This window comes from Streptomyces maremycinicus, assembly GCF_001184025.1.
Lineage (GTDB): Bacteria > Actinomycetota > Actinomycetes > Streptomycetales > Streptomycetaceae > Streptomyces > Streptomyces maremycinicus.
In genome coordinates this window covers 371,930-429,221 of record NZ_BBYG01000011.1, presented here as the reverse complement: position 1 = coordinate 429,221, position 57,292 = coordinate 371,930, and the positions used below count along the sequence as shown (strand labels likewise).

Annotated in this window: 48 protein-coding genes and 4 pseudogenes (2 of these 52 cut by a window edge); 19 read left to right on the top strand and 33 right to left on the bottom strand. The window is 72.6% G+C overall.

Going from position 1 to position 57,292, the window contains the following annotated elements; all coding sequences use genetic code 11:
- Both AOQ37_RS12350 and AOQ37_RS12345 read right to left on the bottom strand, forming a co-directional pair.
- Positions 1–507: the 5' portion of a bifunctional sugar phosphate isomerase/epimerase/4-hydroxyphenylpyruvate dioxygenase family protein gene (locus tag AOQ37_RS12350; protein ID WP_062644499.1), read on the bottom strand. It extends 1,302 nt beyond the left edge of the window; 507 of the gene's 1,809 nt are visible here — the first part of the coding sequence; it begins with the start codon at positions 505–507; its stop codon lies off the left edge, out of view.
- Between the two features lie 178 nt (positions 508–685).
- Positions 686–1,582 carry a shikimate dehydrogenase gene (locus AOQ37_RS12345; protein WP_062644166.1) on the bottom strand — a complete coding sequence of 299 codons (897 nt, stop codon included), beginning with the start codon at positions 1,580–1,582 and terminating at the stop codon, positions 686–688.
- Positions 1,583–1,741: 159 nt separating this feature from the next.
- Between AOQ37_RS12345 and AOQ37_RS12340 the strand changes: the two genes are divergently transcribed.
- Positions 1,742–2,413 carry a TetR/AcrR family transcriptional regulator gene (locus tag AOQ37_RS12340; RefSeq protein ID WP_062644164.1) on the top strand — a complete coding sequence of 224 codons (672 nt, stop codon included), beginning with the start codon at positions 1,742–1,744 and terminating at the stop codon, positions 2,411–2,413.
- A gap of 306 nt (positions 2,414–2,719) precedes the next feature.
- A complete protein-coding gene (locus AOQ37_RS12335; protein ID WP_062644162.1) occupies positions 2,720–4,060 on the top strand; it encodes an MFS transporter in 1,341 nt (446 codons plus the stop codon).
- Positions 4,061–4,214: 154 nt separating this feature from the next.
- Here the strand turns inward: AOQ37_RS12335 and AOQ37_RS12330 are convergent, their stop codons facing one another.
- Positions 4,215–4,829, bottom strand: coding sequence for a TetR/AcrR family transcriptional regulator (locus AOQ37_RS12330; protein WP_062644160.1), 615 nt, complete (start codon positions 4,827–4,829; stop codon positions 4,215–4,217).
- A gap of 117 nt (positions 4,830–4,946) precedes the next feature.
- Here AOQ37_RS12330 and AOQ37_RS12325 point away from each other — a divergent pair, with 117 nt between their 5' ends.
- A complete protein-coding gene (locus tag AOQ37_RS12325; RefSeq protein WP_062644158.1) occupies positions 4,947–5,837 on the top strand; it encodes an NAD(P)-dependent oxidoreductase in 891 nt (296 codons plus the stop codon).
- Here the strand turns inward: AOQ37_RS12325 and AOQ37_RS12320 are convergent.
- Positions 5,834–6,283, bottom strand: coding sequence for a PPOX class F420-dependent oxidoreductase (locus AOQ37_RS12320; protein ID WP_062644156.1), 450 nt, complete (start codon positions 6,281–6,283; stop codon positions 5,834–5,836). The two genes, AOQ37_RS12325 and AOQ37_RS12320, sit on opposite strands and share 4 nt — an antisense overlap.
- Positions 6,284–6,537: 254 nt before the next feature.
- Between AOQ37_RS12320 and AOQ37_RS12315 the strand changes: the two genes are divergently transcribed.
- The 3 genes from AOQ37_RS12315 to AOQ37_RS12305 are packed head-to-tail and all read left to right on the top strand — an operon-like array spanning position 6,538 to position 9,805.
- Complete coding sequence (locus AOQ37_RS12315) at positions 6,538–7,086, top strand: TetR/AcrR family transcriptional regulator (protein WP_062644497.1); 549 nt, start codon at positions 6,538–6,540, stop codon at positions 7,084–7,086.
- A gap of 53 nt (positions 7,087–7,139) precedes the next feature.
- The gene (locus AOQ37_RS12310) at positions 7,140–8,516 is read left to right on the top strand and encodes an MFS transporter (protein WP_062644495.1); all 1,377 of its coding nucleotides are present in this window, start codon (positions 7,140–7,142) and stop codon (positions 8,514–8,516) included.
- Positions 8,517–8,575: 59 nt separating this feature from the next.
- Positions 8,576–9,805 (top strand): serine hydrolase domain-containing protein, encoded by a 1,230-nt coding sequence (locus AOQ37_RS12305; RefSeq protein ID WP_062644155.1) that lies wholly within the window; start codon positions 8,576–8,578, stop codon positions 9,803–9,805.
- Positions 9,806–9,813: 8 nt separating this feature from the next.
- Here AOQ37_RS12305 and AOQ37_RS12300 read toward each other — a convergent pair whose 3' ends face one another.
- The 4 genes from AOQ37_RS12300 to ribA form a co-directional block, all read right to left on the bottom strand.
- Entirely contained in the window at positions 9,814–11,022 is a 1,209-nt protein-coding gene (locus AOQ37_RS12300) for a saccharopine dehydrogenase family protein (protein ID WP_062644153.1), read from the bottom strand.
- Positions 11,015–12,076, bottom strand: a complete 1,062-nt coding sequence (locus tag AOQ37_RS12295; RefSeq protein ID WP_062644151.1) for a saccharopine dehydrogenase — start codon at positions 12,074–12,076, stop codon at positions 11,015–11,017. The genes AOQ37_RS12300 and AOQ37_RS12295 overlap by 8 nt, the downstream gene beginning before the upstream one ends.
- Positions 12,073–13,218 (bottom strand): NAD(P)/FAD-dependent oxidoreductase, encoded by a 1,146-nt coding sequence (locus AOQ37_RS12290; protein ID WP_062644149.1) that lies wholly within the window; start codon positions 13,216–13,218, stop codon positions 12,073–12,075. The genes AOQ37_RS12295 and AOQ37_RS12290 overlap by 4 nt, the downstream gene beginning before the upstream one ends.
- 108 nt (positions 13,219–13,326) lie before the next feature.
- Positions 13,327–13,986: a GTP cyclohydrolase II gene (gene ribA, locus AOQ37_RS12285; RefSeq protein WP_028806143.1), complete on the bottom strand. Its 660-nt coding sequence runs from the start codon at positions 13,984–13,986 to the stop codon at positions 13,327–13,329.
- Positions 13,987–14,024: 38 nt separating this feature from the next.
- On the opposite strand from ribA, the gene AOQ37_RS38640 reads away from it, so the two are divergent.
- A complete protein-coding gene (locus tag AOQ37_RS38640; RefSeq protein WP_078890136.1) occupies positions 14,025–14,870 on the top strand; it encodes a creatininase family protein in 846 nt (281 codons plus the stop codon).
- Between the two features lie 146 nt (positions 14,871–15,016).
- Here AOQ37_RS38640 and AOQ37_RS42000 read toward each other — a convergent pair.
- The 5 genes and pseudogenes from AOQ37_RS42000 to AOQ37_RS12255 form a co-directional block, all read right to left on the bottom strand.
- Positions 15,017–15,739 (bottom strand): annotated as a pseudogene (locus AOQ37_RS42000) (lysylphosphatidylglycerol synthase transmembrane domain-containing protein); the annotation flags it as partial.
- A 302-nt stretch (positions 15,740–16,041) separates the two neighbouring features.
- Positions 16,042–17,109, bottom strand: a complete 1,068-nt coding sequence (locus AOQ37_RS12270) for a trans-aconitate methyltransferase (protein ID WP_107085183.1) — start codon at positions 17,107–17,109, stop codon at positions 16,042–16,044.
- Positions 17,106–18,302 (bottom strand): glycosyltransferase family 4 protein, encoded by a 1,197-nt coding sequence (locus AOQ37_RS12265; RefSeq protein WP_062644144.1) that lies wholly within the window; start codon positions 18,300–18,302, stop codon positions 17,106–17,108. The genes AOQ37_RS12270 and AOQ37_RS12265 overlap by 4 nt, the downstream gene beginning before the upstream one ends.
- On the bottom strand, positions 18,299–18,697 hold the full coding sequence (locus AOQ37_RS12260; protein WP_054241489.1) for a 6-pyruvoyl trahydropterin synthase family protein: 399 nt from the start codon (positions 18,695–18,697) through the stop codon (positions 18,299–18,301). The genes AOQ37_RS12265 and AOQ37_RS12260 overlap by 4 nt, the downstream gene beginning before the upstream one ends.
- A 112-nt stretch (positions 18,698–18,809) precedes the next feature.
- Positions 18,810–19,799: a zinc-dependent alcohol dehydrogenase gene (locus AOQ37_RS12255; RefSeq protein ID WP_062644142.1), complete on the bottom strand. Its 990-nt coding sequence runs from the start codon at positions 19,797–19,799 to the stop codon at positions 18,810–18,812.
- 108 nt (positions 19,800–19,907) lie between these two features.
- Here AOQ37_RS12255 and AOQ37_RS12250 point away from each other — a divergent pair, with 108 nt between their 5' ends.
- A complete protein-coding gene (locus AOQ37_RS12250; protein ID WP_062644140.1) occupies positions 19,908–20,663 on the top strand; it encodes a CDP-alcohol phosphatidyltransferase family protein in 756 nt (251 codons plus the stop codon).
- Positions 20,664–20,801: 138 nt separating this feature from the next.
- Here the strand turns inward: AOQ37_RS12250 and AOQ37_RS12245 are convergent, their stop codons facing one another.
- The 6 genes and pseudogenes from AOQ37_RS12245 to AOQ37_RS12220 form a co-directional block, all read right to left on the bottom strand.
- A complete protein-coding gene (locus AOQ37_RS12245) occupies positions 20,802–21,566 on the bottom strand; it encodes a YcnI family protein (RefSeq protein WP_062644139.1) in 765 nt (254 codons plus the stop codon).
- A 55-nt stretch (positions 21,567–21,621) separates the two neighbouring features.
- Complete coding sequence (locus AOQ37_RS12240) at positions 21,622–22,404, bottom strand: hypothetical protein (protein ID WP_062644137.1); 783 nt, start codon at positions 22,402–22,404, stop codon at positions 21,622–21,624.
- Positions 22,405–22,455: 51 nt separating this feature from the next.
- Complete coding sequence (locus AOQ37_RS12235) at positions 22,456–23,685, bottom strand: MDR family MFS transporter (RefSeq protein ID WP_062644135.1); 1,230 nt, start codon at positions 23,683–23,685, stop codon at positions 22,456–22,458.
- A complete protein-coding gene (locus AOQ37_RS12230) occupies positions 23,682–25,493 on the bottom strand; it encodes an ABC transporter permease subunit (protein ID WP_062644134.1) in 1,812 nt (603 codons plus the stop codon). The genes AOQ37_RS12235 and AOQ37_RS12230 overlap by 4 nt, the downstream gene beginning before the upstream one ends.
- A 4-nt stretch (positions 25,494–25,497) precedes the next feature.
- A complete protein-coding gene (locus AOQ37_RS12225; protein ID WP_062644132.1) occupies positions 25,498–27,027 on the bottom strand; it encodes an ABC transporter substrate-binding protein in 1,530 nt (509 codons plus the stop codon).
- A 148-nt stretch (positions 27,028–27,175) separates the two neighbouring features.
- Positions 27,176–27,712 (bottom strand): annotated as a pseudogene (locus tag AOQ37_RS12220) (GNAT family N-acetyltransferase); the annotation flags it as partial.
- Positions 27,713–27,838: 126 nt separating this feature from the next.
- Here AOQ37_RS12220 and AOQ37_RS12215 point away from each other — a divergent pair.
- Complete coding sequence (locus AOQ37_RS12215) at positions 27,839–28,792, top strand: ATP-binding protein (RefSeq protein ID WP_062644130.1); 954 nt, start codon at positions 27,839–27,841, stop codon at positions 28,790–28,792.
- Positions 28,793–28,917: 125 nt separating this feature from the next.
- Positions 28,918–29,310, top strand: a complete 393-nt coding sequence (locus tag AOQ37_RS12210) for an SCO5389 family protein (RefSeq protein ID WP_062644129.1) — start codon at positions 28,918–28,920, stop codon at positions 29,308–29,310.
- 148 nt (positions 29,311–29,458) lie between these two features.
- Here the strand turns inward: AOQ37_RS12210 and AOQ37_RS12205 are convergent, their stop codons facing one another.
- The 7 genes from AOQ37_RS12205 to AOQ37_RS12175 all read right to left on the bottom strand — a co-directional run bounded on the left by AOQ37_RS12205 (position 29,459) and on the right by AOQ37_RS12175 (position 39,331).
- Positions 29,459–29,998, bottom strand: coding sequence for a hypothetical protein (locus tag AOQ37_RS12205; protein WP_062644493.1), 540 nt, complete (start codon positions 29,996–29,998; stop codon positions 29,459–29,461).
- Between the two features lie 141 nt (positions 29,999–30,139).
- Positions 30,140–32,416 (bottom strand): serine/threonine-protein kinase, encoded by a 2,277-nt coding sequence (locus AOQ37_RS12200; protein WP_062644127.1) that lies wholly within the window; start codon positions 32,414–32,416, stop codon positions 30,140–30,142.
- A 338-nt stretch (positions 32,417–32,754) separates the two neighbouring features.
- Positions 32,755–34,647, bottom strand: a complete 1,893-nt coding sequence (locus tag AOQ37_RS12195) for a discoidin domain-containing protein (RefSeq protein ID WP_062644125.1) — start codon at positions 34,645–34,647, stop codon at positions 32,755–32,757.
- 123 nt (positions 34,648–34,770) lie between these two features.
- On the bottom strand, positions 34,771–36,129 hold the full coding sequence (locus AOQ37_RS12190; RefSeq protein WP_062644123.1) for a GH1 family beta-glucosidase: 1,359 nt from the start codon (positions 36,127–36,129) through the stop codon (positions 34,771–34,773).
- Between the two features lie 29 nt (positions 36,130–36,158).
- Positions 36,159–36,998 carry a carbohydrate ABC transporter permease gene (locus AOQ37_RS12185; RefSeq protein ID WP_028806141.1) on the bottom strand — a complete coding sequence of 280 codons (840 nt, stop codon included), beginning with the start codon at positions 36,996–36,998 and terminating at the stop codon, positions 36,159–36,161.
- 7 nt (positions 36,999–37,005) lie between these two features.
- The gene (locus AOQ37_RS12180) at positions 37,006–37,992 is read right to left on the bottom strand and encodes a carbohydrate ABC transporter permease (RefSeq protein ID WP_062644121.1); all 987 of its coding nucleotides are present in this window, start codon (positions 37,990–37,992) and stop codon (positions 37,006–37,008) included.
- A 19-nt stretch (positions 37,993–38,011) separates the two neighbouring features.
- On the bottom strand, positions 38,012–39,331 hold the full coding sequence (locus AOQ37_RS12175; RefSeq protein ID WP_062644119.1) for an ABC transporter substrate-binding protein: 1,320 nt from the start codon (positions 39,329–39,331) through the stop codon (positions 38,012–38,014).
- A gap of 230 nt (positions 39,332–39,561) precedes the next feature.
- On the opposite strand from AOQ37_RS12175, the pseudogene AOQ37_RS12170 reads away from it, so the two are divergent.
- Positions 39,562–41,362 (top strand): annotated as a pseudogene (locus AOQ37_RS12170) (pectate lyase-like domain-containing protein).
- 303 nt (positions 41,363–41,665) lie between these two features.
- Here AOQ37_RS12170 and fusA read toward each other — a convergent pair.
- Together fusA and AOQ37_RS12160 are read right to left on the bottom strand one after the other, a co-directional pair.
- Entirely contained in the window at positions 41,666–43,768 is a 2,103-nt protein-coding gene (gene fusA / locus AOQ37_RS12165; RefSeq protein WP_062644117.1) for an elongation factor G, read from the bottom strand.
- 483 nt (positions 43,769–44,251) lie between these two features.
- The gene (locus AOQ37_RS12160; RefSeq protein ID WP_062644491.1) at positions 44,252–44,956 is read right to left on the bottom strand and encodes a nucleotidyltransferase domain-containing protein; all 705 of its coding nucleotides are present in this window, start codon (positions 44,954–44,956) and stop codon (positions 44,252–44,254) included.
- Positions 44,957–45,321: 365 nt separating this feature from the next.
- Between AOQ37_RS12160 and AOQ37_RS12155 the strand changes: the two genes are divergently transcribed.
- The 8 genes and pseudogenes from AOQ37_RS12155 (at position 45,322) to AOQ37_RS12120 (ending at position 53,703) form a co-directional block, all read left to right on the top strand.
- Positions 45,322–46,215, top strand: coding sequence for a hypothetical protein (locus tag AOQ37_RS12155; protein WP_374701492.1), 894 nt, complete (start codon positions 45,322–45,324; stop codon positions 46,213–46,215).
- A 78-nt stretch (positions 46,216–46,293) separates the two neighbouring features.
- Positions 46,294–47,457: an NAD(P)/FAD-dependent oxidoreductase gene (locus AOQ37_RS12150; protein ID WP_062644115.1), complete on the top strand. Its 1,164-nt coding sequence runs from the start codon at positions 46,294–46,296 to the stop codon at positions 47,455–47,457.
- Positions 47,445–47,738 (top strand): annotated as a pseudogene (locus AOQ37_RS12145) ((2Fe-2S)-binding protein); the annotation flags it as partial. The gene AOQ37_RS12150 and the pseudogene AOQ37_RS12145, both read left to right, overlap by 13 nt.
- A gap of 133 nt (positions 47,739–47,871) precedes the next feature.
- Positions 47,872–49,353 (top strand): FAD/NAD(P)-dependent oxidoreductase, encoded by a 1,482-nt coding sequence (locus AOQ37_RS12140; protein WP_078890132.1) that lies wholly within the window; start codon positions 47,872–47,874, stop codon positions 49,351–49,353.
- 34 nt (positions 49,354–49,387) lie between these two features.
- Complete coding sequence (locus tag AOQ37_RS12135) at positions 49,388–50,332, top strand: dihydrodipicolinate synthase family protein (protein WP_062644113.1); 945 nt, start codon at positions 49,388–49,390, stop codon at positions 50,330–50,332.
- A gap of 41 nt (positions 50,333–50,373) precedes the next feature.
- Complete coding sequence (locus tag AOQ37_RS12130; protein ID WP_062644111.1) at positions 50,374–51,375, top strand: proline racemase family protein; 1,002 nt, start codon at positions 50,374–50,376, stop codon at positions 51,373–51,375.
- A 116-nt stretch (positions 51,376–51,491) separates the two neighbouring features.
- Positions 51,492–52,190, top strand: a complete 699-nt coding sequence (locus AOQ37_RS12125; protein WP_062644109.1) for a GntR family transcriptional regulator — start codon at positions 51,492–51,494, stop codon at positions 52,188–52,190.
- A gap of 226 nt (positions 52,191–52,416) precedes the next feature.
- Entirely contained in the window at positions 52,417–53,703 is a 1,287-nt protein-coding gene (locus AOQ37_RS12120) for a flavin-containing monooxygenase (RefSeq protein WP_062644107.1), read from the top strand.
- Between the two features lie 203 nt (positions 53,704–53,906).
- On the opposite strand, the gene AOQ37_RS12115 is transcribed toward AOQ37_RS12120, so the two are convergent.
- The 5 genes in view from AOQ37_RS12115 to AOQ37_RS12095 are tightly spaced (at most 7 nt apart) and all read right to left on the bottom strand, a layout consistent with a single transcriptional unit that may run on beyond the window.
- Positions 53,907–55,250: a cytochrome P450 gene (locus tag AOQ37_RS12115; protein ID WP_062644105.1), complete on the bottom strand. Its 1,344-nt coding sequence runs from the start codon at positions 55,248–55,250 to the stop codon at positions 53,907–53,909.
- A gap of 7 nt (positions 55,251–55,257) precedes the next feature.
- Complete coding sequence (locus AOQ37_RS12110; RefSeq protein ID WP_062644103.1) at positions 55,258–55,851, bottom strand: GTP-binding protein; 594 nt, start codon at positions 55,849–55,851, stop codon at positions 55,258–55,260.
- On the bottom strand, positions 55,826–56,203 hold the full coding sequence (locus tag AOQ37_RS12105) for a DUF742 domain-containing protein (protein WP_062644102.1): 378 nt from the start codon (positions 56,201–56,203) through the stop codon (positions 55,826–55,828). The genes AOQ37_RS12110 and AOQ37_RS12105 overlap by 26 nt, the downstream gene beginning before the upstream one ends.
- Positions 56,200–56,601 (bottom strand): roadblock/LC7 domain-containing protein, encoded by a 402-nt coding sequence (locus AOQ37_RS12100; RefSeq protein WP_062644100.1) that lies wholly within the window; start codon positions 56,599–56,601, stop codon positions 56,200–56,202. The genes AOQ37_RS12105 and AOQ37_RS12100 overlap by 4 nt, the downstream gene beginning before the upstream one ends.
- A protein-coding gene (locus tag AOQ37_RS12095) for an ATP-binding protein (protein WP_062644099.1) crosses the window boundary here: on the bottom strand, positions 56,598–57,292 show its 3' portion. The gene runs 478 nt beyond the window's last position; 695 of the gene's 1,173 nt are visible here — the last part of the coding sequence; its start codon lies off the right edge, out of view; it ends in the stop codon at positions 56,598–56,600. The genes AOQ37_RS12100 and AOQ37_RS12095 overlap by 4 nt, the downstream gene beginning before the upstream one ends.

The window sequence follows — 57,292 nt, the reverse complement described above, 5'->3', positions numbered from 1 at the left end:
GATGTGGAAGCTGTCCAGGCAGGTGCCGAGCGCGGGGTGGCCGGCCGCCTCGACGATGCGCCAGGCATGGTCCCAGGTGCTCACGTGCCGCCCCCAGGCGAGCGCCTCGTAGGCGACACGGATGCCGAAGTCCCGCGCCAGATCGGCGAGCTCGCTCAGCTGACCGGCGGCGAGTCCGTCGTCGTCGGTCGCGAGCGGGGAGACGCTGGAGCAGACCAGGACGGTGTCCGCGCCGAGCCGCTCCATCAGCGCGAACTTGTGCCGGGCGCGGCGCAGATTGCGGGCGAACACCTCGGCCGGCACCGCCTCGATGTCCCGCATCGGCTGGTAGAGCTCGATGCCGAGGCCGAGATCGGCGCAGCGGGCGCGGATCTCCTCCGGGGTGAGGGGGCTCGTGAGCAGGTCGTTCTCGAAGATCTCCACACCGTCGAACCCGGCCCGGGCCGCGGCCGTGAGCTTCTCGGTGAGGGATCCGCTGAGGGAGACGGTGGCTATCGAGGTACGCACGGTCATGCTCCTTCGAAGGCTGGCCCGCGTCCCCTGCGGGGCGCGGGGCGTGAAATCCCGCGGCCGTGCCACCCGGGCGACACGACCGACCACGAACGACCCGCGGCTGTCATACGGCGTGAGCCACGGCTGCCGTACGGCGCGGCCGCGGCCGTCCGGGGAAGGGGGCCGTGGGCTGTCATACGGTGTGGCCGGCCGGGTGGTCCGCGCCACGGGCCATCTCCGCGAAGTCGGCCAGCATGGCGACGCTGTCCGGCTCCCGGCCGGTGAACAGGCGGAAGGCGTCCACGGCCTGGAAGACGGCCATGCCGCCGCCGTCGAGAGTCGCGCAGCCGACCGCGCGCGCGGTGCGCAGCAGCTCGGTCTCCAGCGGACGGTAGACGACCTCCGCGACCCACAGGTCGGGACGCAGCAGCCCGGCCGGGAAGGGCAGTCCGGGGTGGGCGGCCATGCCGGTGGGGGTGGCGTGCACGACGCCGTCGGCCCGTGCCAGCAGATCGGCCAGCCGGTCCGGTCCCGCGGCCTCGGCCCGGCCGGGCCCGAAGTGCCGGTCGAGGGAACCGGCGAGCTCCGCGGCCCGTTCGACGACCGCGTCCACGACGGTGACCTGCCCGGCCCCCAGCGTGAGGGTGGCGTGCGCGACGGCCGCGCCCGCGCCTCCGGCGCCCAGCTGCACCACCCGCTCCAGCGCGACGTCCGGCAGACCGCGCGCGAAGGAGGCGGCGAAACCGGTGACATCGGTGTTGTGGCCGACGGCACGGCCGTCCTCGAAGACCACGGTGTTGACCGCGCCGAGCGCCTCGGCCTGCGGGGCGAGACCGTCGAGGTGCGGGATGACCAGCTGCTTGCACGGGTGCGTGATGTTGAGCCCGTCGAAGCCGAGGTCACGGGCGGCGCGCACCAGATCACCCACGGCCTCGGGCCCGACCCCCAGCACGTCGATGTCGATGAGCCGGTAGACGTACCGCAGCCCCTGCCGGCCGGCCTCCCGCTCGTGCAGCGCCGGGCTGAGCGACGGGCCGATACCGGAGCCGATCAGCCCGACGAGATACGAGTCCTTGAGAACGACGGCCACGAGGACCTCCTGATCGGTCGACGGATCCTGGTTAGCGTACGAACTGGTGAGTTAGTCATAACACCGGGGCGGGGTCCGAGGGAAGCCCTGTCGCGTCACGGGACGGGGGCGGGCTTCTAGAATCTCGACACTGCACCCACGCCGCCCGAAGGAACCTGGATGACCAGCGTCGACGAACCGGCACGACCCCATGGCAACGGGCGCATGCGCGACGCCGCCCGGACCCGGGCCGAGATCCTCGACGTGGCGACCCTGGAATTCGCCCGGGTCGGCTACGCCGGAGCCCGGGTCGACGACATCGCGGCCCGCACCAGCACCACGAAGCGGATGATCTACTACTACTTCGGCGGCAAGGAGCAGCTCTTCACCGCCGTCCTGGAGCGGGCGTACGGCGTGATCCGCGAGGCCGAGCAGGAGCTCGACGTCGAGCACCTCGACCCGGTCGCGGCCATCCGCCGACTCGCGGAGCTGACCTTCGACCACCATGAGCAGCACCCGGACTTCATCCGGCTGGTGAGCATCGAGAACATCCACGAGGCCGAGCACATCGCCGGCTCCGAGAAGCTCGGGCGGATCGGCTCCCCCGCGCTCGACGTGATCGGCCGCATCCTGGCCTCGGGGCGGGAGTCCGGCCTGTTCACGGCCGACGTCGACGCCGTGGACCTGCACGCGATGATCAGCTCGTTCTGCTTCTTCCGGGTCGCCAACCGGCACACGTTCGGCGCCCTGTTCGGCCGCGACCTGGTCGACCCGGCCCAGCGGGAGCACTACCGCACCATGCTCGGCGACATGGTGATCGCCTACCTGACGGCGGAACGCACGGCGGACTGACGCGGCGGACCGACGCGGTCGGCGGGCGCCACCCGTCGAGCGGCGGCGGCCGGGTGGCGGTCGGGCGGCGGCCGGGCCGGGTGATCCGCGGGGAACGACGGGACGCTTCCGCGGGAAGTTCCCTCGGCGCCCCCTATTGACAGCGGAGAAACATCGGCGCAACATCCGTAGCCATCCGCTACTAACTACCCAGTGGGTTAATTAGCCGGGCACGCACCCGGCGCAGCCGCCCCGCACCCCAGGGAACCGGCCCTACTCCCCTTGCCTCACTCCACGTACGTTGGAGTTCCCTCGAAGGAGCACGCCGTGTCCGTCCCCGCCGCACCTCCCGGCCAGCCGAAGAAAGCCGCCACGGCGGCCTGGATCGGCAGTGCTCTGGAGTACTACGACTTCTTCATCTACGGCAGCGCGGCAGCACTGATCTTCCCGAAGGTCTTCTTCGACGAGTCCGACCCGGCCACCGCGACCCTGCTGTCGCTGGCCACCTTCGGTGTCGCCTACGCGGCCCGGCCCGTCGGCGCGCTCTTCCTCGGCCACTTCGGCGACCGCGTGGGCCGCAAGAAGATCATGGTCTTCACGCTCATCCTGATGGGCGTCTCGACGTTCCTCATCGGCTGCCTGCCCACCCGTGCGCAGGTCGGCACCCTCGCGCCCGTCCTGCTGGTGCTCTGCCGCGTCCTCCAGGGCATCTCCGCGGCCGGCGAGCAGGCCAGCGCCAACTCCATGACGCTGGAACACGCGCCGTCGCAACGACGGGGCTTCTTCACCAGTTTCACCCTCAGCGGCACCCAGGGCGGCCAGTTGCTCGCCACGCTCGTCTTCATCCCGATCGCGGCCCTCCCCGAGCAGCAGTTGCTGTCCTGGGGCTGGCGGGTCCCGTTCTGGCTGAGCATCGCGGTCGCCGTCGTCGGCTACGTCATCCGCCGCAAGCTGGAGGAGACCCCGGCCTTCGCCGCCCAGCAGGCCAGCGGTGAGGTCGTCAAGCTGCCGCTGGCGGTCCTGCTGCGCGACCACTGGGCGGACGTGCTGCGGGTGGTCGCGGGCGCGCTCGTCGCGTCGGTCAGCACCATCTTCACCGTGTGGGCGCTGGCGTACGCGACCAGCGACTCGGTCGGGATGAGCCGCACCTCCATGCTGTGGGTGGGCGCGCTGGCCAACGTGGTCGCGCTGGTGGCCATCCCGGCCTGGGCCACGCTCTCCGACCGCATCGGCCGCCGTCCGGTCTACCTGATCGGCGCGGCCGGCAGCGCGATCATGATGTTCGCCTACCTGTGGGCTATCTCCACCGGCTCCTATCCGCTGATCCTGCTGCTGGGCATCGCCGCCTTCGGCGTGGTCTACAGCGCCGCGAACGGCGTGTGGCCCTCCTTCTACGGCGAGATGTTCTCGACCCGCGTCCGCCTGTCCGGCATGGCGATCGGCACCCAGATCGGCTTCGCCGTGGCCGGTTTCGCGGTCACCTTCGCCGCGCAGATCGCGGGCCCGGACGGCGACGACTGGTCCTCGGTGGCCCTCTTCACGGCGGCGCTGTGCGTCCCGCCGGTGATCGCGGTGCTGTCGGCCCGGGAGACGGCGAAGATCCCGACGGAGCAGCTGGGCGAGCGGGAGACGCGCAAGGCGTCACAGCCGGAGACGGTGTCCGCCTGATCCCGGGCCCGTCGGACCGCCCCGGGAAGCCGGACCGGCACCCCCCGGTGACCGCGCCACCCCTTGAGCCCGGACGGACCGGGGCGGGGCGGGGCGGGCCGGGGTGGAGCGCGCCGGGGCGGCGCGGGTGGAGCACGCCGGGGTGGCGCGCCCTTCACTCCCGAGGGGCGGCCGTCGCGACGGCCGCGTCCAGCAGCGGGGCCAGTTCCGTGGCGACCGTCGTCAGGGCCCGTACGTCCCGTTCGGCCCTGGCGATCAGGATCGCTCCCTCCAGGGCGCTGATCATGAGGGTGGCGAGCGAGCCGGCCCGGGCGGCGGGAACGCCCAGGCCGGTCAGGGCCTCGGCGACCGGGCCGGTCCAGGTGGCGAACGCGGCCGCCGCCGCCTCCCGCGTGGAGTCGCCGGAGGCCGCGCAGTCGACGGTCGCGGCGGCGACGGGGCAGCCCGCCGCGAACCCGGAGGCCGTGTACTCGTCCGTCCACTGGCGCACCATCGCGGCGAAGAGTCCGGCGGGTGTGGGCTCGCCGGCCTTCGCAGACTCGTCCAGGAACCGGGCGACGCGCCGGCCGGCGTAGCGGCCCGCCCAGGCCAGGGCCTCGTCGACGAGCTGCTGCTTGCCGCCGGGGAAGTAGTGCTGGAGCGAGCCCCGGGGCGCGCCGGCGTGGAGGGCGACCTCCCGCATGCCCGTCGCACCGACTCCACCGCGGCGGATGAGCTGGGCGGCGCTGAAGACCATCCGCTCGCGGGGTCCGCGTTCGGGCACCGGCATGGTCGGCCTCCTCCGGGCGTGGCACACGTTGCGTCCTGTGGCCCGGAAGCCTATGACCGTCGTCATAGCACTCGCTACTATGACCGCTGTCATAGTCCCCTGGGAAAGGCGGCGGCCGTGCGGGTCGGATTCATCGGTCTGGGCGTGATGGGCCGCCCCATGGCGTTGCGGCTGGCCCGCGCCGGGACGCCCCTGGTGGTGTGGAACCGTACGGCGGCCTCCGCCGAGACGCTGCGCGCGGCCGGCGCCGAGGTCGCGGCGGACCCGGCGGAGGTGTTCGCGCGCGCCGAGGTCGTGATCCTCATGCTGGCCGACGGGTCCGCCGTCGACGCCGTCCTCGGCCGCGGCACCCCGGAATTCGGCGGGCGGGTGACCGGCCGCGTGGTCGTCACCATGGGCACGACCTCGCCCGACCACTCGCGCGCGCTGGAGCGTGACGTGCGCGCGGCGGGCGGCCGGTACGTCGAGGCGCCCGTGTCCGGCTCGCGGGTCCCGGCCGAGCAGGGCCGGCTGGTGGCGATGCTGGCCGGCGAGGAGGCGGCGGTGGACACCGTACGGCCGCTGCTCGCCCCGATGTGCCACGAGACGTTCCGCTGCGGTCCGGCGCCCGGCGCGCTGCTGATGAAGCTCGCGGTGAACCTGTTCCTGATCACGCAGGTGACCGGCCTCACCGAGGCGTTCCACTTCGCAGAACGGCAGGGGCTGGACCGGCGGCTGTTCCTGGACGTGGTGGCCGCCGGACCACTGGCGAGCGGGGTCTCGCGGATGAAGGCGCCCAAGCTGCTGGCGGGCGACTTCGCGGTGCAGGCCGCCGCGCTCGACGTCCTGAAGAACAACCGCCTCATCGCCGACGCGGCACGCGCGTCGGGGCTGGCCTCCCCGCTCCTCGACACCTGCCACGCCCTGTTCGAGGAGACCGTGGCCCTGGGGCACGCGAGCGCGGACATGGTCGCCGTGCTGCACGCCCTGGAGGCCCGGAGCGACGGCGGCCACGGGCGCACCGGCTAACCGTCGTTGGCGCCCTTCGGAATGCCGTACGCCCGCTCCACCCGCAGCCGCAGCACCAGGCGGCGGTCGCGGACCATGGCGGCGCGGTAGTCGTCCCAGTCGGGATGCTCGCCCGCGAGGTCGCGGTAGAGGCGGACCAGTTCCTCGACGGTGGCGTCGTAGGGGTCCGTCGCGACCGGTGAGAGGTCGGCGGTGCCCTCGGCGACCGCGTAGGCGCGGCGGTCGGAGTCCGTGACGTGGTACGAGGCCCGGGGGTCGCGCCGCAGGTTGCGGGTCTTGGCGCGGTCGTCCGTGATCGAGACCCGGATGACGCCGTCGTCCGGGTAGTAGCGGTGCACGACGTTCGACAACTGGGGGCGGCCGTCGCGCTTGAGGGTGACCAGTACCCCGCCACGGACCTCGGAGAGCAGTGCGAGCAGCGCGTTCTGCGTCGATTCCTGAGTCATGTCGGCACAACCCGCGGCGCCCCGGCGCGCATTCCCTCCCCACCTCCCCGCTTCACCTCCCCGCCTCGACCCGCCGTCCTCGTGAGTAGACACTGTCTACGCGATCCTGGTAGACAGTGTCTATGAGCGACCCAGAAAAGCCGGACGCCGATCTGCCGGCCCTCGATCCACCGGCCGCCGATCTACCGGACGCCGATGAGCAGGACGCCGATGGACAGGACGCCGATACGCCGGACCCCGATCTGCGGACCCGCCTGGTCGACGTCGGCGTGGACCTGGTCTCCCGGGAGGGTGCCGGAGCGCTCACCCTGCGGGAGATCGCACGCCGGGCCGGCGTCTCGCACGGTGCGCCGCGCCGCCACTTCCCCACCCATCTGGAGCTGTTGTCGGCCATCGCGCACCGCGGCTTCGCCCAGCTGGGCGCCCGGGTGACGAGGACCCTCGGCGCGGGTGACGCCGGGCCGCGCGATCAGCTGACCGAGCTGGCGCGCTCCTACCTGGAGTTCGCGCTGGACAACCCCGGGATGTACGAGCTGATGTTCCGGCACGATCTGCTGGAGAGCGGTCACTTGCGACTGCGGGACACCAGCCTGCCCCTGTTCGGCGTCCTGGTGGACCTGGTCGGCCGGGTCCGGCCCGGCGGTGACGCCCGGTCGGTCGCGGGCGCGCTGTGGGCGAACCTGCACGGCATCGCCCAGCTCTGGCGCTGGGGAAGCCTCCAGCTCGCCACGGGGACCGATGACTTCGCACCCCTGCTGCGGACCGCCCTGGACGCGCATCTCGGGCCGGAGGCCGCCCGGTGAAGCCTTCCCGCCCCTCCCTGCCGCTGACCCTGGCGAGCAGTGTGGCCGGTGCCATGGTGGTCGCCCTGGACGGGACCGTGCTCACCGTCGCGCAGCCCACCCTGCGCCACGACCTGGGCGCCTCCTTCAGCCAGGTGCAGTGGACCAGTACCGGGTATCTCGTGGCGGTGGCGGGCCTGTTGGTCTTCGCCGGACGCCTCGGGGACCGCTACGGACACCGGCGCACCTTCGCCCTCGGCATGCTCGGCTTCGGCGCCGCCTCGGCGGGCATCGCGGTGGCGCCGGACATCGGCTGGGTGATCGGGCTGCGGATCGTGCAGGGGGTGTTCGGAGCGCTGTTGCAGCCGGCCACGCTGGGCATGCTGCGGGCCGCGTACCCGCCCGAGCGGCTGCGGACGCCGATCGCCGTGCGCACCGCGTCCATCGGGGTGGCCGCCGCGGCCGGGCCGGTGGTGGGCGGCGCGCTGGCCACCGGGTTCGGCTGGCGGGCCGTGTTCCTCCTCAACATCGTGCCGGCGCTGCTGTTCGGCCTGCTCGCCCTCGCCCCCCGGGCCCGTCAGGACGGCCGGGACCGGCCGACCACCGGCGTCCCGCTCGACCTGCCCGGCGCCCTGCTGCTCGCGGTGGCGCTGGCCTGCCTCGTGCACACCCTCGTCGGCCTCCCCGGAGTGACGTGGTCGGCCCCCGTCGCCCTGCTGTCCGGGGCCGCCTTCGTGCGGCACGAGCGCCGGACGGCCTCTCCGCTGCTGCCGCCGGAGGTCGTGCGATCCCGGGCGGTGGGCGGGGCGCTCGGCGTGCTCGTCATCGCGTCGGCCGCCCTCAACGGCGGGCTGCTGACCTGCGTCTACCTACTCCAGGACGACCTGGGGCTGACCCCGCTGCGCAGCGCGCTGCTCAGCCTCCCGCTGGCCGCGCTGCTGGTGGCCGCCGCGCCCGCCTCCGCGGTCCTGCTGCGCCGGTCCGGCGCCCGCACCACGGTCGCGGGAGCGATGGTCGTCCTCGCCACCGGTCTCCTCGTCCTGGCCCGCGCCTCGGCGCCGACCGCTCTCTGCGCGGGGTTCGCGCTGGTGGGCGCCGGGTTCGGCACCGTGATGGTCGCGGCGACCCATGTCGTCGTACGCCAGGCCCCGCCGGAGGCCGCCGGGGTGGCGGGCGGACTCCAGCAGACCGCCATGAACGTCGGGCCGGTGCTCGGCGTGGCTTCGGCGACCGTGCTCATGGACCTCGGCGCGACGCGCTCGCCCCTGGTCGTGCTGGCGTTCGTGGCCGCGACGGCGCTTCCGGTCTGCCGGGCGCTGCCGGGCGGTTCGCGATCCGTTCCGCCCGCCCCCGCGCCGGGTACCCGGGCTGGTGGAAGCGACGCAACGCACACCGATCATGGCGTCGAAAGGGGTCCGCACACGCGTTCCCTGCGCGACCATGAGGTCTGAGGTCGTCCGGGCGGGGTAGGCCGGGACCGCACCTTGTACGAGCGCACCGGAGGAAAACCATGGCACTGCTGCGGCAAGAGGTCGACCCGAGCGAGGTCGGGCTGGACGCGAAGGCGCTGGACCGGCTCGACCAGCGTCTCGCCGACTTCGTCGACGAGGGGCGCCTGCCCGGGTTCCTGGTGGCCGTCGCGCGCGGCGGCCGGGTCGCCCACCTCACCGCGCACGGCCGCCGCGACCTCGCCGCCGGGCTGCCCGTCGAGGCCGACACCCTCTACCGGATCTACTCGATGACCAAGCCGGTCACCTCGGTCGCCGCGCTGATACTGGTCGAGGAGGGCCGGCTGGGCCTCGACGACCCGGTCGCCGACCACCTTCCGGCCTTCGCCGAGCAGCGGGTGTACACGGGCGGCTCGGGCGCCGGCCTCACCACCCGCCCGGCCGAGCAGCCGCTGTTGGTCAGGCATCTGATGACCCACACCGCGGGCCTGACCTTCGCCTTCTACCACTGTCATCCGGTCGACGCCCTGTACCGCGAGGCCGGTCTGGAGTCGGCGGTGCTGCCGGGCTCCGACCTGGCCGCGACGGTGGAGGCGTACGCGCGGCTGCCGCTCCAGTTCGAGCCGGGCACCCAGTGGAACTACTCGGTGGCCACCAACGTCCTGGGCCGGATCATCGAGGTCGTCTCCGGCCGGCCGCTGGACGAGTTCATCGCCGAGCGGATCTTCCGCCCGCTCGGCATGCCGGACGCCGGCTTCCAGGTCACGGACGAACAGGCGGGCCGGCTGGCCGAGTTGTACGGAGACGCCGACGACGGCGGCATCGAGCCGATCCCGGGCCTGCCGCTGTCCGGCCGGCCACGGTTCCTGTCGGGCAGCGGCGGGATGGTCGCGACCGCGTACGACGTCCACCGGTTCAGCGAGCTGCTGCGCCGGCGTGGCCGGCTGGACGGTGTGCGGCTGCTCAAGGCCGAGACGGTCGACCTGATGACCCGCAACCACCTCCCCGGCGGTGCCGACCTGCGAACCTTCGGCAGCCGTCCGGCCCACGACGAACCCGGCAACGACGGTGTCGGCTTCGGCCTCGGGGTCTCGGTGGTGACCGACCCGGGCCGTACCCAGGCGCCCGCGGGGCTCGGCACCTACGGCTGGAGCGGCGTCGCCACCACGACCTTCTGGGTCGACCCGAGCCGCGATCTGAGCGTGCAGTTCCTGACCCAGCTGAGGCCGAAGAGGTCCCTGAAGCTCTACCCCGAACTCAAGCGGCTGGTCCACGAGGCGGTCACCGACTGAACAGCCCGTCAGCCCCGCACCCGCAGCGTGAACCCGATTCCCTGGTCGGCGAGTTCACGCAGCCATTCCTCGGAGCGGGACGCCGTCTCGGCCGCCCGGCTCAGCCCTGGTGCCAGGGAGCCGTCCAGGATGTGCCGGACGCCGAGGGCGAGCGGCCGGGACACACAGCGGGCCATCGCGCTCTCCTCCTCGTCGCCCACCAGGTCCAGGAGGTAACTCCCGGACCACACCCTGTCGTTGCCGACCTCACCGGCCCGGTCACCCGTGTCACCGGTGTCGCCCGGCCCGCTGCCGGGCACCCGCACGTCCAGCGACACGGCGAGGACCACACGGTCGCGGTCGGTGTCCGTGGTCGGGTAGGTGGCCGCCAACTCCTCGGCCAGCGCGGCGATCGAGGCGTCGTCGCCCGTCCTCAGCCGCTCGAAGACCGGGCCCCACGCCCGCAGCCAGCCGTCCAGGCGCAGCGTGCCGCGGACGAAGGTCAGCGGTGTCCAGGCCCGCGGCAGCTCGTACTGCTCGATGAACGGAACGCTGTCGCGGTTGGGATAGACCTCGAAGGTCTCGCCGTCGACGCGGTGCTCCCGGGTGGCCTCCCAGGGTCGGCCGACCTCGGTCTCGATGCCGTCCTCGATGTGACGCGCGGGCGAGCGCAGGGCGTTGAGGACACCCAGGGGTGCCCAGCTGAAGCGGTACCTGAAGTCATCGGGGACTGCCGGGACGCCTCCGCAGTACGAGGTGAGGCGGTACGTGGCGGCCGTGTCGTCACCGATCGCCCGGCGGGCCCGCGCCACCAGGCTGTGCGCGAAGAGGTGGTCGATGCCCGGGTCGAGCCCCGCCTCGGTGAGCACGACGATCCCGGCCGCTCGGGCCGGGAGGACCTGCTCCAGCACCGCGTCGGAGACATAGCTGGAGCACGCGAAGTGGGCCCGCCGGGCCACGCACGCCGCGAGCAGCGCCGGATGCTCGGACGCGGGGAGCATCGACACCACGACGTCCCCGGGCGCCAGTCGGTCCGTGAGCGCCTCGAGGGTGTAGGCGAGCGGCTCGGCGCGTCCGGTCAGCCCCAGCCGGCCGAGGGCCTCGGCCGCCCGCTCCGCCGTGCGGTGCCACAGCCGTACGCCGTCGGTGTGCTCGCACAGCTGGGCCAGGCCGCTGCCCGTGGAGAGCCCGGCACCGACCCAGTGGACGGTGCCGGTCGCCGCGACCAGGTCAGCCACGGCCGGCCTCCTCTTCCGTCAGGCCGAGTTCGCGGGAGGCTCGACGGAAGCGGTCCAGGCAGCGGCCCCACGCTCCGCTGTCGCCGAAGTCCAGCAGCCGGGGCGTCAGGTCCGCCGAGAAGTCGGCGCTGGACTCGCGCGGCAGCAGGGACGGCAGGTTGTCGATGGCGATCAGATCGAGCGGGGGCTCCTTGCGCAGCCTGCGCACCGGGTCCGTCCACTCGGTGGTGCGGTCGTACACCGGCAGGACGTTGAGGGGCGAGCCCACGTCGCAGGTGACGTCGGAGAGGGTGCGCAGCCGGCGGGCCGGGTCGTCGAGGTCCTCCTCGCGGACGAACGGCGGTACCGGGGTGGTGGCGAGGACGCAGTTGACCAGCACGTCGTGGGCGAGCAGGGCGGGGCGGTCCAGGTCGGCGGTCTCCGCCAGGTCCCAGGCGGTGGGCTCGGTCCTGGCCGTGGTGAACGCGGCCCGCGCTCCCCGGCCGCTGCGGCCCAGGGCGCCGACGACCAGGGCGGTGAACTCCTCGTCACCGGGGGCCGGACGGAGCGTCTCGTCCAACTCGGCCTTGTCGGTGGGGCGCAGGGGGGCGGTGAGCTGGCCGCGGTGCTGGAGGACCGCCAGGGCCGCGCCCAGGTAGCCGGCCCAGAAGCCGAAGGCGGCGAGCCGGCGGCCGTCGTCGTCGACCAGGTACTCCAGGTCCAGGAGCGCCCCTCCCCCGGCGGCGAACCGGCGCAACAGGTCGACGGCGCCCGGCTGCTGCTTGTAGGCGTGCCCGAAGAAGATGTGCCGGTGGCGCAGTCGGGCCGGCTCGTCCGGGAGTTCCTTCAGGCCGAGGACGACGGCCTCGGGGGGCGCGGAGATCCATGAGCCCGCGGGGACGGTCCGGGCGCCCGCGGACTCGTACTCCCGCGTCGCGAAGACGCGCTGCGGGGAGTCCTCGACGGTCAGTTCCACACCGGCCTCGACGAGACGGCGGGCGTCGTCGGGGACGACCGGGGTGCGCCGTTCGGTGACGCGGGTCTCGTGCCGCAGCCACAGGTGCAGTTCGGTCATACGCGGTTGGCCTCCGGACGCGGGGCGTCGGCCGCGAAACGGTCGGCGCTCAGGGGGGTGACGTCCACGAAGGGTACGCGGCCGAGACACAGGTCGCGGACGACCTCGCCGACGGCCGGCCCCTGGAGGAAACCATGGCCGGAAAAGCCCGTCGCGTACAGGAAGCGGGATACCGAGGACGCCTCGCCGATCAGCGCGTTGTGGTCCGGGGTGACCTCGTACAGCCCGGCCCAGCCGCCCGTGCGGCGCAGGTCGAGCAGGGCGGGGGCGCGGCGCTCCATGGCCGCGGCGAGGCGGGGGATCCACCGGTCGTGGGTGTCGGTGGCGAAGCCAGGCCGCTCGTCCGGGTCGGACATGCCGACCAGCAGCCCGGGGCCCTCGCCGTGGAAGTAGAGACTGCTGGTGAAGTCGATGGTCATGGGGAGGTCCGGCGGCAGGCCGGGGACCGCTTCGGTGACCGCGATCTGGCGGCGCAGCGGCTGCACCGGAAGCTCCACGCCGGCCATCGCGCCGACGGCCCGGGACCAGGCGCCGGCCGCGCACACGACGGTGTCGGTGGCGACGCGGCCGAGGGTGGTCCGCACGGCGGTGATCGTGGCGCCCCGCCGTTCGATGCCGGTGACCGCGGTGTGCCGCAGGATGCGCGCCCCGTGCCGGCGGGCGGCGGCCGCGTACCCGTGGACGACGGCCTCCGGGGTGCAGTGCCCGTCGTCGGGCGAGAACGCGGCCGCGAGTAACCCGTCGGTGCGGATCAGCGGGGACAGGCGCCGCGCCTCGGCCGGGTCGATCATGCGGCTGGGCACCCCGAGCGCGTTCTGGAGCCGTACGCCCGCCTCGAAGGAGGCGACCTCCTCGGGCGTGGACAGCAGGAAGAGGTAGCCGACGCGGTGCAGCCCGATGTCGTACCCGGTCTCCTCCTCGAACCGCCCGAAGCTCTCCAGGCTGCGCGCCCCGAGCTGGATGTTCAGCTCGTCGGAGAACTGGGCGCGCACCCCGCCGGCGGCTTTCGAGGTCGAGCCCGCGGCCAGTTCGTCGCGCTCCACCAGCAGGACGTCACGGACGCCGGCGGCGGCGAGGTGGTAGGCGATGCTCGTGCCCATCACCCCGCCGCCGATGACGACTACCGAGGCATGCGTGTTCACCCGAGCGGCTCCTTGTCACGGCGGCACCGGCCCGTACGCCGGGCCGGGGCTGTCGTACGCCATGGCCGCCGTGATCCCTACCCGTCCGGGCGGCGGTTCCACGCGCGGTCAGGACCAGTGCGCCACCGCGTCCAGGTGGGGCAGCCGGTGGTCCAGGCGCTCCCGCTTGGTGCGCAGATAGGTGATGTTGTTCTCGCACGGCTCGATCAGCAGCGGGACCTCTTCGGCGACCCTGATGCCGTTGTCCACCAGCGCCTCGCGCTTGCGCGGGTTGTTGGACATCAGGCGGACCGAGTCGACGCCCAGGTCGCGCAGGATGTCCGCGGCCACCTTGTAGTCGCGGGCGTCGACCGGGAAGCCCAGCGCGACGTTCGCCTCGACGGTGTCCAGGCCCTCCGCCTGGAGCGCCATCGCCCGCAGCTTGCCGAGCAGCCCGATGCCCCGGCCCTCGTGTCCGCGCAGGTAGACGACCACGCCGCGGCCCTCGGCGACGACCGCCCGCAGGGCGGACGCCAGCTGGTCGCCGCACTCGCAGTGCTGGGAGCCGAACGCGTCGCCGGTCAGGCACTCCGAGTGGAGCCGGGTCAGCACGTCCTCGGTGCCGATCTCGCCGTAGACCAGAGCGACCTGCTCGTCACCGCGGTCGTGGTCCATGTAACCCACCGCCTGGAATTTCCCGTACACGGTGGGGAGGGGTGCATTCACCACGCGTTCCACACCGGTGCGCTGCGGGGTCTTCGTGCCGAGTACGCCAATTTTTTCTGTCATGATCTGGTTCCTAAGCAGAGACGAAGGGCCGGGAAGAAATGAGTGGTTCGGAAATACGGTCGGCGGCGTACGGAATGGTGCCGACGGACACGTCCGAGGACGTACGGACCCGGGGGGCCGGCGTCTCGACACAGGTGGCGGTCCTGCCCGTCGGAAGCTTTGAACAGCACGGACCGTACCTGCCGTTGGCCACCGACACACTGGTCGCGTGCGCCATCGCCCGGGAGATCGCCGGGGCGTACCCGGTGCACCTCCTCCCGCCGGTGACCATCGCCTGCTCGCACGAGCACGCGGACTGGCCGGGAACCGTCAGCATCTCCTCCGTGACCCTTCACGCGGTGGTACGGGACATAGCGGCGTCGCTGCGCCGCTCGGGCGTCGAGGCCTTGGTGCTGGTCAACGGACACGGAGGGAACTACGTCCTGGGCAACGTCGTCCAGGAGTCCTCCGCCGCGGGTGAGCGGATGGCGCTCTTCCCGGCCCCGGAGGACTGGGAGGCGGCGCTGGAGCGGTCCGGGGTGGCGACCTCGCTGCTCACCGACATGCACGCCGGGGAGATCGAGACCTCGATCCTGTTGCACGCCCACCCCGAACTCGTCCGGCCCGGTTATGAGTCGGCCGATCTCGTCGCGGACGACCGCCGTCATCTGCTCACGCTGGGAATGTCCGCCTATACCGATTCGGGCGTCATCGGCCGTCCTTCCCTGGGGTCCGCGGAAAAGGGGAAGGAACTCCTGGCGAGCCTGGCGGATTCCTTCGGCGCGTATTTCTCCTTGCTCACCAGGGGAACTCCGACGGCTTCGGGCACCGGGACCCGAACCGCCACGACGGGCGAGTCCGACGCCGGTGACGACTTCGCAGCGGGTGCCGCGACGTCGTCGTGACGCCGCTCGTCGGGCCCGGGTCCGCTCTCCTCGACGGCCCCGGCCCGCAGCCCCGCGTACCAGCGGGCGACCAGCACGACCGCCCCCGGCAGCGCCGCCACGAAGCTGAGCACGCCGTACACGACGGCGACCGCGAGGCCGGTGCTCGCGCCCAGCCCGGCGGCGCCGAACGCCCAGGCGGTGACGCCCTCGCGGGGGCCCCAGCCACCGACGTTCAGCGGCAGGCCCATGGCGAGCAGCGCGAGGACGGCGATCGGCAGCAGTTCGAGGACGGAGGCGCCGGAGCCCGCGACCCGCGCGGCCACGACGAACATCCCGAGGTGCCCGGCCAGGACGACCGCCGAGGACACGGCGACGCCGGGCCCGTTGCGCCGCGACAGCAGTCCCTCGCGCGCCTCGGCCAGCCCCGCCCGCAGCCGGCCGCCGCGCCGCGGGGCCGAGGCGTTCATCCGGACGGCGAGGACGACGGCGAGAGCGCCCAGGCCGGCCAGCAGGACCAGCGGGGCGATGTGCCGTACGTCCTGCGCGACCGGGGAGGGCAGGGTCAGCAGAATCGTCACACCTGCGACGGCCAGTACGAGTTGGCCCGCGGTGCGCTCCAGGACCACGGCCCGCACCCCACGTCCGACGTCACCTGCGCTCTGCCCGTGCCGTACCGCGCGGTGCACGTCGCCGAGGATGCCGCCGGGCAGCGCCGCGTTGAGGAACAGGGAGCGGTAGTAGTCGGCGACGGCCGGGCCGAGCGGCAGCCGGATACGCAGCCCGCGGGCCACCAGCGCCCACCGCCAGGCGCTGAACACCGTGGTGACGGCGCCGATCCCGAGCCCCACCAGCAGTGTCGGCACGTCGATCCGGCGCAGTCCGTCCATGAAGACGCCGGTGCCCAGCCGCCACAGCAGTACGCCCATGATGACGAGTCCGGCGACCGTACCGAAGTGCGTGCGCAGGGCCCGGCTGCCGAGCAGGGCACGCAGCCGGGAGGTCCCGCGTGCCCGCGGCCCGGTCACGATGACGCCGATACGTGCCTCGGACACGGCGGCGCCGGTGCGGGCCGCGGAGGGGCCGCGCGGGGGCCGGCGAGCGACCACCCCGGCTCCCTCCGCCCGGCCTGGTGCGGACCACCCGGCCGGCGGCGCGGCCGTCACCCGGGGGCTCACCGTCTCCGCGCTCATCAGGCCGCCCCGCCCGTCGGCCGGGCCAGTGCCAGCAGGTCGCTGTGGTGGACGGTGACGTGCAGTTCACCGGCCGCGCAGGCCGCCAGCCGGGCGGCCAGGTAGGCCTCGGCGCGCTCCGCCAGCGCGGGGCGCTCCTCCACCGCCGCGCCGACCCAGCCGCGCAGCCACTGGGCGGTGAGGCCCACGTGCTCGGGGCCGAGCCGCCACGGACTCGGGTGCACCTTGACGGTCGCGCCGTGGGCGGCGAACGCCTCGCAGGCCACGGCCACCGCGTCGGGGCCGAGCATCCCGCCGCGCCGCTGGTGGTCGTTGAAGGCGGCGGCGATCTCGTCGTCCAGCGGGTCCGGCGCGCTGAGTTCGACGCGTCCGGCGACCGACAGGGTCAGCAGCGCCGGGCAGCCCGCCCCCGCGCAGGCGGCGGCGAGCGTCTCGATCTCCTCGCGGGTGAGGACGTCCAGCAGCGCGGACGCGGTGACCAGCGAGGCGCCGAGCAGGGCGTCCGGGGTGAGGCGGGCGACGTCGCCGCGCCGGGTCTCGACGGTGACCCGGCTGCCGTCGGCGGCGGCCCGGGGCGAGGCGACGGCCGCGAAATGCAGGAGGTAGGGGTCACGGTCGTGCAGGATCCAGTGCTGGCCGCCGTCCAGGCGCGGGGCCAGCCAGCGGCCCATCGAGCCGGTGCCGCAGCCGAGGTCGTGGATGGCGAGACCGCCGCGTCCGGGCAGGTTGGCGAGCCGGATCCGCAGCGGGTCCAGCAGCTCCATCGACCGGGCGGCGGCGTCGGCGGGCTCGCGCAGCTCCAGCCATTCGGGGGCGTAGCGGGGCTGCTCGTCCGGCCCGGCGTCCCGCAGCCGCACGGTGGGGCGCTCACCGGCCGCGCTCACCGGCCCGGCGCCGGCGATCACGCCGGGCACCTCGTCGCCGGCACCGGAACCCGTACCGGTCTCCGTGGCACCGCCGGGGATCGGGGACTCCATCACCTGACCAGCTTCCTTCCGGACCGGCTGTGCCGGGATACCGCCCACGCGTCGTGCCACGTCGGCCGGGGTCGCCGTCGTCTTCCTCATGCCGCCCTCCGGGGTTCGCTGGGAAGCCGGCCGAGGACACCGGCCAGGCTCTGGGCGGTCGTCGCCCAGCCGTTCAGGGCCGCCCGGCGGCCGCGCGCGGCGGCCTTGAGACGACGTCGTACGTCGGCCTCGCCGAACCAGCCGCGCAGCTCGACCGCGAGGGCGGCCGGGTCCTCCGGCGGGACGAGGATGCCGGGGACACCGCCGTCGGGGGCGCGGCCGACCGCCTCGGGCAGCCCGCCGACGTCCGTCGCGAGGACGGGGATGCCGCGGGCGAGCGCCTCGGTGACGGCCATGCCGTACGTCTCCGCGTAGGAGGTGAGGACCATCAGGTCGGCGGAGGCGTAGGCGGCGTCGAGGTCGGCGCCGGTCTTCGGTCCCGCCAGCTCCAGCCGGTCCTGGAGGCCGTACTCGGCGATCAGGCCGCGCAGATGGGCGACGTACTCCGGGTCCTGCCCGAGGCCGCCCACGCACACGCAGCTCCACGGCAGGTCCCGCGCCGCGGCCAGCGCCTCCACCAGCCGGTGCTGCCCCTTGCGCGGGGTGACGGCGGCCACGCACAGCAGCCGCGAGACGCCGTCGGTGCCGGAGGCGAGGGGGGCGATGTCGGCGCCGGGGGCGGCGACATGGACCCGTTCGGGGGCGAGCCCGTGGTGGGAGACGAGCCGGCGGACCGCCCAGTCGCTGGTGGCGATCACCGCGGGCACGGCCCGCAGCACCTCCCGCTCCTTGGCGTCGAGTTCGGCCGCCACCTCGGGCGCGAGACCCCGCTCGTCACCCAGCGGAAGGTGGACGAGGACGGCGAGCCGCAGCCGCTCCGCCTCGGGGACGATGATCTCCGGGACCCCGCAGGCCACGAGCCCGTCGATGAGGACGACCGTGCCGTCGGGGAACTCCCGCAGCGTCCGCGCCAGTTCCGCGCCGGCCGCCGCCTCCGGACGGGGCCAGGAACCGGCCACCTGATGCTTGTGCACCTGCCAGCCGAAGCCGGGCAGGTCCAGGCACAGACGCCGGTCGTAGGCGTTGCCGCCGCTCGGGTTCCTGGGGTCGTCGACCCCGCCCGGCATCACGAACTGCACGGAGCGCAGGGACATGGGGATGATCCCCCCGATCTTGGGAAGCGCTGCCTGCGCGGGCACGTACGCGAGCGGGGCCGTGGGCACGGCGGCCTTCTCCAGGGTCACGTCGGTCACAGGGCACGCTCGTAACTCGCCCAGGCGACATGTGATTCGTGCAGGCTGACGGCGATGGCGGCGATACCCCGGGCGCCCTCACCGAGCGCGCCCTTGTGGATCCGCTCCGCGAGCCGGTCGGCGATGACCTTGGCCAGGAACTCGGTCGAGGTGTTGACCCCCGCGAAGTCGGGCTCGTTGTCGAGGTTGCGGTAGTTCAGCTCGCTGACCACCGCTCCCAGTTCCTGCGTGGCCAGCCCGATGTCGACGACGATGTTGTCGTCGTCCAGCTGCTCGCGGCGGAAAGTGGCGTCCACGAGGAACGTCGCTCCGTGCAGGCGCTGCGCGGGTCCGAAGACCTCGCCGCGGAAGCTGTGGGCGATCATGATGTGATCGCGGACGGTGACACTGAACAACGGACGACCCTCCAGGTGCGGCGCCTCTGCTCCCCCGGCCGTTGGCCGCCCGGGGGATGCCGTGTAGTACGGACCTTCGCTTCCCCTTGTTCAGCCCGATCTCACTCTTTTCTCAGGTCAGGCGCTCCTGTTCGTACCTGACGCGGTGGCACAGGGCCGGAATCTCGCCGCTCGCGAGCTTCGGCATCACCTCCGGCAGCTCCTCGAAAGCGCTGTCTCCGGTGACGAGGGCGTCGAGCGCCGGGTCGGCCAGCAGCTCCAGGGCGAGCGCGAGCCGGTCGGCGTACGTGCGGCCGGCGCGGCCGCCCGGGGAGACGGTGCCGACCTGGCTGCTGCGGATGACCAGCCGCCGGGAGTGGAAGTCCTCGCCGAGCGGGAGGGAGACCTTCTGGTCGCCGTACCAGCTGAGTTCGATGACGGTGCCTTCGGCGGACAACAGCTCCAGGGAACGGGCGAGGCCCTGTTCGGTGGCGCTGGCGTGCACGACGAGGTCGAGCCCGTCGCGGGCGTCCTCGGGGAGGGCGAAGTCGACCCCGAGGGCCTCGGCGACCTTCGCCCGCGCCGGGTCGGCGTCCACCACCTGCACGCGGACGCCGGGGAAGCGGGCGAGCAGCGCGGCCACCGAGCAGCCGACCATGCCGCCGCCGACCACCGCGATCCGGTCCCCGACCAGCGGCGCGGCGTCCCACAGCGCGTTGACGGCGGTCTCGACGGTGCCGGCGAGGACGGCCCGCGCCGCGGGCACCGAGTCCGGTACGACCGTCACGGCCGAGGCCGGGACGACGTACCGCGTCTGGTGCGGGTAGAGGCAGAAGACCGTGCGCCCGACCAGCGCCGCTGGCCCCTTCTCCACCACCCCGACGTTGAGGTAGCCGTACTTCACGGGCGCCGGGAAGTCGCCCTCCTGGAACGGCGCCCGCATCGCCGCGTGCTGGCTCTCGGGCACCCCGCCGCGGAAGACGAGGGTCTCCGTGCCACGGCTCACACCGGACCACGACGAGCGCACCAGCACCTCGTCCTCGGCCGGGTCGGGAACGACGACCTCGCGGATCTCTCCCGTACCCGGAGAGCTGACCCAGAACGCACGAGCGGTGACAGACATCGGCATCCTCCTGAACGATCGGCAACCGGCCCACGTACCGAGGTGTGCACAGTCCGCGCACAGTACGCGGCACTGATCATCTTTGTCATCTGGCCGGAGGAATGTGCGGTGGCCCTGAACAACACTTACGACGCAAGGCTGGTCCAGCAGGAGACCGCTGTGGGAGCGGGCGTTCAGATCCTGTTGCTGGCTCTGCTCGGCTCGGCGATCGGCCTGGGGCCGGCGGGCTGGGTGACCGGTCTCGTCTTCGCCATCGCCACCTGGGCGGTGCTCTCCCGCGCCCTGCACCGCTCCAGTCTGCGCTCGTTCGGCCCGGCCAACCGGGTCACGCTCGGGCGGGCGACCCTGGTCGGCGGGGTGACCGCGCTGGTCGCGGACTCCTTCGAGAGCACGCCGCCGGTGACCCTGCTGGTCGGTCTGACGGCCGTGGCCCTGATCCTCGACGGCGTCGACGGCAAGGTCGCCCGCCGCACCGGCACCTCGACGGCGCTGGGCGCGCGCTTCGACATGGAGGTCGACGCGTTCCTGATCCTGGTGCTCAGCGTGTACGTCTCGATGGCGCTGGGCCCCTGGGTCCTCCTGATCGGCGGCATGCGCTACGTGTTCGTCGCGGCGGCCCGTGTCGCCCCCTGGCTCAACGCCCCGCTCCCGCCGAGCACCGCCCGCAAGACGGTCGCCGCGCTCCAGGGCGTGCTGCTGCTGCTGGCGGGCGCGGACCTGCTGCCGTACGCGGGCAACTTCGCCGTCGTCCTGCTGGCACTCGGCTCCCTGGTGTGGTCCTTCGGCCGGGACGTGCTGTGGCTGCGGCGGACCTCGCGGACCGCCGCGCAGGCTCCGGCGCCGAAGGTGCTGGAGCTCGTGTAGCTCCCCTCGCCCAGGACTCTCCCCTCCCGTGCTCTCCTCTCCCATGGGGCAGGGCCCGGACCGTGAGACCGGTCCGGGCCCTGCTTCATGGGCTCCCCGCGTGCCGGCGCCGCGCCGACCGCACGCACTCCCCGCCTGCTACGGCCGCGCCGACCGCGTCCGTACGACGGCGAAGGCGGCCGCCGCGAGACCCAGCACACCGACGACCAGCCCCGCGACGCCCAGTCCGCGGGCGGTGGAGTCACCGGCGTCGGCGGCGCCGACCCGCTCCGCGCCGCTCTCGCTGTTCTTGCCGTCCGCCGGGGCTGCCGGAGCCGCCGTCAGCGTCAGCACCGGCGCCGGGTTCTCCGGTTCGTCCGCGCCCGCCCGGGCCTCCTCGATCCAGCGGACGATCTTGCCGTCGGAGTAGGTCTGGAGAGTCTTGAAGACCAGCCGACCGGCGTCGTCGGGCAGTTGACCGAAGGCGACGTCGAAGTCCTCGTACTGGCCCACGCCGATCTTCCCGCCGGTCCAGGTGATCTCGGAGACGGCCTCGGTGATCGTGCCGTCGTCGGTCCTGACGGGCGTCTTGAGCTTCGTGGTCGTCACCTTCGCGGTCCAGCCGTCCTGCGGATGGACCAGCACCCCGAGCACGGGGTGGTCGGTGGGCAGGAAGACCTGGACCTCGGTGGTGCTCGCGGTGTCCTCCTCGTCGGGGACCCGGAAACTCAGGACGCCGTCGGTGGCGCCCTCGGCATAGCTCTCGGGGTGCACGGTCACGTGCGCGGAGGCGGCACCGGCGGCGGCGAGGACCGCGGCGGCGGCCAGCACGGTGCCGAGACCGGCCCGGCGCAGGGCGCGGTGCGGGGTGGGGTGCGGGGCGCGGTGCGGGGTGGGGTCGGGAGAAGGCTTGACGGTGGGCATGAGGGGGTGATCTCCGTACCGGAAGAAGGAGGCCCGGCTCGGGGCCGGCTCGGGGTCAGATCGCGTACGGGATCGGGGCGGGCGGTCCGCGACGGCTCACCGCGTGGCGCAGCAGCCGCTGTCGGGGCGGGACGGCGGCCGAGGCGGCGGCCTGCGACGAGGGGACGGGCCGCGGGACGGGGGTCCCCCGCCACCAGGCCGCGAGGCCCGGCAGGAAGGCGACCGCCCAGCGCAGCAGCGACCACAGGGCGGCCTCTCCGCGCCGCAGCCACCAGGAGGCGGCGAGCGCGGCGAGCAGATGGGCCACGGTCGCGTGCGCGGTCATGGCCGTGAGGGTGTGGACGTGCGGGGTCATGGCGGTGACGGTGTGGCCGTGCGGGGTCATGGCCGCGACGGTGTGGCCCTGCGAGGTCATGGCGGTGACGGTGTGAGGGTGCGCCTGCGCCGCGTGTACGCGCACACCGTTCACGTACACGCCGTGCGCGTGCGTCCCGTGGGCTTGCGTCACGTGGGCTTGCGTTCCGTGGGTGCGCGTCCCGTGGGCGGACGTCATGGGCGGCGCGGGCATCGTCCGCGCGGCCCCGCGCGAACGGGCCGCGTCGAAGGCGACGTGCAGGCCGGCCTGGGTGGCCAGCGTCGCCGCGCCGATCCCCGGCAGCCCACGTTCCCGGGCGCCGAGCAGCCAACCGGCGGCGAAGACGGCCAGGAATCCGGCGGCGTCCGCCCACGGCGGCGGCGTGTCACCCGTGGCGAGCCCGTGCCCGGCGGCGGCCAGCAGCACGCACACCGCGGCGAACACCGCGGCGCGCAGACTCCGGACGGCCGGGGACGCACTCATGGTGAGGGATCCTCCCACGCTCGACGGATACGTCGAGCGCCGCTCCCGCGTTCACGTTCTCCGAGGGAGAAGCGCCACCGCCGCGGCCGGGACGGCGGCCAGCAGGAGCCAGGGGACGGCCGGGGGCAGACCGGCGTCCAGGAGGGTGCCGGTGACCGCGCTGCCGACCAGCACGATCAGCCCGGAGACCGAGGACAGCGCCCCGGTGTACAGGCCGAGCCGGCCCTCCTCGGCAAGGTCGGGCACCCAGGCGCGGGCGGCCGGGACGACGAGCATCTGACCGAGCGTGAGCAGCAGGACGAAGCCGGCCGCGGGCAGCAGCCCGGCCGTTCCGGTCCGTCCGGCGGGCAGGGCGGCGGCCACGACGGCGAACCCCGCCGCGATCAGCGCGAGCCCGGCCGCCATCGAGCGGCGCAGGTCGATCCGCTCCCCCGCCCACCGGGTGACCGGCAGCTGGGCGGTCACGACCAGCAGCGACGACAGGGCGAACAGCCACGCCAGCGGTGCCTGCGAGGCGGCCGCCCGTTCCACCTCTGCGGGCAGGGCGAGGTAGAGCTGGTTGTAGGCGAGGAGGTAGGCGCCGTAGGCACAGCACAGGGCGAGGAAGCGGCGGTTGCGGAGCAGCGGTCGGACACCGCCGCGTACTCGGACCCGGGCGCGGCCGGGGATGTGCTGAGGGAGCAGCCAGGCGTGAGAGGCGAGGACGAGGACGAAGACACCGGCTCCGGCCAGACACACCGCGCGGAAGTCGACGGTGAGGAGCAGCGCGCCGAGCAGCGGCCCGACGAACGCCCCGGCCTGCCCGGCGACGGTGAACAGGGCGAGCACCCGGGTGCGCGGCCCGCCTCCCGACTCCTCGTGCGCGACGGCCTGCCGGGCCACCTCGGACTCGACGGCGGGGGAGAACAGCGCGGCCGCGAACCCGATCAGCAACACCGCCCCGACGACCGTCCAGGTCTGCCCGGCGTGACCGAGCCAGCCGAACCCGGCGATGCGCAGCGCGCACCCGGCGAGCACCACGGGCCGGACGCCGTACCGGTCGACGAGCACCCCGCCGACCACGAACAGCCCTTGCTGGCTGAAGGTCCGCAGCCCCAGCACGAACCCGACCAGCCAGCCCGCCATGCCGACCGCGTCGCCCAGATGCTCGGCGAGGAATGGCAGAACGGCGAAGAAGCCGATGTTGAAGGCGAGTTGGGTGAGGATCAGCAGCCGCAGCAACGGCGAGAGCGGCGGCGCCCCCCGCGCGCCGCGGGGCCGGGAGAGGCGGGTCCCCGTCATCCGGCGTCCACCAACTCGGCGCGGACAGCGGGCGGTTCGCCGGCGTCGGGGTCTGCCCTACGAGTTCGCCGGGACCGCGGCCAGGGCCGTGGCCCCGGTCGTCGCACCCCGCCGGCCGCGGTCACCGCCAGTGCGCCGAGGACGGCGAGGACGGTCGCGGGGGCGAGCACCGCCCAGGGGGCGCGTTCGGCGTAGGGCTGGTTCTCGGCGAGGAGCAGGCCCCACTCCGGGGACGGCGGCTGGGCGCCCAGACCGAGGAAGCCGAGCGAGGCCAGGGCGAGCGCGACGCCGGGCAGCCGCAGCAGGGCGTGCCGGGCGACGGGCGGGAGGACGGCGGGCAGCAGCTCGCTCCTCAGCAGATACCCGGGTCCCGCGCCGAGGGCACGAGTGGCGGTCAGATGGAGGGTGGCCCGCTCCTGCCGCAGCAGCGCGGAGGTGTGCGCGGCGAGCGGCGCCCAGGCCACCACGGCCACGGCGAACACGGGCGTCGTGGGCCCGCTGCCCCAGACGGCGGCGACGAGCAGCGCGGCGAGCACGGGCGGTACGGCGTTCACCGTGTCGACGAGCGGCCCTGACAACCGGGGCAGCAGTCCGAGCAGCACCCCGGCCGTCAGGGCGATCGCGCTGATGGCGAGGGCGAGCAGCAGCGTGTCCAGGGCTCCGTGCGCGACCCGGGCGAGGACGTCGCGGCCGAGCGCGTCCGTGCCGAACGGGTGGGCGGTGGAGGGAGGCCGGAGACGGGACGCGGTGTCGAGGGCGAGCGGATCGCGCGGCAGCCCGAGGAGAAGGACGACCGACAGCACGAGCCCGTACGCGAGCGGCAGGATCCCGCGGGCCGGCGGCGACGGCCGGTGGAGCGTGTGCAACGCGCCGTCGCGCAGCGCGGGACCGATGAGCCGCCGGGCGGCGAGCCGAGTGGCCCCGGTGACGGCGGCCGCGAGGGCCACCAGAACGAGGGTGCCGGCCTGGAGGACCGGCAGGTCCTGTGCGATCGCCGCCTGGAGCGTGGTCCGGCCGAGCCCCGGGATGTCGAATATCTGCTCCACGGCGACGGACCCGCCGGTCAGCCCCACGACGAACAGGCCGAGGTTGGGCAGCAGTCCGGGCACACAGCGGCGCAGCGCCTTGCGGGCGATGCTCCGGCCGGGCAGTCCGCGCGCGGCCGCGGCCAGCGCCCAGGGCTCGGCGAAGGCGGCCGGCAGCCGGTCGTCGAGCAGGCGCCCGAGCACCGCCCCTGCGGGCAGGCCCAGGGCGAGCGCGGGCAGCACCGTCCACTGCGGGCCGTACCAGCCGAGAGCGGGCAGCCACCCCCACTGCACCCCGACGACGGTGGCGAGCACGGACGCGGTCAGGAACTCGGGCAGCGCCGCCAGCACCGCGGACCCGGAACCGCCCGCGGGTCGGCCCTCCAGGCGTCGCCGCGCACCGAGGTACAGCGTCCGGGCGCACACACCGGCGGCGGTGACCAGGGCGGCAGCCAGGGCCACCAGCATCAGCAGCAGTGACGCGCCGAGAGCCTCGAGGACGCCGGGCAGAACGTCGGCACCGGAGATCCACGACCGTCCGGCGTCCCCGCGCGGCAGTCCCGCGAGCCAGTGCCCGAGCAGGCGCAACGGGCCCTCTTGCAGGCCGAGTTGCGCGCGGATGGCGGCGAGCACCTCGGGCGTCGCGTCCCGGTCGGCGGACCGCGCCTTCAGCACGGTCAGTGCCGGGTCGGTGCGCGACAGCCAGGGCAGCAGTCCGATGCCGCACACCAGGATCGCGGCCAGCGCGGCACGCCACAGCAGCGCGCCCATCCTGCTCCTCATGCCGTCAGCGCCGGGTCCCGGCGCCGACGAGCGTGCGCTCGTACGGATCGAGCAGCGCACCGCCGACCCCGGCGGCGACCCCGGTGATGACGCGCTGGTGGACGAGCGGGACGACGGCGTCCGTACGGAGGATCGCGGCCTCCGCGGCAAGGACGGCGTCCTGCCGCTCGCCGGTGTCGGCCACCGTCTGCGCCGCCGCGACCGCCCTGTCGACGGCCTTGTCGCACAACAGGGCGAGGTTGTAGCCGCCGTCGCAGGTGAAGTCGCCGGCCAGGACGGAGACGGGGTCGCCGGTGTCGAGGAGGCTGTTGCGGGCGCCGACGAAGGCGTCGAACCTCCCCGCGAGCGCGTCGCTCTCCAGCCTCGAGTACTCCCGCACCTCCAGCTTCACCTTGAAACCGGCCTTCTCCAGCTGCTGCTTCAGCACCTGTGCGACCTCGGGGAGTTCGGGCCGGTTGTCGTAGGTGGCGAGGGTGAGCGAGGCGCCGCCGGGGCTGCCGGCCTTCGCTCGCCCGGCCGGCTGGACGCGCTTGCCCTCGGCCCAGGTGACGGCCGGACCGTAGAGCCCCGCACCGGCGTCCGCGTGCCCCTCGTAGACACCCTGGGCGAGGACGGAGGTGTCGACGGCCGCGCGTGCGGCGGCCCGCAGGGCGGGATCCTTGAAGACGCCGGACTTCGCGTTGAGCAGCAGGCTGGTGGTGCGGGTCGTGGCGGTCTCCCGGCGGGTGTCCCCGGCGAGGGTGGCCGCCTGGGCGACGGGTATCGCCTCGGCGAGGTCCACCTGTCCGGTGCGCAGGGCGTTGGCGCGGGCGGTGCCGTCGGCGATGAAGCGCACGTCGACACCGGAGGCCTGGGCCCGGCCGCCCCAGTAGTCGTCGAACCGGTCGAGAGCGGCGGCGGTGGCGCCGGTGACCTCGGTGAGCGCGAAGGGACCGGTGGCGGTACCGACCGGGTCGACGGCGCCCTTCTTCCCGTAGGCCTTCGGGGCGAGGACGCCGAGTCCGGGGCTGGACAGGCGCAGCGGCAGCACCGGGTCGGGCGCCGCGGTCGTGACCCGGACGCCGGTTCCGCCCGCCGCCTTCGCCGTGAGGGTGACCCCGGAGAGCGCGGCCGGGGGTGGCTCGGCCTCGGTGGCACGCGTGAGGGAGGCGGCGACGGCGGCGGGCGTGACGTCCGAGCCGTCCTGGAACACGGCCTCGCGCAGGGTGAACAGCCAGGTGCGGTCGTCCTCGCGTCGCCAGGACGCGGCGAGTGCCGGGGCGGCGGTGCCATTGGCGTCGAGGGCGGTCAGCCCCTCGGTGACCCCCAGACGGCTGAGGATCGTCGCGTCGGCGCCGTGCGGAGAGAGGTTCTCGGCGGGCGGGAACGCCAGGGCGACGCGCAACCGGGAGCCGTCGTCGGCACCGGAGCCCGCACCGTCGTCGCCCCCGGAGGAGGCGAAACAGCCGGCGAGCAGCGGGGTGAGGAGGAACGCGGCGAGAAACCGAGGAGGACGGGGACGGCGAAGAGGGCGGAGACGGCGGAGGAAGCGCATGGAGTTACCGGCCTGTGGGACGAGGGCGAGCGGAGGGAGGGTCGGGGCGCGCCGAACGCGCGGAGGTCCCGGAGGAACCGGAGGAACCGGAGGACGAGGAAGAACCGGAGGGTGCGCAGGACGAAGGGGACACGGGGACGGGCACGCGGAGAGGCACGTCGAAGTGCACGATGCCCTGGCCGCCGGTCAGTCGGTCCCGCTCGTCGTGCACCACGGTGCCGAGCGACCGCCAGAATCCCTCGGCCCCCTCCACGGCAGGGTCCGTGTGCAGGTAGACGGACCGATAGCCGCCGTCCGCCACCGCGAAGGCGAGGAGTTCGGTGACCAGCCGCCGGGCGAGACCACGCCGCCGGTGCTCCCGGCGGACGTAGACACGACGCAGTTGCGCGGTCGTGCCGGAGGGGTAGCGCTCGGCGACATGGCGCGGGTTCGGCGGATGCGCGGGGCCCCGCGAGTCCAGAGCCGCGGTGGCGACGACCTCCCCGCCCTCGCCGTCCTCGCCGGCGAGCGCGACCAGCAGGGCGTGGCGGGCCGGGGCGAGGTAGGCGGCGGCCGGATCGATGATGTCGCCGTGCCAGCGGGGCACGTAGCCGGTACCGAAATCGCGGTACACGGTGTCGAGCATGACGGCTCGGGCGCCGTCGAGGTCCTCGGGGCCGGCGGCCCTGATGCGGTACTCATGCACTTGCACATCATATGCATTAAGCCAGCAAGGTTGATCACTTAACCACCACTCCCGGATTTGACAGAGATCGCGACGCGCCTCTAAATCTAGCCACATGACATTCATTTTCAACAAGGGGGTGCTGTGATGCGCGTCGCGTTCGTGGGGAAGGGCGGCAGCGGAAAGACGACCCTGTCCGCCCTGTTCGCCCGGCAGTTGGCACGATCGGGCGCACCGGTGCTGGCGGTGGACGGCGACATCAACCAGCATCTGGCCGAGGCCCTGGACCCCGCGGCGGGCCCGGCGCCCTTCACGGCCCCGCCCCTGGCCGCGCATCTGGGCGACATCAAGGACCTGCTGCGCGGCAGCAACCCGCGCGTCACCTCCCGCGAGGCGATGGTCAAGACGACCCCACCGGGCCGCGGCTCCCGGCTGCTGCGCCTGCTGGGCAACGACGCACTGCACACGCGTCACGTCCAGCGGGTCGGTGGAGTGCCGTTGATGGTGACGGGCGAGTTCGACGAGAGCGACCTGGGGGTCGCCTGCTACCACTCCAAGCTGGGCGCGGTGGAGCTCTATCTGAGCCACCTGGTGGACGGCCCCGGCGAGTACCTGGTGATGGACATGACGGCCGGCGCGGACGCCTTCGCCTCCGGCCTGTTCACCCGCTTCGACATGACGTTCCTGGTGGCCGAACCCACCCGCAAGGGCGTCTCCGTCTACCGCCAGTACCGCGACCACGCCCGCGAGTTCGGCATCCCGCTCGCCGTGGTCGGCAACAAGGTGACCGGCGAGGACGATCTGCTCTTCCTCAAGGAGGAGGTCGGGGACGACCTCCTCACCCACCTCGTCGTCTCCCCATGGGTCCGCTCGGCCGAACGGGGCGCACCGCGCGGCGAGTTGGAGGACGTCAACCGCCACGCACTCGACCTTCTGCGCGAGACGGTCGACGCCCGCGAGAAGAACTGGCCGCTCCTGCACCGCCACGCCGTGGAGTTCCACCTCCGCAACGCCCGCGCCTGGGCGGACGCGGCGACGGGCCAGGACCTGGCCGCCCAGGTGGACCCGGAGTTCGTCCCCGGCCCGGCGTCACTTCACTGACCTGCACGGCCCCCGCGCACGCCGCCCCGGGCACGGCCCACCTCTCACTCCCCCACTTCCCCAGCCCCCACCCTCCCCCCAGCCTCCGCCCTCCGCCCTCCACCCTCCACCAGAACAGGACACCCATGTCTCTCGACGTCTCCCCGAAGCTCCTCGCCGAGGCCGAAGCCGGTGACATCCGCGAGCAGGACTTCGTGGACACGATCCGGACCTCCCTCCCCTACGCCTACGACCTCATCGCGTCCCTCGCCTCCGAACTGCACTCCGGTGCCGACCTGTTCACCGACAACCAGACGCCTCCCGCCTCCGAGCAGGAGCGCGGCCAGCTCCTGCGGGCCCTGGCCAGCGACGCCATCCGCGGCAGCCTGGAACGCCACTTCGAGGTGACCCTGGCCTTCCAGAACTGCCACCGGGTGGCGGCCTTCCGCCCGGGAGACCGGGGCGGCGAGACCTACACGCGCTTCACCTCGACGCGGGCTCAGGTACTGAACCAGTCGGCGGAACTGCGGGACTGCTAGGTCCTGTCGGAACTCGGTCCGCCCCAGGACCGGGCAGCCGAAGGGATACGGACAGCCGGTCGCATCACCCGGTCACGCGGGGCGGCCGGCTGCCCTCGGCCCTCCTCCAGCCCTCACCCCCACTCTCTCCCCTCCCGGGGCCCCCGGCCTACCGGACGCCCGTCGCGTCGAGCAGACGCACCAGGTCCTTGCGCCCGTACCCGAGGAGCGCGGCGCGATGGGCGGCCGTCAGCAGCAGATGGGCCACTGTCCGCGCGTCGTATCCGTCCGGGTCGCTCCCGGAGCACTCGTCGGGCTTCTCGACGCCGAGGCTGTTCATCACCACCCCGTGCTCGCGGCGGATCTCCGCGATGGTGTCGGACACGGCACCCAGGAGTGTCGACCCGGGCCGCACACACTCCAGGGCGAAGCAGTCCCGGTCGACCGGTTCACAGCCACGGGGCGGGCGGGTGCGCAGACCCTCGTACCGCTCGTCCCCGAAGCCGCCCTCGTCGAACACGTCGTGCACCAGGACGAACCGCTGGAAGCCCGGTGGAGGCGCCTGAGGCGGCGGCGTGTACTCGCACCCCGCGTCCTCGTGCACCAGACGCCGCACCTCCTCCTCGTCCGCCGAGGTGATGGTGAAGCCGCTGTCCGTGTTGCGCCCGGTCGTCGTGCCGTCGGCGTTGCGCTGGAAACTCAAGCTCACGTCCACCCCCGTGGTCGTCTTGCCGGGAAGATCCCGTCACCCGCACAACGGCCCGAGGTCCGGCCGCGTGCCCGCTCTCCGCAGCACCACCCGAACGCGTGAACGAGGCTTTCCCTGCTGACGAACTCGTGCGTGCGACCGTCAGTAGTGCGGCAGGCGCGGGTTCCTGACGGCGCCGGGGACGTCGCACCACGGGCGCAGTTCCTTGTACGCCTTGGCCTCGTCGTAGGTGAAGTCGGCGCCTCCGTAGCCGCCGTAGGCCACGGCCAGGGCGACGCAGGCGGCCTCGCCCTCGGTGTCCACCGTGCCCGGGTCCAACTGCTCGGCGCCGTACACCGCGGCACCCTGGCAGTTGGCGAGAGCGCCGTGGTCGTCCGCCGGCTCACCGTCGGCCGCTGCCTTGTCCAGGGCCACGACGGCGTCGGCGCAGTCGCGCGGCATCTTCGTGGCCTCGAAGCCGATCCCCTTGATCAACGCGTCCACCATCGCGTCGGTGGTCTTGTCGTGGTTCCCGTAGGTGTAGAGGAGGTACCTGCTGGAGGACAGCCACCACACGCGGTGGCTGTCCTTGCGCGAGCCGTCGTAGTCGGGCAGCACGTCGGTGCCGAAGGTCCAGCTCCTGGCCTTCTTGCCGCCGATGTCGGTCAGCGGCCCGTCCTTCACGGAGATCACCGACTCGTCCGTGGTGGTCATGCCGTCCTCGCTCGCGGTGGACCACATGGCACCGGTGCCCGACTGGCCCTCCCGGATCTCGTCGAGGGTCAGCTCCGGGGAGTACAGGACCCGCACACCGGTGTCGGGGTCACCCTGAAGCGAGAAGTCGGCGCCGGTCGCGACGGTCGGTTCCTGCGGGGTGTCCCAGACGGCTTCGGAATCCGCGTCCGCGTCGCCCGACCGGTACTCCAGTTCCGAGCCCGCGGGGACGGTGACGCGCAGGCCCCCGAACACGGCCACCGGTTCCGGCTCCTGTTCCTCCTCCTGCTCGGCGACGACCTCGTCCGCGTTGGGCGACCCGTCCACGGAGGGAGCGGCTGTCGTCGCGTCCTGGCTCGGCGTCGCCGCCTCCGACCCGGCCGTCGTACTGGCGGCGATGTCCCGTGCGGGCGTCCTGGTCTCGTCGTCGCCCGCCATCAAGCCGACCGCCATACCGCCTGCGCCCAGGACCACGGTGGCCGCCACGGCGCCGACGACAACCCGGCGTCGCGTTCGACGCTTGCCGGGTGAGGCCTCCGAGGACGGCGGCGATACGGGAACGGGCGCTGCGGGAACCGGCGGTACGGGAGGTACCGGTGGCGCTGGAGGTGCGGGCGGCGCGGGGGGAACTGCCCGTTCCTTCTGCGCCGTGGCCTGGGACGTCGGCTCTCCCGACGTCCGTGAAGGCGGGGGCTCCTCCGAGGCCGCGGGCGGATCGGCGGGTGCCGCTCCGACTGCCCCCTCATCGGAATGGTCTTCGACGGGAAGAGGAACGTCCCACGACGCACGCTCCAGCGACACGGTGCCGTGGGCTTCGGCTTGGGCTTCTGCTTCACTCCGCCCGGGACCGGGAACCGCACCGGCACCAGCACCAGCACCGTGTTCCAGTGGCCGGGTGTAGGACATGGTCGGGAAGACCGCGGTGCCCGTCGGCCCGTACGCGGCCGCGGCCCGTTCGGCGATCTCCGCCGCGCTCGGGCGCTTCCCGGGCGCCTTGCGCAGGGCGTCGCGGACCAGCGGCAGCAGGACGTCGGGCACCCCCTGGAGCGAAGGCTCGGCACTGACGATGCGGTGCGTGATCCCCGTGGGGGCGCCGAAGGGGTGGACCGCGGCCGCGGCGTACGCGACGAGCAGCCCCCAGGCGAAGATGTCGCAGGCCGGCAGGGTCGTGCCGTCGGTGAGCTGCTCCGGAGCCATCCAGCCGGGGGTGCCGGTCGTCACCGAGGTCGCGGTGATCGCGGTGGCGTCGAGGTGGTGGGCGATGCCGAAATCGACGACGCGTGGGCCGTCGGCGGCGAGGAGCACGTTCGTCGGCTTCAGGTCGCGGTGGGCGACCCCGGCGTCATGGATGCAGGCGAGCGCGTGGGCGACCGCCGCCGCGAAGGTCAGGAGATTGTCCGAGCGCAGCGGACCGGTGTCCCGGACATGCTGGTGGAGGGTGTTGCCGTGGACGTAGGCGGTCGCCAGCCAGGGCAGCGGAGCGTCGGGGTCGGCGGCGACGAGCGGGACGAGATAGGGGCCGGTGACCTTGCGGAGCATGGCGGTCTCGCGGCGGAAGCGCGCCCGGTGCGCCGGATCGGCGGCGAAGTCCTGGTGCAGGACCTTGACGGCGAGGGGTGCTCCGCCGTCGGGGTCGGTCGCGTAGTAGACCGCGCCCATGCCTCCGGTGCCGAGGTGCCGGACCGGCCGGTAGGGGCCCACGCGTTCGGGGATGTTCACCGGCACGGTCGGCCCTCCGGTGCGTGGAACGACTGCCCGGCAGGCCGCCTCGGCCGACGGAGACCGCGGTGCTGACTCATGTACCCCCCTGATGTCCCACGCCCTGTGGCCACTGATCGGGCCTGCGCGGCGTGTCCGACCGCGGGGGTCCTGGGTGCGCCGGTGACCGGTCGTCACCCCGCCCGTGCGGGCGGGGTGACGGCGGTTCGACGAAGCCCCCCTCATCGGCGGAGCCACTTTAATACCGGATCACCGAGAGGGGACAAAGGGGTTGTGGGACCAGGTCGTCCGCGTTGCGGACGGACGACCGGCCGTGGTCCGCTCCCCGGGCGGACCACGGCGCCTCACGCCTTCTGTTCCACCCGCACCCAGTCCACCTCCGCCTGCACTCCCCCGCCGGCGATCCGGTCCACGCTGGACTGTGGCAGGCCCCAGTACGGGGTCGTTACCTGGTTCCAGCCAGCCGGGTAGGCGCCGCCGAGGGCGAGGTTGAGGATCACGTACTGGTTGTGGCCGTAGACCCACTGGCCGCGGGTGGACTCCAGCTTGTTGCGGGTCGTCTCCTGGACGAGGCGGTCGTCGACGTAGAAGCGCATGCCGGTCGGCGTCCACTCGACCGCGTACGTGTGCCAGGCGTCGGCGCGGCCGCCGTTCGGGTAGGTCTGGCGGGCGCCGATGTTGCCGTCGGCGGAGTAGCCGGGGCCGTGCAGGGCGGAGCTGGTCCAGTCGGCGTAGCCGATGTTCTCCATGATGTCGGTCTCGCCGGAGGCCGGCCAGGACACGGTGGGGTCGTCGACGTTGCTGCCCAGCAGCCAGAAGGCGGGCCAGAATCCGTCGCCGACGGGCAGCTTCATGCGGGCGCTGACCCGGCCGTAGGTGAAGTCGAACCTGGTGTTGGTGTCCACCCGGCCCGAGGTGAAGTCGTAGGTGCCGCCGCCGGCCTGGGTGCAGGCCTTGCAGTACCTGGCCCGCAGGACCAGGGCGCCGTTCTCGGTGCGGACCGTGTCGGTCGAGTCCACGTACGCCTGCGCCTCGCCGTTGACGGAGCCCATCTCGGTTCCGGTGCGTACCACCCGCCACTTGGAGCGGTCGAGGGATGCGGTGGTGAAGTCGTCGAAGAACGTCGTGCGGTAGGTGCCCTGTTGCTCGCCGGGGAGCGCGGGGTAGGCGGCGGAGGCGCTGCCGCCGGTGCCCCAGACCTCGAACTCGTAGAGGGAGTAGCCGAACTGGGCGGTGGCGGGCGCCGGGTTGTAGAAGGAACGGCGTTCCTTGCCGAGCATGCGGACGTAACGCCCGGACGCCGGTCGGGGAAGGCGCACGCTGTCGTGCACGCCGACCGCATCGGCAGGGGACTTCACGTCGGCCCTGCGCGCGGCGACCTCGGCGGCCGACGGCTGGTACACGGTGCGCCAGGTGCGGTTGTCGTCGGAGACCTGGAGTTGGTAGTCGACGGCGTAGGCCGCTTCCCAGTACAGGTCGACCGTGTCGATCGTCGAGGTCGCGCCGAGGTCGACGGCGACCCAGCGGTCCGCGTTCCAGTCGCTCGACCAACGGGTGGCGTCGTCCTTGAGGTTGGCGGGGTGGCCGCCGTCGGTGATGAACGCCGGTGAGTTGCCCGCGTGCTGGTAGTAGTTCGTGTACGCCGGGTGGTTCAGGGCGAGGTTGGAGCGCACGGTGGCCGCGGGGGCGGGCTCGCCGCCGTAGACCTTGAAGGAGTAGAGCGAGTAGCCGTACGGCGTGGCCCGCTCCAGGCCGCGCAGGCGCAGGTAGCGGCCCGTCACCTCCTGGGGATACGTGTGCGCGGTGACCGTGCCCCCGGTGCCGGCGGTCTCCGTGTAGAAGGGCGTCCAGTCGGTGCCGTTCTTCGACACCTCCAGGACATAGCGCTTGCCGTAGGCGGCTTCCCAGTCGAGGACGACCCGGTCGACGCGGAGGGTGGTGCCGAGGTCGAGCCGGATCCAGGCGTCGTCGGCGAAGTTGCTGGACCAGCGGGTGGCGGCGTTGCCGTCGAAGGCGAGGCCGGGGGCGGTTCCGCCGTTCTCGCTGCCGGAGGCCGTGACGGCGGCCGGGGCGGCCGCGTAGGCGGCCGCGGCACGGTCGGTGTCCCAGGCGGCTGCCGCGGCGGTGGGCGCCGCGGCCGCGTCCGGTGCGACGAGGGCCGGCCCGGCGCCCAGAAGGGTCAGCGCGGCGAGGGCGGTCAGGAGGGTACGGGGAGTGCGTGCGGTGCGTGGTGACATGCGGCTCTCCTCGGTGGAGGAAGGATGAACGAGAATGCCGAGTGTGTCGTGCTCATGACATTCAGAGCGGTGGGGCGTGGCGGGCACGCGCTCCCGCACCCGCGCCCGCCTTGCCCCGCGCCCTCAGGCGGCCTTCACCACCCCTTCCCGGTGCCGGCGGATGATCTCCGCGTAGTGGTGTCCGGTGCCCTTGATCGTGCGGGCCTGGGTGCGGTAGTCGACGTGGACGAGGCCGAAGCGCTTGTCGTAGCCGTACGCCCACTCGAAGTTGTCCAGCAGGGACCAGGCGAAGTAGCCCGCCAGCGGGGCGCCCTTACGGGCGGCGGAGGCGCAGGCGGCGAGGTGGCCGGTCAGGTAGGCCTGGCGCTCGGGGTCGTCGACGGTGCCGTCGGGGCGGACCGTGTCCGGGTAGGCGGAACCGTTCTCCGTGACGTACAGCCGCCGCGCGCCGTACTCCTCGGTCAGACGCAGCAGCAGGGTCTCGATGCCGCTCGGGTCGACCTCCCAGTCCATCCCGGTGCGCGGGACACCCTCCCGGCGGACGGAACGGGCGTGCGGGGCAGGCCCGTCGGGGTCGTCGCTCACCGTGGCGGGGAAGTAGTAGTTCAGGCCCAGCCAGTCCAGCGGTGCGGCGATCGTCGTCAAGTCGCCAGGCTGCTCGGGGAGTTCGACGCCGTAGACCTCGCGCATGTCGGAAGGGAAACCCCGGCCGTGCACCGGGTCGAGCCACCAGCGGTTGGTGTGCCCGTCCATGCGGAGGGCGGCGGCGACGTCCTCGGGGCGGTCGGTGGCGGGGTACACGGTGGAGAGGTTGTTGACGATGCCGATCTCGGCGCGCGGGGCGGCCGCCCGGATGGCCTGGACGCCGAGTCCGTGGCCGAGGAGCAGGTGGTAGGAGGCGCGGACGGCCGCCGTCAGGTCCGTGAAGCCGGGGGCCATCTTGCCTTCGAGGTGGCCGATCCAGGCCGAGCACAGGGGTTCGTTCAAGGTGGCCCAGTGGCTGACGCGGTCGCCCAGCCGCTCGGCGACGACCGACGCGTACGCGGCGAAGTGCTCCGCGGTCTCCCGCTCGGGCCAGCCGCCGCGGTCCTGGAGCACCTGCGGAAGGTCCCAGTGGTAGAGGGTGACGGACGGGGTGATGCCCGCCTCCAGCAGACCGTCGATCAACTTGTCGTAGAAGTCGAGGCCCTTGGCGTTCACCGGACCGTCGCCGCCCGGCATCACACGGGGCCAGGAGACGGACAACCGGTAGGCATTGGCGCCCAGTCGGCCCATCAGGCCGATGTCCTCACGCCAGCGGTGGTAGTGGTCGCAGGCGACGTCACCGTGGTCGTCGCCCGCGATCTTTCCGGGAGTGTGCGAGAAGGTGTCCCAGATCGACGGCGAACGGCCGTCCTCCGCCACGGCTCCCTCGATCTGGTACGCCGAGGTGGCGGTCCCCCACAGAAAGTCCTGCGGCAGGGCGGCAAAGTCGATGGTCACTGAAGTCCTCTCGGAATCGGGGTGGTTGTTCACTTCACGGCTCCGGCCGTCAGCCCGGCGACGAGATAGCGCTGGAGCAGCAGGAAGCCGGCCACCACCGGCACGCTGACGACCAGCGAGGCGGCCATGATCTGGTTCCAGTAGACGTCGTTGAGGGTGGAGTAACCCTGAAGGCCGACGGCGAGCGTGCGGGTGGTGTCGTTGGTCATGACGGAGGCGAACAACACCTCGCCCCAGGCGGTCATGAAGGCGTAGACGGCGACCGCCACGATGCCGGGGATCGCGGCCGGTACGACGATCCGGAAGAGCGCGCCGAGCGGACCGCAGCCGTCCACCAGCGCCGCCTCGTCGAGATCGCGCGGCACCGAGTCGAAGTACCCGATCAGCATCCAGATGGAGAACGGGAGGGAGAAGGTCAGATACGTCAGGATCAGACCGCCGCGCGAGCCGAACAGGGCGATCCCGGTGGCGTTGCCGATGTTGACGTAGAGCAGGAACAGCGGCAGCAGGAAGAGGATGCCGGGGAACATCTGTGTCGACAGCACCGTCACCGTGAAGACCCGTTTCCCACGGAAGTCGTAACGGCTCACCGCGTAGGCGCTGAACACGGCGATCACCACCGAGCAGACCGTCGCCGCGCCCGCCACGACCAGCGAGTTCACGAAGTACCTCGCGAGCGGGACCGTCGACCAGATGTCGATGTACGGGCGGATCGTCAGGCCGCTGGGCAGCCAGCGGAACTTGCCCGTGACGTCGGCGAGCGGTTTCAGGGAGCTGGAGACCATCACGTACACCGGCAACAGCACGAAGCCGGTGAGCAGGGTGAGGAAGATCCGCCGGGACCAGAGGAAGGAACGCGGTGGTGCCATGGGTGAGTCAGCGCGCATGTGAGGCCCTCCGTCCGCGCGAGGTGACGGCCAGGTAGACACCCGTCACGGCCAGCAGGAAGAGCAGCAGCAGGACCGACATCGCCGAACCCGTGCCGAAGTTCCAGGTCACGAAGGAGGCTTGGTAGATGTGGACCGAGATGAGGTCCGCGGCCTCCGGGGCGGCCCTGCCGAACAGGACGAACGGCGTGTTGAAGTCGTTGAAGGTCCACAGGAACAGGACCAGGAGCAGGACCTGGTTGACCGCGCCCAGGGACGGAAGGGTGATGCGGCGGATCTGCTGCCACCTGCCCGCGCCGTCCAGTGCGGCCGCCTCGTACAGCTCGCCGGGGATGTTCTGGAGGCCGGCCATCACGATGAGGAAGGCGAAGGGCCAGCCCTTCCACACCGACACGGTGAGCAACGCGTAGAAACTGTTGTCGCCGATCAGCCAGAAGGAGGGCTTGTCGGTGAGGTGCAGCTGGTCGTGCAGCACATGGTTCACCAGGCCGTTGTCGTGCTGGAACATGAAGACCCAGGTGATCACCGCCGCGTAGACCGGCAGGGCGTACGGCACCAGGAACAGCGCCCTCAGCAGCCCGCGGCCGCGGAAGGTGTCCTGCATGAAGATCGCCGCCGCGGTGCCGATGAGCCAGCACAGGCCCACCGAGAGCAGGGTGAAGCCGATGGTGACGAGGAAGGAGTGCAGCAGGGCCTCGCCGACCGGGGCGTCGAAGTCCACCGACACCTTGTAGTTGTCGAGGCCGGACCAGGGCGCGGTGCCCCAGTCACGGATGTAGAACTGGGTGAGCTCCTTGAAGCTCATCACGATGCCGATCACCATCGGCACCAGGTGGACGAGGAGTTCGAGAACCAGGGCGGGCAGGAGCAGCAGGTAGGGCAGTCCGATGCGGCGGATCCGGCCGGGGCGCGGGCGCGGGGCCGGCTCGGATCCAGCGTCGGTCCGAGGCTTTTCGACCTCGGCTGTGGTGGTCATCTGGCTCACTTCGTCCGGCTCACTTCGTCGGCATCTGCTGCTGGGCCTTGGCGAGCTTGGCCTTCACCGACTCGGTGGTCACCGCACGGCCGGCCGCCGCGTCGGCGAACAGTTCCTTGACGGCCGTACCGATCACCGTCTCGAACTGGGACTCGTCGGCGACCTGGGGCAGCGCGGCGGCGCTCTTGGCCAGCGTGTCCTTCAGGACGGCGTTCGCGGCGGAGTTGAATCCGGGGTCCGTCTGGGCCGAGGCGACCGGCGGGATGGTGCTGTACGCCTTGTTGAGGATCTTCTGCTCCTCGTCGCCGGTCATGAACTTCACGAACTGCGTGGCGCCGTCGAGGTTGTCGGTGTTCTTGAAGACCGCCAGGTTGATGCCCGCGACCATCGAGTTGACCTGGGTGCCGGTACCGGGGGTGCCCGACTGCACGGGGACCGGGGCGATGCCGTACTTGTCCTCGCTCATGCCCTGGGACTTGAGGTTGGCCGACGCGCTCTGCCACAGCAGCATCGCCGTCTTGCCCTTGGCGAAGTCGCTCACGGACTGGTTCTGCGCGTACTCGGCGTTGCCCTGCGGAATGGCCTTGTCCTTCGCCATCAGGTCGACGTACTGCTTGACCGCCGAGACCGCGCCGTCGGAGGTGAAGTCGGGCTTTCCGTCGGCGGTGAAGAAGTCGGCGCCGTGCTGCTTGGCGAAGACGAAGACGTGGTGGACGTTCTCCGAGACGTTCGCGCCCTCGGCGCCCAGGACCTGCTTGCCCTTCGCCTGGATCTTCTTGCCGTCGGCCACCAGCTCGGCCCAGGTGGCGGGCGGCTGGGCTATGCCGGCGTCGGCGAAGATCTGCTTGTTGTAGTAGAGGGCGTACGCCATCGAGTACAGCGGCACCGCGGCCGGATCCTTGCCCTGCGCTCCGGTCGAGCCGAGCGCGGAGTCGACGAAGCGGTCTCTGCCGCCGATCTTCGCGAAGTTCGCCTGGTCCCAGGGCAGCAGCGCGCCGGTGGCCTGGAGAGAGGCCGACCAGGTGTTGCCGATGTTGAGGACGTCGGGGCCCTGGCCGGACGTGGTCGCCGTGAGGATCCGGTTGAGCAGGTCCGACCAGGGGACGACCTCCAGCTTGACCTTGATCCCGGTCTCCTTCTCGAACTTGTCGAGTTCCGGCTGGAGGACCTTCTTGTCCACCTCGATGCTCGCGCCCTGGTTCGAGGCCCAGTACGTCAGGGTCTTCGGCGACTTGTTGGATCCTTCGCCGTCCGTCGAGGTGCCACCGCCACAGGCCGTGGCCGCGAGGGCGAGTGACATGACGACGGCGCCTGCGGCGGCGGCTCGGATGGTGCTCATGGGTCGGCTCCCGGTGTCATCAGGGCTTAATTTAGGACGTGAGTTAAACCTTGGAAGAGGGCTGCGTCAAGTGTTCCGGCACAGTCTGGGGAACTCTGTCCCCACTACTTGACGCACGTGTTCGGGTAGTTGAAGCATTCAGCGCTGAGAGAGCGCTCTCACGTCAGCGACCGTTCACTTCCTTAAATCAGCCGTTCACTTCGACCGGCCTGGACCGAGGAGAGCCGCCCATGCCCCACACTCCGTCGCCGGAGACGCCCGCCGTGCGCCGCAGAACAGTCCTCGCCGCCGCTGCCGCCACAGCCGCGACGGTCCCGGCCCTCGCCGGACTCGCCGCCGGGCCGGCCTCGGCCGCACCGCGCGGAAAGCGGGTGAAGGCCCTGCCGGGCGGAGGCGACCTCGGCCCGAACGTCCTCGTCTTCGACCCGTCGACCCCGGACATCCAGGCCCGGCTGGACGGGGTGTTCCGGCAGCAGGAGGCGGCCCAGTTCGGCACCGGACGCTACGCGTTGCTGTTCCGGCCCGGCACCTACCACGGCCTCAACGCCCAGCTCGGCTTCTACACCTCGATCGCCGGCCTCGGCCTCTCCCCCGACGACACGACCATCAACGGGGACGTGACCGTCGACGCGGGCTGGTTCGGCGGCAACGCCACCCAGAACTTCTGGCGTTCGGCGGAGAACCTCGCGCTGGTCCCGGTCAGCGGCACCAACCGGTGGGCGGTCGCCCAGGCGGCACCCTTCCGCCGCATGCACATCCGCGGCGGCCTCAACCTGGCCCCGTCAGGCTACGGTTGGGCCAGCGGCGGCTACATCGCGGACAGCCGGATCGACGGCGAGATCGGCCCGTACTCCCAGCAGCAGTGGTACACCCGGGACAGCGCCATCGGCAGCTGGCTCAACGGCGTGTGGAACATGGTGTTCTCGGGGGTGGAGGGCGCCCCGGCACAGAGTTTTCCCGACCCGCCGTACACCACGCTGGCCACCACCCCGGTCTCCCGGGAGAAGCCGTTCCTGTACGTCGACGGCACCGGCGCCTTCCGTGTCTTCCTGCCCGCCAAGCGCACCGACGCACGTGGTGTCACCTGGGGCAACGGCACACCACGCGGCAGCTCACTGCCACTGACGCAGTTCTACGTCGCCAAACCGGGCGTCTCCGCCGCCACGCTCAACCAGGCACTCGCACAGGGCCTGAACCTGCTGCTGACGCCCGGGATCTACCACCTCGACCGGCCGATCCAGGTGAACCGCGCCGGCACCGTCGTGCTGGGTCTGGGCTACGCCACCCTGATACCGGACAACGGCGTCACCGCTCTGAAGGTGGCGGACGTCGACGGAGTCCGGCTGGCGGGCTTCCTCGTCGACGCCGGACCGGTCAACTCCCGTGTCCTGCTGGAGATCGGTCCGACCGGCGCGTCGCGCGACCACTCCGCCGACCCCACCACCGTGCAGGACGTCTTCGTCCGGATCGGCGGCGCGGGCCCCGGCAAGGCCACCACCAGCATGGTCGTCAACAACCGGCACACGATCGTCGACCACACCTGGGTCTGGCGCGCCGACCACACGCGAGGGCGTCGGCTGGGAGACCAACCGGGCCGACTACGGCGTCGTCGTCAACGGCCATGACGTGCTGGCCACCGGCCTGTTCGTGGAGCACTTCAACAAGTACGACGTGCAGTGGAACGGCCAACGCGGTCGCACGATCTTCTTCCAGAACGAGAAGGCCTACGACGCCCCGAACCAGGCGGCGATCCAGAACGGCTCGGTGAAGGGTTACGCCGCCTACAAGGTCGGCGCCCACGTCACCGCGCACGAGGGATGGGGGCTGGGCAGTTACTGCTACTACAACGTCGATCCGACGATCGTCCAGCACCACGGCTTCGCGGCCCCGAACGTGCCGGGGGTGAAGTTCCACGACCTGCTGGTGGTCTCCCTGGGCGGTCAAGGCCAGTACGAGCACGTCATCAACGACCTCGGGGCACCGACCTCCGGTACCTCGACGGTGCCGTCGACCGTGGTGTCGTACCCCTGATCGGCCGATCCGCAGATCGGCCGTCCCGCTGATCCGCAGATCCGCTGATCCGCTGATCCGGCCGGCCTAACCGATCCGGCCGGCCTGACCGGTCCGTCCGGCCTGATCGATCCGGCCGACCTGACCGGTGCGTCCGGCCTGCCCCGCCTGCCTCCTCGGCGAAGGTCCTACGGGAACGCGGCGGTGCCGCACGCTCCGCGGGGGCGGGACGAGCCCGCGGTCCCGTGCCACGAACACCAGGTGTTCGTGGCACGGGACCGACAGGCGACCCGCGGCACCTACGGTCCCGAAGCAGGCCTGGGCCTACCGCGTCGTCGCCGCCACCGCCGCCGCGGGCGCCGGGGCGTACCCCGTCGGCCGGGCCGAGAAGGTTCCCCTGCCCTGGGTCCGGCTGCGCAGCCTGGTCGCGTAGCCGAACAGTTCGGCCAGCGGGACGGTGGCCGTGACCACCGCCGAACCGCCGCGCACGGCCGAGTCGGTGACCCGTCCGCGCCGCGCGGCCAGATCGCCGAGGACCCCGCCGACGGCGTCCTCGGGAACGGTGACCGTCACCTCGACGACCGGTTCCAGCACGAGCATCGCGCAGCCGCGCAGGGCTTCGCGCAGCCCGAACCGGCCGGCCGTGCGGAAGGCCGCCTCGGAGGAGTCCTTCACATGGGTCGCCCCGTCGGTCAGGGTGACCCGCAGCCCGGTGACCGGGTGGCCGCCCACCGGCCCCTCGGCCAGGGCGTCCCGGCAGCCGGCCTCGACCGCGCGGACGTACTCCTGCGGCACCCGCCCGCCGACGACGGTCGACCGGAACGTGAAACCGGTCTCGGCGGCCTCTCCCGTCACGTCCGCGTCGAGCGGCTCGACATCGAGCACGATGTGCGCGAACTGTCCGGCCCCACCGTCCTGTTTCACATGCCGGTGGACGACCCCGGACACCCCGCGGGCGACCGTCTCGCGGTACGTCACCCTCGGGCGGCCCACGTTGACCTCCAGGCCGAGGCTGCGGCGGATCTTCTCCACCGCCACCTCCAGGTGCAGTTCACCCATGCCCGACAGCACCGTCTGACCGGTCTCCGGGTCGGTCCGCACGACCAGCGAGGGGTCCTCCTCGGCCAGCCGGGCGAGAGCCGGGGCCAGCCGGTCGGCGTCGCCGCTCACCCGCGCCTCGACCGCCACGGAGACGACCGGGTCGGCGACCCCGGGCGGTTCGAGAACGACCGGCGCCCCCGGCGCGCTCAGCGTCGAACCCGCTCGGGCCGACTTCAGCCCGATCACGGCCACGATGTCGCCGGCGACCGCGCGCTCCAGCGGTGCGTGCCGGTCGGCCTGCATCCGCAGGATCCGGCCGACGCGCTCGGTACGGCGCGCGCCCGACTCCCATACCGTGTCTCCCTTCTCGATCGTGCCCGAGTACACCCGCAGACAGGTGAGCCGGCCCGTGGGGGTCGCGACGACCTTGAACGCGAGCGCCGCGAACGGTGCGGCGGGGTCGGCGGGCCGCTGTTCGACCGCGGCGTCCCGCGCACCCTCGGCGCCGACGGCCGTCCCGCACACCGGCGGTACGTCCGAAGGCGACGGCAGATAGGCGACGACGGCGTCGAGCAGCGGCTCGATACCGCGGTTGCGGTAGGCCGAGCCGCACAGCACGACCAGCCCGTCCCCGGTGCGGGTCAGCTCGCGCAGGGCACCGGAGAGGGTCTCGGCCGAGAGTGTCTCCCGGTCGCAGAACTCCTCCAGGGCGGCCGGGTGCCGCTCCGCCACGGCCTCCTCCAGCAGCCGGCGCCGACGCAGCGCTTCCTCGCGAAGATCCTCCGGCACCACGTCCTCGACGGCTGTGCCGGCGCCGTCGCTCCAGGTCAGCGCCCGCATGCGCAGCAGATCGACGACGCCGGTGAAGCCGTCCTCCGTGCCGATGGGCAGTTGCACGACCAGCGGGAGGGGGTGCAGCCGCTCGCGGATCGACGCCACCGCGGCGTCGAGGTCCGCGCCCACCCGGTCGAGCTTGTTGACGAACGCGATCCTCGGTACGCCGTGCCGGTCGGCCTGCCGCCACACGGACTCGCTCTGCGGTTCCACGCCCGCCACGGCGTCGAACACCGCCACCGCGCCGTCGAGCACCCGCAGGGAGCGCTCCACCTCGTCGGCGAAGTCGACATGGCCCGGGGTGTCGATCAGGTTGACGCGGTGACCGTCCCAGTCGCAGCTGACGGCGGCGGCGAAGATGGTGATGCCACGGTCGCGCTCCTGGGGGTCGAAGTCGGTGACGGTCGTGCCGTCGTGAACCTCGCCGCGCTTGTGCGTGGTCCCGGTGGCGTACAGGATCCGCTCCGTGACGGTGGTCTTGCCCGCGTCGACGTGGGCGAGGATGCCCAGGTTGCGGACGGCGGAGAGATGACGGTCGAGGTGGTTGCGCACGGCCCCTGGCCTTTCGGGGTGTTTCCGAGAACGGGCGGCGCGATTTCCGGACGAACACCGGGACACGTGGTCGGCGTGCCGACGCATTGATGCGCCGATGCACCGGATGCACCGGATGCACCGATGCGCTGATGCGCCGTCAGGAACGGCATGTCAGCGGAGCATCAGGGTGCGGAGGGGTTCGTCAGGCCATCCGGTGCGAGCCGCGCAGCGAGCACCGGACGGACGGAGACACGAGGATCACCTCGTAGCGGGATCGGGGAGCGACAGCAGCGGTGTGGTCACGCATGGCCGGGCCCCCCTCGTTCGTCTCGGTACCGCGCTGCCCGTGTGGTGGGCGGCGCTCGGTTCTGGCGAGTGTAGGGCCGAACAGGCCCCCGCCGCACGCGATTTGTCGCGACCTCCCGTACCCGGGGGCCGCACCCGCCCGCGCGGCCACCCCGGGCGGTCCGTCGCCCGGGGTGGCGGGAGCGGGTCCGTCGGTCACCCGGGCGTGGTCCCCGGCGCCGGGTAGAACTGCCCGCGCACCCGACGCAGCCACGCGTCGGCCGCCGTGTCGTCGGGCTGTTCGGGCAGCACGCTGCGCGTCTCGGCGAACGCCTCCTCGAAGCCGCGCAGCAGCGGCAGCGCGGCTTCGGGGTCGGCGGCGACCTGGTCACCGAACGCGTGGTAGCTCGCCGGATCGTCGACCCGGATCGTCAACCGCCCGGTGGCGTACAGCTCGTAGCCCTGGGTGCACAGTCGCTTGAGGTGACGGGCGTGCTTCGCGGTCCGCTTGCGGGTCTCCGCGGCGAGCGGGCCCTCGCTGCGGTTCCGCAGTTTGCGGAACTGCTGTGTGGCGTAGCCGAGATAGGCGTCCCGGACCCGGCGGGCTCCGAGCAGCGTCTCGCGCAGGGCGATGAGTTCCTCACCGAGCGGTGTGCGCACCTCGTACAACTCGTCGGGCAGCCAGACGAGTTCCATCACGGTCGGGTTGCCGCCGAGGGCGAGCCTGCACCACTTGGCGGCCTCGTGCAGGGTGCGGTCGGGTGCCGTGCTGACGTGCGACTCCTTCGGCCGGTGCAGGCCGTGCAGGTCCTCGGTGGGGGCGGCGAACATGCCGAGGCGGTCCACGTCGGAGCCCTCGTGGGCGAGCCCGTAGGCGGTCGAGCCGACGATTCCGGACAGCAGGATGTTGGTGACGGTCACAGGTGCCCCCGGTCGTTCCCCGATGATGATCACCCGCCCCCGGCGGCCGGGCGGCAGGACCGCCATGATGCCCCGGACCAGGCCCGGACCACCCGGCATTTTCCGCCCGGACAGCCCCTTCCCCGGGCGCCCGCCCCCTTGCCCCGCCCGGCCCACCGACTTCACCCGTACGGATCAGTGCGCTGGTCGCGCGGCCCGGCCGGTGGTGCCGTGTAGGGGCAGACGCAGCACCAGCAGAGCCCACAGGGTGCCCGGCAAGCACCCAGGTCGACGAGAGGAAACCCTCGGGAACCCGCCCCGGGGCGCGCCCGCGCGGGGACCGGCCCCGTCCCGCCCCGTCCCCGAACCGTCCTCAGGAGGTATTCGTGACCAGTCCTCGCCAGTCGTCCCGTCCGTCCACCCCGTCCCGTCCCGCCGGACCGCCCGGACCGGCAGGGCCGGCGCGTCCCGGCCGTCCGACCCGGGCGCTGGGCCTCGCCCTGGCCGTCGGGACTCTGCTCGCCACGGCCGCCTGCTCCGACGACGGGGACGACAGCGCGTCGACCGCATCGAGTGCCGCCTCCTCGGCCGCCGGTACCCGCACCGCCACCCCCTCCGCCACCGTCACGCCGCTGACCTCGGCCGGCGCCCGGACGGCGCTGATCACCGAGGGAGACCTCGAGGACAACTGGACGCAGGTGAAAACCGCGGCCAGCTGGCGGAACCGGATGCTCATCGGCACGGTCGACGCCGCCCAGTTCCTCACCGGCAAGACACAGGCGGCGGACTGCCAGCGCCTGCTGGACGGGCTCTACGACGAGGACCTCCTGGGGCCCCCACCCGGCCCGTCGGCGCTCACCGGCTTCACCGAGGGCAACTCCCGGCTGCTGTACCAGGTCGCCGCCTACCAGCCGGCCGGCCTGGACCAGTCGTTCGACTGGCTGAAGTCGCTGCCGACCGCGTGCGACCAGTTCAACGCGGTCGGCTCCGACGGATCCACCCGCACCGTGCAGGTCGTCGAGGCCTCCCTGCCCAAGGAGGGCGACACCCGGCAGGGCCTGACCGTGACGGTCGCGGGCCCCTCGGGCGGCACCCCGGTGACCCTCACCATGGACGTCGCCGTCGTACGGGTGGGGGACGACGCGATCACGGTCACCAACGGCGGTTCGGACGGCGCGGACCACGACAGCACCGAGGACGCGGTCAGCCACGGCACCACTCGCCTCAAGGACGTGCTGGAAGGCCGCTCCCCGGCAGCGGAGCCCAGCGAGTTCGACTGAGCCCGCGGCCCCGCCGAGCGGGTCTCCCCTGGTCTCGGCCTTCTTCCTCGCCTCGGGACCATGTGACATATTACTGCCGTGACCAAGCGACCGAGCGGTGACGTAGTGGTCGTCGGCGCCGGCATGGTGGGCGCCGCCTGCGCGCTGTACGCGGCCCGTGCCGGACTGGACGTGATCCTGGTCGACCGGGGCCCGCTGGCCGGCGGTACGACCGGCGCGGGCGAGGGCAATCTCCTGGTGTCCGACAAGGAACCCGGACCCGAGCTCCGACTGGCCCTCAAGTCCGCCACCCTGTGGGGCGAGTTGGCCCAGGAGCTGGGCACGGCCGTCGAGTACGAGCCCAAGGGCGGCCTGGTCGTCGCCTCCACCCCCGCGTCGCTCACCGCCCTCACCGACCTGGCGGCCGCGCAGCGCACGGCCGGGGTGACGACGGTCCGGGTCCCGGCGGATCAACTCCACGAACTGGAGCCCCACCTGGCGGACGGTCTCGCGGGCGGCGTGCTCTACCCGCAGGACGCCCAGGTGATGCCCACCCTGGCAGCGGCCCACCTCGTACGGGCCTCGGGCGCGCGTCTGGAGACCGGCCGCACGGTGACCCGGGTACTGCGCGACACCGCCGGTGCCGTGCGCGGCGTACGGACCGACCGGGGCGACATCCTGGCGCCGGCCGTGGTGAACGCGGCCGGGACCTGGGGGGCCGAGGTCGCCGCGCTGGCCGGGGTCCGGCTGCCCGTGCTCCCCCGCCGCGGCTTCGTCCTGGTCACCGAGCCGCTGCCGCGCCGGGTGCGGCACAAGGTGTACACCGCCGACTACGTGGACGACGTGGCGAGCGACTCGGCCGCCCTGAAGACCTCGCCGGTCGTCGAGGGCACCGCCGCCGGGCCCGTGCTGATCGGCGCGAGCCGTGAACGGGTCGGCTTCGACCGGTCCTTCTCGCTGCCGGTCGTCCGCGCGCTGGCTGCGGGCGCGACGCGCCTGTTCCCGTTCCTGGAACACGTACGGGCGATGCGCGCCTACCTCGGCTTCCGCCCCTGTCTGCCCGACCGTCTGCCCGCCGTCGGGCCGGACCCGCGGGTGCCCGGTCTGTTCCACGCCTGCGGGCACGAGGGCGCGGGCATCGGGCTGGCGACCGGCACCGGTCACCTGATCGCGCAGACGCTCACCGGCCGGGACCCGGAACTGGACCTGACCCCGTTCCGCCCCGACCGCTTCCCCGAGGAGGCCGCGCCTTGGATCCCCTGAAGCTGACCCGGGCCCGGCCCGGCGCCCCGTTCACCGTCACCTTCGACGGCCGGGTGATCGAGGCCCTGCCCGGTCAGACGGTCGCCGCCGCGCTGTGGGCGTCCGGCGTCACGGCCTGGCGCACCACGCGGTTCGAGGGGCGTACGCGCGGGGTCTTCTGCGGGATCGGCGTGTGCTTCGACTGTCTGGTGACCGTGGACGGCCGCCCCGGCCTACGGGCCTGCCTGGTGGCGGCGGTGCCGGGCGCGGACATCCGTACGCAGTTCGGAACGGGCCGCGAGGAAACGGGCCAGGAGGTGACGGACGACGAGGCGACGGGCCAGAGGCAGACGGGCCGCGAGGAGACGGGTCAAGGGGAGACGGGCCGAGGGGAGACGGGCGACGACGAGGCGCGGCGCGGGAAGGCGGGCCGCCATGACTGAGCACCGGCCGGTGCTGGCGGTGATCGGCGCGGGCCCGGCCGGCCTCGCCGCCGCCGTCGCGGCCGCCGCCGATGGTGTGCGCGTGGTGCTGATCGACTCGGCCGCCGAGGCGGGCGGACAGTTCTACCGGCAGCCCGCGCGAGGACTCGGCGCCCGGCGCCCCCAGGCCCTCCATCACCAGTGGCGCACCTGGCGGCGGCTGCGGGCCACGCTCGACACTCATCTCGCCGCCGACCGGGTCACGCACCTGAGTGAGCATCATGTGTGGTGTGTGGAGCGGGAATCGGGCGGGTTCACCGTCCACGCGCTCATCGGGTCCGAGCAGGAGGAGTCCGTCGCGATCCGCGCCCACGGGGTGCTGCTGGCGACCGGCGGCTACGAGAAGGTCCTGCCGTTCCCCGGCTGGACCCTGCCCGGCGTGGTCACCGCGGGCGGCGCCCAGGCGCTGCTGAAGGGCGGGCTCGTACTGCCCGGCCGTACGGCGGTCGTGGCCGGTACGGGGCCGCTGCTGCTTCCCGTGGCCACCGGTCTCGCGGCCGCGGGCGCCCGGGTCGCCGCCCTGGTCGAGTCGGCCGGTCCGCGGGACTTCGTACGTCACGCGCGGAGTTGGGTCGCAGCGTCCGCGAAGCTCGTCGAGGGGGCCGGGTACGCGGCTCGACTCACTTTGTACCGGGTGCCGTTGATGTCGCGTCAGGTGGTGGTCGAGGCGCTCGGTACCGGGCGGCTGGAGTCCGTCACCGTCGCCGCACTGGACTCCGCGGGCCGCCCGGCGCCCGGCACGGCACGACGTATCGCCTGCGACACCCTCGCCGTGGGGCACGGCCTGCTGCCGCACACCGACCTCGCGGAGGGTCTCGGCTGCCGCCTCGACGGAACGGCCGTGTGCGTCGACGACGAACAGCGCACCGACGTCCCCGGCGTGTGGGCCGCCGGCGAGACCACGGGGATCGGCGGCTCGACGCTCTCGCTCGCCGAGGGTCACATCGCCGGACGGGCGGCGGCGGCACGGCTGACGGGCGCCGTCCCCGACCCCCGCGCATGGGCTCCGGCCGCGCGGGCCCGTACCCGGCTGCGGTCCTTCTTCACGGCATTGGATGCCGCGTACGCCGCCCGGCCCGCCCGATGGACCGAGCAGGTCACCGACGAGACGGTCGTGTGCCGCTGCGAGGAGGTCACCGCCGGCGCCGTCCGCGAGGCCGTCGGCACGCTCGGCGCGGGTGACCTGCGCACCGTGAAGCTGCTGACCCGGGCCGGGATGGGCTGGTGCCAGGGCCGCGTGTGCGAGCCCGGCGTGGCGGGGCTCGCGGGCTGCGCCCTCGCTCCGGCCCGACGACTGCTGGCCCGCCCGGTGCCCCTCGGGGTGCTGGCGGCCGACCCGACCGAGCCGGTCGACCCGACGGCCCCACCGACCCCACCGACCCCACCGACCCCACCGAACGCACCGAACGCACCGAACGCACCGAACGCACAGTGATATGTCACATGCCACGCAGGAAGGGAATCGCCGCATGGCTCTCGCCGCCGCCCGCGCCACCGCCCCCGCGTCTCCGCCCGTTCCCGGGACCTCACCGCACCGCCCCTGGCGGGGCGTCCACGTCGCCACCGCGCTGCCGCTGCGCGACGACCTCTCCGTCGACCACGAGCGGTACGCCGCACACTGCGCCTGGCTGGTGGCGAACGGCTGTGACGGCGTCGTGCCCAACGGCTCGCTCGGCGAGTACCAGGTGCTCACGCCCGAGGAGCGCGCCCGGGTGGTGGAGACCGCGGTGGCCGCCGTCGGCGGGGAGCGGGTGATGCCGGGCGTCGCCGCGTACGGCTCGGCGGAGGCCCGCCGCTGGACCGAGCAGGCGGCCGAGGCGGGCTGCGCCGCGGTGATGCTGCTCCCGCCCAACGCCTACCGGGCGGACGAGCGTGCCGTAGTGGCCCATTACGCGGAGGTGGCCGCGGCGGGCCTGCCGGTCGTGGCGTACAACAACCCGATCGACACCAAGGTCGACCTCGTCCCCGAACTGCTGGCGCGCCTGCACGGCGAGGGCCATGTCCAGGCCGTCAAGGAGTTCTCGGGCGACGTCCGCCGCGCCTACCGGATCGCCGAACTGGCCCCGGATCTCGATCTGCTGATCGGCGCCGACGACGTACTGCTGGAACTGGCGGTGGCCGGTGCCCGGGGCTGGGTGGCCGGGTACCCCAACGCGCTGCCGAAGTCCTCGGTGGAGCTGTACCGGGCGGCCGTCGCCGGTGACCTCGCCACCGCGCTCCCCCTCTACCGTCAGCTGCACCCGCTGCTGCGCTGGGACTCGCGGGTCGAGTTCGTCCAGGCGATCAAACTCTCGATGGACATCGTGGGGCGCCACGGCGGGGCCTGCCGCCCGCCGCGGGTGCCGCTGCTGCCGGAGCACGAGGCGGCCGTCCGCGCGGCGACCGAGAAGGCCGTCGCGGCCGGTCTTTCGTAACCGCCCGAACCACTCGACCTCCCGAGAGAACAGGGGACTTCGTGCGCAGCAAGCTCGTCCTGCACGCCGTCGACTCGCACACCGAGGGCATGCCCACCCGGGTGATCACCGGCGGGATCGGCACCGTCCCCGGCGCGACGATGAACGAGCGGCGGCTCCATTTCCGTGAACACCGCGACGAGATCAAGCAGTTGCTGATGAACGAGCCACGGGGGCACTCCGCCATGAGCGGCGCGATCCTCCAGCCGTCCACCCGGCCGGACTGCGACTGGGGCGTCCTCTACATCGAGGTCTCGGGCTATCTGCCGATGTGCGGGCACGGCACGATCGGCGTGGCGACGGTGCTGGTCGAGACGGGCATGGTCGAGGTCGTCGAACCGGTCACCACCATCCGGCTGGACACGCCGGCCGGGCCCGTCGTCGCCGAAGTGGCGGTCGAGGACGGCACGGCCACGTCCGTGACCCTGCGCAACGTCCCCTCCTTCGCGGTCGCGCTGGATCGCACGGCGACGCTGCCCGACGGCCGTACGGTGACGTACGACCTGGCGTACGGCGGCAACTTCTACGCGATCCTGCCGCTGGAGGAGTTCGGCCTGCCCTTCGACCGCGCTCGCAAGGACGACATCCTGCGCGCCGGTCTGTCACTCATGGAGGTGATCGACTCCGAGCGGGAGCCGGTGCATCCCGAGGACCCGTCCATCCGCGGCTGCCACCACGTCCACCTGTACGCGCCCGGGGCCACCGCCCGTCGTTCCCGGCACGCGATGGTCATCCACCCCGGCTGGTTCGACCGCTCGCCCTGCGGTACGGGGACGAGCGCCCGCATGGCACAGTTGCACGCACGGGGCGAACTGCCGCTGCACACCGAGTTCGTCAACGAGTCCTTCATCGGCACCCGCTTCACGGGCCGGCTCCTCGGCACGACCGAAGTCGCCGGCCGCCCGGCGGTCCTGCCCAGCTTCACCGGCCGCGCCTGGATCACGGGGACGGCCCAGTACCTGCTGGACCCGACGGACCCGTTCCCGGCGGGGTTCGTACTGTGACACCCACCGCGACGGCCGGCGGAGCGGTGGATACTGACCGCGCACAGCAAGACTGATCCAGCGCAGTACGTGACATGGCACCGCCCCTTCTACGGCACCTGTTCCAGGAGATCCTCATGGCCGCCCCGCACGACAGCAGCCCGGCAGCCGCCGTGCCCTCCCTTCCTTCACTGGGCGGCCGGCGGAGCAGCTACCGCGAGCGGGTGGCCGATGCTCTGCGGGCCGCGCTGATCGCGGGTGAACTGCTGCCCGGGGAGGTGTACTCGGCTCCGGGCCTGGCCGCCCGCTTCGGTGTGTCGGCGACCCCGGTGCGCGAGGCGATGCTGGACCTCGCCAAGGAGGGCTTGGTGGACGCGGTACCGAACAAGGGGTTCCGGGTCACCGAGGTCTCCGACCGCCAGCTCGACGAGTACACCCACGTCCGCGCGCTCATCGAGATCCCCACCGTGGTGGCACTGACGACGACCGCAGACCCGGTGTCGCTGGAGGCGCTGCGACCGGCCGCCCGTGAGATCGTCGCCGCAGCGGTCGCGGGCGATCTCATCGCCTACGTCGAGGCCGACACCCGCTTCCACCTGGGCCTGCTCGCACTCGCCGGCAACTCCCACCTCGTCGAGGTGGTGCGCGGGCTGCGCGGCCGGGCCCGTCTCTACGGCCTCACCGCACTGGCCACCTCGGGCCGGCTGCTGGCCTCCGCCGAGGAGCACCTGGAGCTCCTGGACGCACTGCTGGCGCGGGACGAGCGGGCCGTACGCGAGGTCATGACACGGCATCTCGGGCATGTACGGGGACTGTGGGCATCCGCCCAGGAGTGAACAACCCACGTCTCCCCCGTCGCTCCCCTTCTCCCCGGCACCCGGCACCCGGCACCCGGCACCCGGCACCCGGCACCCGGCACCCGGCCGAGCCTCGCCGCTCGCCGCTCGCCGCTCGCCGCTCGCTGTGATCCTCGTCGCTGGTGAGCGAAGAGTGAAGGGAACGCCAGGTGGGCAGTGACCTGCCCGTGCGCGAAAAGATGCTGTCTCACCTGTGGGGGAATCCGTGCGTCTGTGTCTGATCGGTGCCGGCCTGTCGGGGCTGGCGACGGCACACGCCCTGAAGACGGCCGGTGTCGACTTCGTCTGTCTGGAGCAGGCGAGCGACGTCGGCGGGATCTGGCGCCAGCCACAGGCGGGTGAGCGCGGTCCCGGCTATCTGTCACTGCATCTCAACACCGCCAAGCAGCTCACGGGTTACTCCGCCTATCCGATGCCCGCCTCCTACCCGCTCTACCCCCGGCACAGCCAGATAGCGGCCTATCTGCGCTCGTTCGCCGAGTGGGCCGACGTGCTGGACCACATCGAGCTGCGGACGACGGTGGAGTCCGTGCGCCAGGAGGCCGACGGCGGGTGGACGGTCGTCAGCCGGGATGCCGACGGCACGCCGTCGTCCCGGCGCTTCACCCACGTGATCGTCGCCTCCGGACACAACTCGCAGCCGTCGATGCCCGCCCTGCCGAGGGGTGCCGAGACGTTCACAGGAACGATTCAGCATTCGTTCGACTATCGCGACGGCAGCGACTACACCGGGCAGCGCGTCGTCGTGGTGGGGCTCGGCGCCTCGGCGGTGGACATCGCCGCAGACCTTTCCCGGTACGCGGACGAGACGGTCCTCTCGGTGCGTCGAGGGCTGCACATCGTGCCCAAGCAGTTGTTCGGCATGGCCCTCGACACGATCGCCGACGCGCCGTGGTGGATCAGTATGTCCCTGGCCGAGCAGCGCCGTTTCGTCGAGCAGGCGCTGCTGGTGGCCCGCGGCAAGCTCGGTGACTACGGTCTGCCCGAACCGGATCACCCGATCTTCTCGTCGGCGATCACCATCTCCGACGAGATCCTCAGCCGTATCCGCCACGGCGCGGTCACGCCGAGACCCGCGATCGACGCACTCGACGGCCGCCGGGTCTCCTTCACCGACGGCACGTCGACGCAAGCCGACGCGATCGTGTACTGCACCGGTTTCCAGATGAGTTTCCCCTTCCTCCGGCCCGGCAGCCCGCTGGGACCGCAGGGCACGGTCGAGCTCTACAAGCGGGTCGTCGCCCCCGACCGTGCCGGCCTCTTCTTCGTCGGTCTGGTCCGCCCGGTCGGCTCGATCACCCGGATGGTGGAGGCCCAGGCGCACTGGGTGACGCGGATCGTCACCGGCGAGGCGGTGCTGCCGGAAACGGAGGTCATGCGCAAGGAGATCGCGGCGTATCTGAGCGGGATCGCCGGTCAGTACGGGCAGCGGGAAGGCGCGTCGATCCAGGTCGACGTGGCGCCGTACCTGGAGCAACTGCGCGGCGAATGACGCGTGGCGGGCAGGAAGCGCCGGTCCCGGCGATCAGCGATCGCTGTGGCCTCGGTGGCCTCGGTGGCCTCGGTGGCCGACGGTCCAAGGTGGCGGTCGCCGCGTCAGCGACCCGTCCCACGTGGGGTACGGGCCCGGAACGCCGGACACCCGCCCCGGAGGGCGGGTGTCCGGCGTTCCGGGCTGTGAACCGGGCGCATCCCCTACTTGGTCAGCCAGGTGAGGAACTTGCTCCACACGCCGGTCTGTTCGGCCTGGCGGGGCGCTGTCCCACTCTCGGGCACCGGGGTGGGGGCGGCGGTCTTCCGGGCCGGCCGGCTCACCGGCTTGGCCGGGGTGAACCGCGCGGGGAGCGTGACGAGACCACGGCTGAAGGGTCCCGGCCGCCAGGTCAGGCTGTCCTCGGGCACGCTGAGCCGGACGTCGGGCAGCCGGTTCAGGAGGTTCTCGATGGCCGACACGGCGATCTGCCGGGCGGGTTCCTTCGAGGGGCAGGCGTGCGGGCCGGCACTCCAGGCGAGATGCGCCCGGTTGCTGCCGGCCTTGCGGGCCGCCGACAGCACGGGACCGGTGTTGGCGGCGGCGATGCTGACCAGCATCAGGTCACCGGCGGTGATCTTCTGACCGGCGAACTCCATGTCGGCGACCGGGTAGTGGGCGGCGAAGTTCGTCATGGGCGGGTTCTCCCACAGCGTGTCGTCCATCGCCTCGTCGATCAGCCCGCCCTCATGGGCGTACCGGTCGTCGGTGAGCAGCCGGTGCAGGGTGTTGCCGATGAGGTTGACCAGCGCCTCGGCGCCCGCGCCGAGCAGCAGGGCGACCTGGTGCAGCATCTCCTCGTCGCTGAGTCCCGTGTGATGCTGCATCAGCCACGAGGTGACGTCCTCGCCGGGCTTGCGCCGCTTGAGGGCGACCAGCTCGCCGACGGCCTGGAACAGCACCGCGATGGCCTTGTCGGCGTTGACGCCGTCGAACATGCCGGAGATGCCGAAGAAGACGCGGTCGCCGATGTCGGCGGTGCAGCCGAACAGCTCGTTGAACACGAACAGCGGGAGCTGCTTGGCGTAGGAGCCGATCAGGTCGGCCGAACCCCGTTCGGAGAACTGGGAGATGAGGAAGTCCGAGATCCGCTCGACGCTCTGGCTCAGCTGCATCGGGTCGACGCGCGACATGCTGTCCGTGATGGACTGGCGCAGTCGCAGATGCTCGGCACCGTCGGTGTACATACAGTTGGGCCGGTGGGCGAGCACGGGCAGGACGGGACTGTCGGGGGCGATCCGGCCCTCGTTGAAGTCCCGCCAACGGCGCGCGTCCTTGCGGAAGGAACCGGAGTCCTGGAGGAGTTGGAGGGCGCTGGCGTAGTCGGTGACGAGCGTGGCCTCGACACCGGGGGTGATCTCCACGGGTGCGGTGGGCCCGTAGTGCCGCAGGTAGGTGTAGTAGGCCTGCGGGTCGGCTGCGAACTCCGGTCCGTACAGGGGCACTCTGCCGCCGGCCTCGTGCGCCGGGCACCCGGGCGGGGGCACGGGTGCGGTGGGTTGGTCCATGTCTCTCCTAGTGTGCACGGTCCTGGAGGTGGCGGACGAGGGTGATCAGCGCGTCGGCCGACGACCGCTCGTCTCGCGCGTCACAGGTGACGACGGGGGTGTCCTCGAGCAGGTCCAGTGCGTCGCGCAGGGCCATCTCGTCCCTCAGGGGGGCGCCGTCGAAGTGGTTGACGGCGATGGCGTAGTCGAGTCCGTACTGCTCGATCAGGTCGATCACGGCGAAGGAGTCCGCGAGCCGCTCGGGGTCCACGAGCACCAGGGCGCCGAGGGCGCCGCGCGCCATGTCCTCCCACATCTGGACGAAACGCTGCTGGCCCGGCGTTCCGAACAGATAGAGCACGACCCGGTCGCTGATGGTCAGACGGCCGAAGTCCATGGCGACCGTGGTGGTCGTCTTGCCCTGGACCCCCTTGAGGTCGTCGACCGACTCGGCCGCCCGCGTCATCGTCTCTTCGGTGGTCAGCGGCTCGATCTCGGAGATCGCCCCGATGAACGTGGTCTTGCCGACCGCGAAGTGACCCACGACGAGGATCTTCACCGCCGTCTGCGTGGCCCCCTCGCGGACGTAGGCCTGCTCATCCAAACTTGGCCCTGAGACCATTCAGCACCTCCTCCAGGATGTCCCGGTCGGCGAGAGGAGCTCTCTGCACCGGCGCCCGGGTGATGAGGTAGCCGCCCTCGGTGAGGGCGGCGAGGAGGATCTTCACCACGCCCAGGGGCAGTTGGGTGTGCCCGGCGATCTCGGCGACCGAGAGGTAACCGGCCGAGCACAGGTCCAGCAGGTTCTGTTCCTCGGGGGACAGCCGGGTCGGCCGCTGCTCGTGATCGGCGGCCGCCGTGACCAGGGTGATGAGCGAGAGCTGTCCTTCGTCGGGCAGCCCGCGTCCCTTGGTGATGACGTACGGACGCACTAACTCCGGCGTCTGCGGCTCCAGTTCGCCGAAACCGTTCATGACCGCGCGCCGAGGTTCTCGCGCGGCGGGGTCGTCAGGGCCTTGCCGAGCTGACCGACGAGCTGCTGCATCCGGAAGCTGATGTCCGCCATGTCGACGTCCGGCGAGGCCGAGACTCCGAGGTAGGCGCCCTCACCGGCGGAGATCAGGAAGACCCATCCCCCGTCGAACTCGACCAGCGTCTGCCGCCACCGCATCTGCGGGTCCTCGCAGAAGAACGCGAGCGAGCGGCTGAGCGACTGCACACCGCTCATCGCGGCGGCCACCCGGTCCGCGTCGTCCTTGTCGAAGTCCTGCGTCCGCGCCATCAGCAGGCCGTCCGCGGAGATGAGGACTGCGTGCAGGGCCCCGGGTATCTCCAAGGCACTGTCAAGCATCCATGACAGATCGTCATTCACGAGATCTCATGCCCTTCGCTGCCAGCACCACGGGTGCTGCTCGACTTTTCCGCGGGATTCGCAGGCGTGGCCCGGCCCGACTGGGTACCCCGTTGGAAGGCGCCCATGATCGCCGCGGTCTCGGCGCCCGAGCGGGCGGGAGTGGACGCGGACGCGCTGCCGGGCACGATGGCCATGGGCCGCTTGCGACGCCGCTTCGGCAGGCCGTCGGCGGTGGTGCTGGTGGAGAGCGCGCCCTCGGGGCCGCCGCGGGCGGTGGCGGGGGCGGCGGCAGCGGGAACGACCGGAGCCGGCTCCTTCTGCTCGGGCGCGTTGGTGAGCAGGTCGTGCGGCAGGAGCAGGACCGCCCGGACGCCTCCGTAGGGGGAGGTGGAGTCCACCGACACCTCGAAGCCGAAGCGCTCGCTGAGCACACCGATCACCGCGAAGCCGAACTGCGGCGGATTGCCGAGCGCGGAAACACCGGAGACCCGCTGGCTCGACAGGAGTTTGTCGGCTCGGGCGCGCTCTTCGTCGTTCATACCGACACCGGCGTCGTCGACGACGATGCAAATACCCTTGGGCACCGTACGGATGTTGATCTCGACGACGGTGTCCGGGCTGGAATAGCTCGTCGCGTTGTCGAGCAGTTCGGCGAGCGCCAGTGCGACCGGTTCGACCGCACGGCTCGTGATACCGAAGTCGACCTGCG

What these genes read in the sequence shown, in the direction of transcription:
- AOQ37_RS12215 (WP_062644130.1), top strand. Translation starts at nt 27,839, where the DNA reads ATGCGCGTCGCGTTCGTGGGGAAGGGCGGCAGCGGAAAGACGACCCTG.
- AOQ37_RS12175 (WP_062644119.1), bottom strand. Translation starts at nt 39,331, where the DNA reads ATGAGCACCATCCGAGCCGCCGCCGCAGGCGCCGTCGTCATGTCACTC.
- AOQ37_RS12235 (WP_062644135.1), bottom strand. Translation starts at nt 23,685, where the DNA reads ATGACGGGGACCCGCCTCTCCCGGCCCCGCGGCGCGCGGGGGGCGCCG.
- AOQ37_RS12210 (WP_062644129.1), top strand. Translation starts at nt 28,918, where the DNA reads ATGTCTCTCGACGTCTCCCCGAAGCTCCTCGCCGAGGCCGAAGCCGGT.
- AOQ37_RS12105 (WP_062644102.1), bottom strand. Translation starts at nt 56,203, where the DNA reads ATGAACGGTTTCGGCGAACTGGAGCCGCAGACGCCGGAGTTAGTGCGT.
- AOQ37_RS12230 (WP_062644134.1), bottom strand. Translation starts at nt 25,493, where the DNA reads ATGAGGAGCAGGATGGGCGCGCTGCTGTGGCGTGCCGCGCTGGCCGCG.
- AOQ37_RS12180 (WP_062644121.1), bottom strand. Translation starts at nt 37,992, where the DNA reads ATGACCACCACAGCCGAGGTCGAAAAGCCTCGGACCGACGCTGGATCC.
- AOQ37_RS12240 (WP_062644137.1), bottom strand. Translation starts at nt 22,404, where the DNA reads ATGAGTGCGTCCCCGGCCGTCCGGAGTCTGCGCGCCGCGGTGTTCGCC.
- AOQ37_RS12270 (WP_107085183.1), bottom strand. Translation starts at nt 17,109, where the DNA reads ATGAGGAAGACGACGGCGACCCCGGCCGACGTGGCACGACGCGTGGGC.
- AOQ37_RS12255 (WP_062644142.1), bottom strand. Translation starts at nt 19,799, where the DNA reads ATGTCTGTCACCGCTCGTGCGTTCTGGGTCAGCTCTCCGGGTACGGGA.
- AOQ37_RS12245 (WP_062644139.1), bottom strand. Translation starts at nt 21,566, where the DNA reads ATGCCCACCGTCAAGCCTTCTCCCGACCCCACCCCGCACCGCGCCCCG.
- AOQ37_RS12330 (WP_062644160.1), bottom strand. Translation starts at nt 4,829, where the DNA reads ATGCCGGTGCCCGAACGCGGACCCCGCGAGCGGATGGTCTTCAGCGCC.
- AOQ37_RS12340 (WP_062644164.1), top strand. Translation starts at nt 1,742, where the DNA reads ATGACCAGCGTCGACGAACCGGCACGACCCCATGGCAACGGGCGCATG.
- AOQ37_RS12140 (WP_078890132.1), top strand. Translation starts at nt 47,872, where the DNA reads ATGACTGAGCACCGGCCGGTGCTGGCGGTGATCGGCGCGGGCCCGGCC.
- AOQ37_RS12135 (WP_062644113.1), top strand. Translation starts at nt 49,388, where the DNA reads ATGGCTCTCGCCGCCGCCCGCGCCACCGCCCCCGCGTCTCCGCCCGTT.
- AOQ37_RS12110 (WP_062644103.1), bottom strand. Translation starts at nt 55,851, where the DNA reads ATGGTCTCAGGGCCAAGTTTGGATGAGCAGGCCTACGTCCGCGAGGGG.
- AOQ37_RS12185 (WP_028806141.1), bottom strand. Translation starts at nt 36,998, where the DNA reads ATGGCACCACCGCGTTCCTTCCTCTGGTCCCGGCGGATCTTCCTCACC.
- AOQ37_RS12320 (WP_062644156.1), bottom strand. Translation starts at nt 6,283, where the DNA reads ATGACTCAGGAATCGACGCAGAACGCGCTGCTCGCACTGCTCTCCGAG.
- AOQ37_RS12295 (WP_062644151.1), bottom strand. Translation starts at nt 12,076, where the DNA reads ATGACCGAACTGCACCTGTGGCTGCGGCACGAGACCCGCGTCACCGAA.
- AOQ37_RS12125 (WP_062644109.1), top strand. Translation starts at nt 51,492, where the DNA reads ATGGCCGCCCCGCACGACAGCAGCCCGGCAGCCGCCGTGCCCTCCCTT.
- AOQ37_RS12195 (WP_062644125.1), bottom strand. Translation starts at nt 34,647, where the DNA reads ATGTCACCACGCACCGCACGCACTCCCCGTACCCTCCTGACCGCCCTC.
- ribA (WP_028806143.1), bottom strand. Translation starts at nt 13,986, where the DNA reads ATGACAGAAAAAATTGGCGTACTCGGCACGAAGACCCCGCAGCGCACC.
- AOQ37_RS12115 (WP_062644105.1), bottom strand. Translation starts at nt 55,250, where the DNA reads ATGGACCAACCCACCGCACCCGTGCCCCCGCCCGGGTGCCCGGCGCAC.
- AOQ37_RS38640 (WP_078890136.1), top strand. Translation starts at nt 14,025, where the DNA reads ATGAGTGGTTCGGAAATACGGTCGGCGGCGTACGGAATGGTGCCGACG.
- AOQ37_RS12225 (WP_062644132.1), bottom strand. Translation starts at nt 27,027, where the DNA reads ATGCGCTTCCTCCGCCGTCTCCGCCCTCTTCGCCGTCCCCGTCCTCCT.
- AOQ37_RS12310 (WP_062644495.1), top strand. Translation starts at nt 7,140, where the DNA reads ATGGTGGTCGCCCTGGACGGGACCGTGCTCACCGTCGCGCAGCCCACC.
- AOQ37_RS12305 (WP_062644155.1), top strand. Translation starts at nt 8,576, where the DNA reads ATGGCACTGCTGCGGCAAGAGGTCGACCCGAGCGAGGTCGGGCTGGAC.